Annotated in this window: 54 protein-coding genes, 1 pseudogene and 2 other annotated features (1 of these 57 running past the window's edge); of the genes and pseudogenes, 4 read left to right on the forward strand and 51 right to left on the reverse strand. The window is 30.4% G+C overall.

Annotated elements, in window-relative coordinates:
• Nucleotides 1-195: pseudogene (locus tag BUB34_RS13390) on the forward strand (hypothetical protein); the annotation flags it as partial.
• Between the two features lie 133 nt (nt 196-328).
• Nucleotides 329-530: a binding site (T-box leader), on the reverse strand.
• A 344-nt stretch (nt 531-874) separates the two neighbouring features.
• On the opposite strand, the gene BUB34_RS04565 reads toward BUB34_RS13390, so the two are convergent.
• The gene (locus BUB34_RS04565) at nt 875-1,717 is read right to left on the reverse strand and encodes a DegV family protein (RefSeq protein ID WP_073124723.1); all 843 of its coding nucleotides are present in this window, start codon (nt 1,715-1,717) and stop codon (nt 875-877) included.
• Between the two features lie 372 nt (nt 1,718-2,089).
• Between BUB34_RS04565 and BUB34_RS04570 the strand changes: the two genes are divergently transcribed.
• Nucleotides 2,090-2,656: a TetR/AcrR family transcriptional regulator gene (locus BUB34_RS04570; protein ID WP_073124725.1), complete on the forward strand. Its 567-nt coding sequence runs from the start codon at nt 2,090-2,092 to the stop codon at nt 2,654-2,656.
• A gap of 40 nt (nt 2,657-2,696) precedes the next feature.
• On the opposite strand, the gene BUB34_RS04575 is transcribed toward BUB34_RS04570, so the two are convergent.
• From BUB34_RS04575 to BUB34_RS04810, 48 genes are all read right to left on the reverse strand, one after another.
• Nucleotides 2,697-3,173, reverse strand: a complete 477-nt coding sequence (locus BUB34_RS04575) for a DMT family transporter (protein ID WP_084120182.1) — start codon at nt 3,171-3,173, stop codon at nt 2,697-2,699.
• A gap of 159 nt (nt 3,174-3,332) precedes the next feature.
• Entirely contained in the window at nt 3,333-6,440 is a 3,108-nt protein-coding gene (ileS, locus tag BUB34_RS04580) for an isoleucine--tRNA ligase (RefSeq protein WP_073124730.1), read from the reverse strand.
• Between the two features lie 170 nt (nt 6,441-6,610).
• Nucleotides 6,611-6,841, reverse strand: a binding site (T-box leader).
• A gap of 69 nt (nt 6,842-6,910) precedes the next feature.
• Entirely contained in the window at nt 6,911-7,444 is a 534-nt protein-coding gene (locus tag BUB34_RS04585) for a DivIVA domain-containing protein (protein WP_073124733.1), read from the reverse strand.
• A gap of 11 nt (nt 7,445-7,455) precedes the next feature.
• A complete protein-coding gene (locus BUB34_RS04590; protein ID WP_073124735.1) occupies nt 7,456-8,241 on the reverse strand; it encodes a YlmH family RNA-binding protein in 786 nt (261 codons plus the stop codon).
• Between the two features lie 24 nt (nt 8,242-8,265).
• Nucleotides 8,266-8,529, reverse strand: a complete 264-nt coding sequence (locus BUB34_RS04595) for a YggT family protein (RefSeq protein WP_073124738.1) — start codon at nt 8,527-8,529, stop codon at nt 8,266-8,268.
• A gap of 15 nt (nt 8,530-8,544) precedes the next feature.
• The gene (locus BUB34_RS04600) at nt 8,545-9,003 is read right to left on the reverse strand and encodes a cell division protein SepF (protein ID WP_073124740.1); all 459 of its coding nucleotides are present in this window, start codon (nt 9,001-9,003) and stop codon (nt 8,545-8,547) included.
• 44 nt (nt 9,004-9,047) lie between these two features.
• Nucleotides 9,048-9,752, reverse strand: coding sequence for a YggS family pyridoxal phosphate-dependent enzyme (locus BUB34_RS04605; RefSeq protein ID WP_073124742.1), 705 nt, complete (start codon nt 9,750-9,752; stop codon nt 9,048-9,050).
• Between the two features lie 130 nt (nt 9,753-9,882).
• Nucleotides 9,883-10,974: an HlyD family efflux transporter periplasmic adaptor subunit gene (locus BUB34_RS04610; protein WP_073124745.1), complete on the reverse strand. Its 1,092-nt coding sequence runs from the start codon at nt 10,972-10,974 to the stop codon at nt 9,883-9,885.
• A gap of 304 nt (nt 10,975-11,278) precedes the next feature.
• Complete coding sequence (locus tag BUB34_RS04615) at nt 11,279-12,760, reverse strand: alanine/glycine:cation symporter family protein (protein ID WP_073124747.1); 1,482 nt, start codon at nt 12,758-12,760, stop codon at nt 11,279-11,281.
• A gap of 363 nt (nt 12,761-13,123) precedes the next feature.
• Complete coding sequence (gene spoIVA / locus BUB34_RS04620) at nt 13,124-14,599, reverse strand: stage IV sporulation protein A (protein ID WP_073124749.1); 1,476 nt, start codon at nt 14,597-14,599, stop codon at nt 13,124-13,126.
• Nucleotides 14,600-14,836: 237 nt separating this feature from the next.
• Nucleotides 14,837-16,324: an aldehyde dehydrogenase family protein gene (locus BUB34_RS04625; protein WP_073124751.1), complete on the reverse strand. Its 1,488-nt coding sequence runs from the start codon at nt 16,322-16,324 to the stop codon at nt 14,837-14,839.
• A gap of 146 nt (nt 16,325-16,470) precedes the next feature.
• Nucleotides 16,471-17,481, reverse strand: coding sequence for an NAD(P)H-dependent glycerol-3-phosphate dehydrogenase (locus BUB34_RS04630; RefSeq protein WP_073124753.1), 1,011 nt, complete (start codon nt 17,479-17,481; stop codon nt 16,471-16,473).
• 23 nt (nt 17,482-17,504) lie between these two features.
• Complete coding sequence (plsY, locus tag BUB34_RS04635) at nt 17,505-18,119, reverse strand: glycerol-3-phosphate 1-O-acyltransferase PlsY (RefSeq protein ID WP_084120188.1); 615 nt, start codon at nt 18,117-18,119, stop codon at nt 17,505-17,507.
• A 41-nt stretch (nt 18,120-18,160) separates the two neighbouring features.
• The gene (der, locus tag BUB34_RS04640; RefSeq protein ID WP_073124755.1) at nt 18,161-19,486 is read right to left on the reverse strand and encodes a ribosome biogenesis GTPase Der; all 1,326 of its coding nucleotides are present in this window, start codon (nt 19,484-19,486) and stop codon (nt 18,161-18,163) included.
• Between the two features lie 13 nt (nt 19,487-19,499).
• Nucleotides 19,500-20,828 carry a DUF512 domain-containing protein gene (locus BUB34_RS04645; RefSeq protein WP_073124757.1) on the reverse strand — a complete coding sequence of 443 codons (1,329 nt, stop codon included), beginning with the start codon at nt 20,826-20,828 and terminating at the stop codon, nt 19,500-19,502.
• A gap of 97 nt (nt 20,829-20,925) precedes the next feature.
• Nucleotides 20,926-21,126, reverse strand: coding sequence for a capping complex subunit for YIEGIA (locus tag BUB34_RS04650; protein ID WP_073124759.1), 201 nt, complete (start codon nt 21,124-21,126; stop codon nt 20,926-20,928).
• A gap of 2 nt (nt 21,127-21,128) precedes the next feature.
• Nucleotides 21,129-22,061: a YIEGIA domain-containing protein gene (locus tag BUB34_RS04655; protein ID WP_073124761.1), complete on the reverse strand. Its 933-nt coding sequence runs from the start codon at nt 22,059-22,061 to the stop codon at nt 21,129-21,131.
• Between the two features lie 64 nt (nt 22,062-22,125).
• Nucleotides 22,126-23,061 (reverse strand): YIEGIA domain-containing protein, encoded by a 936-nt coding sequence (locus tag BUB34_RS04660; RefSeq protein WP_073124763.1) that lies wholly within the window; start codon nt 23,059-23,061, stop codon nt 22,126-22,128.
• Nucleotides 23,062-23,155: 94 nt separating this feature from the next.
• On the reverse strand, nt 23,156-24,442 hold the full coding sequence (locus tag BUB34_RS04665) for a HAMP domain-containing sensor histidine kinase (RefSeq protein ID WP_073124765.1): 1,287 nt from the start codon (nt 24,440-24,442) through the stop codon (nt 23,156-23,158).
• Between the two features lie 25 nt (nt 24,443-24,467).
• Nucleotides 24,468-25,157, reverse strand: coding sequence for a winged helix-turn-helix domain-containing protein (locus BUB34_RS04670; protein WP_073124766.1), 690 nt, complete (start codon nt 25,155-25,157; stop codon nt 24,468-24,470).
• Between the two features lie 18 nt (nt 25,158-25,175).
• Nucleotides 25,176-25,886: a peptidoglycan editing factor PgeF gene (pgeF, locus tag BUB34_RS04675; protein ID WP_073124768.1), complete on the reverse strand. Its 711-nt coding sequence runs from the start codon at nt 25,884-25,886 to the stop codon at nt 25,176-25,178.
• Between the two features lies 1 nt (nt 25,887).
• Nucleotides 25,888-26,346, reverse strand: coding sequence for a transcriptional regulator NrdR (gene nrdR / locus BUB34_RS04680; RefSeq protein WP_073124770.1), 459 nt, complete (start codon nt 26,344-26,346; stop codon nt 25,888-25,890).
• Nucleotides 26,347-26,367: 21 nt separating this feature from the next.
• Nucleotides 26,368-26,631 (reverse strand): YlmC/YmxH family sporulation protein, encoded by a 264-nt coding sequence (locus BUB34_RS04685; RefSeq protein ID WP_073124772.1) that lies wholly within the window; start codon nt 26,629-26,631, stop codon nt 26,368-26,370.
• 86 nt (nt 26,632-26,717) lie between these two features.
• A complete protein-coding gene (locus tag BUB34_RS04690) occupies nt 26,718-28,385 on the reverse strand; it encodes a bifunctional diguanylate cyclase/phosphohydrolase (RefSeq protein WP_073124774.1) in 1,668 nt (555 codons plus the stop codon).
• A 76-nt stretch (nt 28,386-28,461) separates the two neighbouring features.
• Entirely contained in the window at nt 28,462-28,581 is a 120-nt protein-coding gene (locus BUB34_RS04695; RefSeq protein WP_073124776.1) for a cyclic lactone autoinducer peptide, read from the reverse strand.
• A gap of 77 nt (nt 28,582-28,658) precedes the next feature.
• The gene (locus BUB34_RS04700) at nt 28,659-29,315 is read right to left on the reverse strand and encodes an accessory gene regulator ArgB-like protein (protein ID WP_073124778.1); all 657 of its coding nucleotides are present in this window, start codon (nt 29,313-29,315) and stop codon (nt 28,659-28,661) included.
• Between the two features lie 39 nt (nt 29,316-29,354).
• A complete protein-coding gene (locus BUB34_RS04705) occupies nt 29,355-29,828 on the reverse strand; it encodes a hypothetical protein (protein WP_073124780.1) in 474 nt (157 codons plus the stop codon).
• 152 nt (nt 29,829-29,980) lie between these two features.
• The gene (sigG, locus tag BUB34_RS04710; RefSeq protein ID WP_073124782.1) at nt 29,981-30,754 is read right to left on the reverse strand and encodes an RNA polymerase sporulation sigma factor SigG; all 774 of its coding nucleotides are present in this window, start codon (nt 30,752-30,754) and stop codon (nt 29,981-29,983) included.
• An 88-nt stretch (nt 30,755-30,842) separates the two neighbouring features.
• Nucleotides 30,843-31,577, reverse strand: a complete 735-nt coding sequence (gene sigE, locus BUB34_RS04715; protein WP_073124784.1) for an RNA polymerase sporulation sigma factor SigE — start codon at nt 31,575-31,577, stop codon at nt 30,843-30,845.
• An 18-nt stretch (nt 31,578-31,595) separates the two neighbouring features.
• Nucleotides 31,596-32,444: a sigma-E processing peptidase SpoIIGA gene (locus tag BUB34_RS04720; protein WP_242948824.1), complete on the reverse strand. Its 849-nt coding sequence runs from the start codon at nt 32,442-32,444 to the stop codon at nt 31,596-31,598.
• Between the two features lie 297 nt (nt 32,445-32,741).
• Nucleotides 32,742-33,890, reverse strand: coding sequence for a cell division protein FtsZ (gene ftsZ, locus BUB34_RS04725; protein ID WP_073124788.1), 1,149 nt, complete (start codon nt 33,888-33,890; stop codon nt 32,742-32,744).
• 281 nt (nt 33,891-34,171) lie between these two features.
• Nucleotides 34,172-34,522, reverse strand: coding sequence for a small basic family protein (locus tag BUB34_RS04730; RefSeq protein ID WP_084120192.1), 351 nt, complete (start codon nt 34,520-34,522; stop codon nt 34,172-34,174).
• 114 nt (nt 34,523-34,636) lie between these two features.
• A complete protein-coding gene (locus BUB34_RS04735) occupies nt 34,637-35,320 on the reverse strand; it encodes a DUF881 domain-containing protein (RefSeq protein ID WP_242948825.1) in 684 nt (227 codons plus the stop codon).
• A gap of 30 nt (nt 35,321-35,350) precedes the next feature.
• Complete coding sequence (locus tag BUB34_RS04740) at nt 35,351-36,037, reverse strand: DUF881 domain-containing protein (RefSeq protein ID WP_073124790.1); 687 nt, start codon at nt 36,035-36,037, stop codon at nt 35,351-35,353.
• Between the two features lie 26 nt (nt 36,038-36,063).
• Nucleotides 36,064-36,807, reverse strand: a complete 744-nt coding sequence (locus BUB34_RS04745; protein ID WP_084120195.1) for a cell division protein FtsQ/DivIB — start codon at nt 36,805-36,807, stop codon at nt 36,064-36,066.
• 160 nt (nt 36,808-36,967) lie between these two features.
• Nucleotides 36,968-38,224, reverse strand: coding sequence for a UDP-N-acetylglucosamine 1-carboxyvinyltransferase (murA, locus tag BUB34_RS04750; RefSeq protein ID WP_073124792.1), 1,257 nt, complete (start codon nt 38,222-38,224; stop codon nt 36,968-36,970).
• 104 nt (nt 38,225-38,328) lie between these two features.
• Nucleotides 38,329-39,537, reverse strand: coding sequence for an undecaprenyldiphospho-muramoylpentapeptide beta-N-acetylglucosaminyltransferase (gene murG / locus BUB34_RS04755; RefSeq protein WP_073124794.1), 1,209 nt, complete (start codon nt 39,535-39,537; stop codon nt 38,329-38,331).
• Nucleotides 39,538-39,554: 17 nt separating this feature from the next.
• Nucleotides 39,555-40,685 carry a stage V sporulation protein E gene (gene spoVE / locus BUB34_RS04760; protein WP_084120197.1) on the reverse strand — a complete coding sequence of 377 codons (1,131 nt, stop codon included), beginning with the start codon at nt 40,683-40,685 and terminating at the stop codon, nt 39,555-39,557.
• A gap of 51 nt (nt 40,686-40,736) precedes the next feature.
• The gene (gene murD, locus BUB34_RS04765; RefSeq protein WP_073124796.1) at nt 40,737-42,098 is read right to left on the reverse strand and encodes a UDP-N-acetylmuramoyl-L-alanine--D-glutamate ligase; all 1,362 of its coding nucleotides are present in this window, start codon (nt 42,096-42,098) and stop codon (nt 40,737-40,739) included.
• 15 nt (nt 42,099-42,113) lie between these two features.
• Nucleotides 42,114-43,082 carry a phospho-N-acetylmuramoyl-pentapeptide-transferase gene (gene mraY / locus BUB34_RS04770; protein ID WP_143153312.1) on the reverse strand — a complete coding sequence of 323 codons (969 nt, stop codon included), beginning with the start codon at nt 43,080-43,082 and terminating at the stop codon, nt 42,114-42,116.
• A gap of 38 nt (nt 43,083-43,120) precedes the next feature.
• Nucleotides 43,121-44,497, reverse strand: coding sequence for a UDP-N-acetylmuramoyl-tripeptide--D-alanyl-D-alanine ligase (locus BUB34_RS04775; RefSeq protein WP_073124800.1), 1,377 nt, complete (start codon nt 44,495-44,497; stop codon nt 43,121-43,123).
• A gap of 185 nt (nt 44,498-44,682) precedes the next feature.
• A complete protein-coding gene (locus BUB34_RS04780) occupies nt 44,683-46,668 on the reverse strand; it encodes a stage V sporulation protein D (protein WP_408605775.1) in 1,986 nt (661 codons plus the stop codon).
• A 6-nt stretch (nt 46,669-46,674) separates the two neighbouring features.
• Nucleotides 46,675-47,076, reverse strand: coding sequence for a hypothetical protein (locus tag BUB34_RS04785; protein WP_073124805.1), 402 nt, complete (start codon nt 47,074-47,076; stop codon nt 46,675-46,677).
• Nucleotides 47,077-47,348: 272 nt separating this feature from the next.
• Nucleotides 47,349-48,284 (reverse strand): 16S rRNA (cytosine(1402)-N(4))-methyltransferase RsmH, encoded by a 936-nt coding sequence (gene rsmH / locus BUB34_RS04790; RefSeq protein WP_073124808.1) that lies wholly within the window; start codon nt 48,282-48,284, stop codon nt 47,349-47,351.
• 3 nt (nt 48,285-48,287) lie between these two features.
• Entirely contained in the window at nt 48,288-49,037 is a 750-nt protein-coding gene (gene lgt, locus BUB34_RS04795; RefSeq protein ID WP_073124810.1) for a prolipoprotein diacylglyceryl transferase, read from the reverse strand.
• Between the two features lie 163 nt (nt 49,038-49,200).
• Nucleotides 49,201-50,496, reverse strand: a complete 1,296-nt coding sequence (gene yfmH, locus BUB34_RS04800; protein WP_073124812.1) for an EF-P 5-aminopentanol modification-associated protein YfmH — start codon at nt 50,494-50,496, stop codon at nt 49,201-49,203.
• 13 nt (nt 50,497-50,509) lie between these two features.
• A complete protein-coding gene (gene yfmF, locus BUB34_RS04805; RefSeq protein WP_073124815.1) occupies nt 50,510-51,772 on the reverse strand; it encodes an EF-P 5-aminopentanol modification-associated protein YfmF in 1,263 nt (420 codons plus the stop codon).
• A 1-nt stretch (nt 51,773) separates the two neighbouring features.
• Nucleotides 51,774-52,892, reverse strand: coding sequence for a CbiX/SirB N-terminal domain-containing protein (locus tag BUB34_RS04810; RefSeq protein WP_073124817.1), 1,119 nt, complete (start codon nt 52,890-52,892; stop codon nt 51,774-51,776).
• A gap of 236 nt (nt 52,893-53,128) precedes the next feature.
• On the opposite strand from BUB34_RS04810, the gene ychF reads away from it, so the two are divergent.
• Nucleotides 53,129-54,226, forward strand: coding sequence for a redox-regulated ATPase YchF (ychF, locus tag BUB34_RS04815; protein ID WP_073124820.1), 1,098 nt, complete (start codon nt 53,129-53,131; stop codon nt 54,224-54,226).
• A gap of 82 nt (nt 54,227-54,308) precedes the next feature.
• Here ychF and BUB34_RS04820 read toward each other — a convergent pair whose 3' ends face one another.
• Nucleotides 54,309-55,757 (reverse strand): UDP-N-acetylmuramoyl-L-alanyl-D-glutamate--2,6-diaminopimelate ligase, encoded by a 1,449-nt coding sequence (locus BUB34_RS04820; protein WP_073124823.1) that lies wholly within the window; start codon nt 55,755-55,757, stop codon nt 54,309-54,311.
• A gap of 147 nt (nt 55,758-55,904) precedes the next feature.
• Between BUB34_RS04820 and BUB34_RS04825 the strand changes: the two genes are divergently transcribed.
• Nucleotides 55,905-56,783, forward strand: a complete 879-nt coding sequence (locus BUB34_RS04825) for an AraC family transcriptional regulator (RefSeq protein WP_073124826.1) — start codon at nt 55,905-55,907, stop codon at nt 56,781-56,783.
• Between the two features lie 41 nt (nt 56,784-56,824).
• On the opposite strand, the gene asnB is transcribed toward BUB34_RS04825, so the two are convergent.
• Nucleotides 56,825-57,671, reverse strand: partial view of an asparagine synthase (glutamine-hydrolyzing) gene (gene asnB, locus BUB34_RS04830; protein WP_073124828.1) — the 3' end only. 1,004 nt of this gene lie beyond the right edge of the window; only the last 847 of its 1,851 coding nucleotides appear in the window; its start codon lies off the right edge, out of view; its stop codon occupies nt 56,825-56,827.

The raw sequence follows: 57,671 nt of genomic DNA on the forward strand, positions 1-57,671 counted from the left end.
AACCCTGTTTTGCTTAATTATTATAAAAATAATATGAATGGTAAAAGCAAAAAAGTTGGACTAGTTGCCATTATGCATAAGCTAATGAACTATATTTTTTCTGTGCTACGCAACCAAAAACCATATGAAGTACGTAACCCTAAATTGCACTGTAAGATGTATCTAGAAAACAAAAGTCTACCTAATATAGCCTAACGGCTAATATGAACTATTTTTCCATATAAGCCATCAAAAATTCGTGTATATTTGATGGTTTATTTGCTATACGAAAAAACATAATTATAAAATATTTTTAAAAACTGTTGACTTTAACTAGCTGGTCTATAATAAATAGGACGGATTTATTTCCGTGGTGCCACCTAAATTATATATATTTTAATAAAATACATATCACTTATTTTCTGCTGTAACGTGCAGTCACGCTTTTCCTCCAAGATCCATTCATCAAACCTTTCTTGTTAAGTTCTCAGCCACCTTAACTCTCTGTATCGAACCTTTATTTGACTACTAATTCTTTTCATAGGACTAACTATATTAATATATGTTATATTTCTCATGTTTTATAATATGTCTTAGTTTTAAAAATGTCAACTCACTATCCATCTATGTAAAAATAATATCCTTATATATTATACCATTATTTTTGTAATTTTATATAATTAGTACTTATATTTTTATTAATATATTTCTTAATTTTAACAACTTTAATATAATTTATACAATCATATTTAATTTATAAAATACCATCAATACATAATTATATAAAAATAATAAGCTAAAGCATAAAAAAATGAGGATAAGTAAGTTTTTACTTATCCTCTCTAATTAGAGGGAACCCTCAAATAATTCGTATACTACTTTATAATGAATTGGCTTATAATGAACTTATTAATATAGCACCTTTCGCTGTATATGTGCCCATAACAGAACCAATTTCACACAGAATTATATCCTTAAATCTATACTGACTTTCCATAATTTGTTTTACTTTTAATCCCTTTTCCTCACAGTTTGCATGCCCTATAAATAGGGTTTTCGTCTCTTCTTTAGTAATCTTATCACCCACAAGTTTGATTACCTTTTTAAGACTATTTCCCTCTCCTCTTGCTTTATCTATAGGTTTAACAACTCCATCAGTTATGTGTATTATAGCCTTTAAATTCAATGTATTTATTATCTTTCCTGCTAAAGGATTTATCCTTCCTCCCTTTATAGCATTTTCTAATGTTTCCAAAGTCCCAAAGAAGGCAGCATTTTCTTTAAATTTTTCTATTATTTCTACAACATCATCAATAGATTTTTGGTCTGCTACTAATTTTGCCGCCTCATATACTAAGTGTCCTTGCCCTACAGACCCACTCATAGTATCAATTATTTCTATTCTCTTGTCGTAACCTTCTTTTTCTAAGATATTTTTTGCCAAAACTGCACTATTATAAGTCCCTGATAATTTAGAACTTAGACATAGTACCAAAACACTATCCTCTTCACATTTAAAACTTTCTATAAATTTGTCAGGAGAAGGACAAGATGTCTTAGGTAGATCATCGTACTTTTCCATCTTCTGATAAAATGTTTTATTGTCTATATCTTTTCCAGAAACAAATGTTTCTTCTCCAAAAGAAACATTAAGAGGTATTATGTTAATGTTAAGTTTTTCTATTATATCTTTAGGTAAATCACATGCACTATCTGTTATTAGTTTTATCCTACTCATATAAATAACCCCACTATTTTCATAATTTTTAAATTTATAATAAAAAAATTTTCTATCTAAAACTTAATTCTATCTAAAACTTCAAAGGATAATTTTTTGAAATACATATACGTAAATTACACTTACCAATATTTTTAAAATAAATATAATTTCCTATGCATTATAAAATATATTCTTGAAATTTTTATCATATAGATGTTTATTTTGTCGGTCGGTCAATCGACCGATTATTAATATTATTGTATAGCCAAATAATTAAAAAGTCAATAATATATTTTCTCAAGAGTTTAGCCTTTGTTGACAATATTTTTTTGTAAGTTTATAATATTATTAATTTATCTTAATTGTTTTACTTATAGAAAGGTCGTTCTTATGAAATCTAATAATACAACAAATATGAAACAGAATATTTTAGTCGCTGCTACAGAGCTAATACAAAAAAATGGTGTTAAGAATACAACACTTGCCGATATTGCAAAATCTGTTAATATAAGCAAAGGTACTCTTTATTATCATTATTCTTCTAAAAATGATTTGATTTTTGACATAGCTGACACCCATCTACAAGTAATAACTGATGCTATATTAAACTGTGTACAGAATATTGAATCTGATCAGCCTCAGGATGAAATAGTTAAATTTATTATAGATAAAATATCTACTATCGAAGGTAGAGGTAGGGTTCATATGTACCTTATTTGTGAGGCTATAACATCTAATGAACCTTTAAAAGAGAGAATAAAAGCTAATTATATCCAGTGGAGAACTACACTGAGAGATGAACTTTTAAATACTTTTCACGGAAATGAAAAATATGCAGAATCGTTCTCATTTCTAGTGATATCAATCGTCGACGGTCTAGTTATACAAGGCCTGCTAAAAACAGAAAAAATCCCTTATGAGGGAATTGCTACTTTCCTTCTAGATAGGGTTTACTAAATACAATAATTTTTTATAAAAAGGAAGAGCCCCAATAAACTTATTGAGACTCTTCCTTTTTTAAGTTTAAGTTTAACTTTATATTATTAATAAACACTTTAATATCAATTTCAAGTATAACAGCTGCCAAAATAACTATTATAGCACCTAAAATCTGAATCAAATTTAAAGTTTCTCCAAAAACGGTTACCCATATAGGGTTTGTGAACATTAAAACTGTCGCAATAGATATAGGTATTCTTTCAACCGATATATTATAGCTTATAAAACTAGATGCAAATGCTACAATTCCATATAAAGAACAAATTATTATCCCTTTTATATCTAACTTTAAGAGATTTTTGTCTTTTCTTAATATCCAAAATGTAAATAACAATCCTGCAATTAAGCATCTTAAAAAAGATACATCAAAAGTACTAAGACCTGACAATGATAGTTTTCTACTAGTAATACCCATCATTCCCCAAAATGTAGTTGCTATTACAACAAGACCAATACCTTTTTTCTTACTGTCCATCTCGTCCTCCTGTAAATTTTTATTGTCTGTCAATAAGTATTCTATCACTATAAAATGTTTAAGTATATGCTTTAAGACATCTAATTTCAAAAAAATTCCTGCATAAACAGAGGAGCTTATTTCCACCTATTTATGCAGGAATTAATTTTAGTAAATATATTATTTTCTTATAACTTTTATTCCAGTCATATGATCATTTAAGTTATGTTTTTCTAAACTCTCATCATCCACTCTATTTATTTCTAAAGCTAAAGTTTCTGATTTTATATAGTCAGCGAAATCATCTACAGCTTTTGCTATTTCATCATCTCCTGAGTAGTCTATTGTTATATTGTCTAATACATCAAAATTGCTAGATTTTCTTATTTGCTGTACCTTAGAGATAAACTCTCTAGCATACCCTTCATTTATTAATTCTTCTGTTAATGTAGTATCTAGTATCACAAATAGATTGTTTTCCATTGATACATTGAACCCTTCTTTTGCAGATATGTTTATTAAAACATGTTCTTTATTGAACTCGAAATTTTCACCATCTATATCAACAGTTAAATTTTCACCGTTTTCTAACTTAGGAACTGCAACACTTGGATCTAATTTATTTAGTGCTCCGGCAAAGAATTTCATTTTTGCACCTAATATAGGTCCTAATACTTTAAAGTTTGGTTTTAAGCTATAATTCATATACTCACTTAAATCCTTAGCAAATACTACTTCTTTAACATTAAGCTCTTCTTTTATTAAATCAACTATATCTCCTAATATTTCCTCGTATTTTCCATCTACAAATACCTCTTGTATTGGTTGACGTACTTTTATTCTACTAGCTTCTCTTGATGCTCTACCTAAAGTAACTAAGTTTTTAGCTAAATCCATTTTTTCCTCTAACTTCTCATCTACTAAACTTAAATCAGCCTTTGGATAAGATGCTAAATGAACTGAAACCTCATCAGTTAAATTTCTGTACATTTCTTCTGACATATATGGAGCAAACGGAGCTATCATTTTGCAAAGTTCTGTTAGTATTTCATAAGTTGTATTATAAACTGCTTTTTTATCTTCTGTTAATTCAGTTGCCCAGAATCTTCTTCTTGAACGTCTGATGTACCAGTTAGATAAGTCATCGTTTATAAATGCTTGTATTCTTCTTATAGTTTTGTTTACCTCAAATATTTCTAAGTTTTCTTCTACTTCTTTCTTTAAATTATTAAACTTAGATAGTATCCATCTATCAAGTTCTGGTCTATCCTTGTACTCTACAAAGAAATCAGTTGGATTTATATCATCAGTATTTGCATATAATGTAAAGAAGTTGTATACATTTTTCATAGTTCCTAGGAACTTACTTTGAACCTCTTTTAGACCTTCTTCATCAAATCTTATTGGAGTCCATGGTGGAGATACATATAATAAGTACCATCTCAATGCATCTGCTCCATACTTATCAAATAATTCAAAAGGATTTACAGTGTTTCCTCTTGATTTACTCATCTTCTTGCCATCTTTATCTAAAACAAGGTCGTTAACTAAAACTTTCTTATATGGAGCTTTCCCCATAACAAATGTAGATATTGCAAGCAATGAATAGAACCATCCTCTAGTTTGATCTATACCTTCACAGATATAGTCTGCTGGGAATAATTCTTCGAAGTTTTCTTTGTTTTCAAATGGATAGTGATGTTGAGCAAATGGCATAGATCCACTATCAAACCAACAGTCTATAACGTCTGTTACTCTAGTCATTGGTTTTCCACACTTTTCACATTTTAAGTGTATATCATCAACGTATGGTCTATGAAGTTCCACTGTTTCTGGGTTTACATATTCTACAGCTTTTTGGGCCAATTCAGCTCTTGAACCTACAGAGTCTTTGTGACCACATTCACATCTCCATATATTTAAAGGAGTTCCCCAGTATCTACTTCTTGATATAGCCCAGTCATTTAAGTTTTCTAGCCAATTACCAAATCTTCCTTCTCCTACGAACTTTGGATACCATTCAACTGTATTGTTATTCTCTATTAATTGATCTTTTAATTTTGTCATTTCTATATACCAGCTCGGCTTTGCATAATATACAAGTGGAGTTTGGCATCTCCAACAGTGTGGATAATTATGAACCACTTTTTCCTTAGAATATAGTTTGTTTTCGTGAGCTAACCATTTTATTATTTCAACATCTAGGCCATCCTCCATAACAAACTTGCCTTCCCATGGAGTAGTTGTAAACTTACCTGTTTCATCTACTGGTTGAATAACTGGTAAATCATATTTTCTACCTAAATTGTAGTCATCCTCACCAAATGCTGGTGCAGTGTGTACTATACCTGTACCGTCTTCAGTTGTTACATAATCTCCTAAAGTTATAAAGAATGCTTTTTTGTCAGCCTCAACAAACGGCATTAACTGATCATACTCTATACCTTCTAAATCCTTACCTTTCATTTCCTCTAATACTTCATAATCTTCACCTAAAACTTTATTAGCTAAAGGCTTAGATACATAGTAAACTTCTTCACCTTGCTTAACTTTTAGGTAGTCTACCTCACCATTTACAGTTAAGGCAACGTTTGAAGGTAATGTCCAAGGAGTAGTTGTCCATGCTAGGAAATACTCATCTGCATCTTTTCTTTTAAACTTAGCTATTACTGTATTTGTTTTTACTTCTTTGTATCCTTGTGCTACCTCATGTGAAGCAAGACCTGTCCCACATCTTGGGCAATAAGGAAGTATCTTATGACCTTCGTATATATATCCCTCTTTGTTAAACTTATTTAATATCCACCAAACCGATTCTATATAGTTATTATCTAAAGTTATATATGGATTATCTAAGTCTGTCTCATAAGCCATTCTTTCTGTCATTGCTCTCCATTGTTTTTCATATGAGAAAACAGATTCTCTACATTTTTGGTTGAACTCAGCTATACCATATTCCTCTATTTGTTGCTTATCAGATAGACCTAACTCTTTTTCTACTTGTATTTCAACTGGTAGTCCATGAGTATCCCAACCAGCTTTTCTTTTTACTTGGTATCCATCCATTGTTTTATATCTACATACCCAGTCTTTTAATGTTCTGGCAACAACGTGGTGTATCCCTGGATTTCCATTTGCTGTTGGAGGACCCTCGTAGAATACAAAACTAGGGTCATTTTCACCTTTTTCTAAAGTCTTTTCTAGTATATCTATATCATTCCAATAACTAGAAACTTCTGCCTCTGCCTGCTTAACAGAGCTATCCACTAGCGGTTTAAATTTCGCCATATATATCACCCTTTCTAATTTTATAAAATAAATATTATTTTCAATTTAAAAATTAAAAGCTTTATTAACTTCAAGCCCTCTAGATTATAGGTACTAATCACAGCAATTTATACATTTTTTTATATATTACAATTTCTTTGTATATAAAAAAGACCCGGCCCTTTCTAAATGAAAGGGACGAGTCTATAATCGCGTTACCACCCTAATTCTATATATAGATATACTTATCTATATATAACTCTCTTCTAGTATAACGGCACCAACCGGCACAGCTTAATCGATTATAATCTTTCAGCCTGCAGCTTCGGAGTGATTTTCAATTTTATAAATTTATTGGTTCTCAGCTTATCCAACTCTCTGTGAAATTATCTAAAATCTACTCTCTCCATCATAGCTTTTATTATTTATGTTTATACTATGAGATTTTATAATAAATTGTTTGAATAGTCAATAATTATTTTTAAATTTTACTATTCAAATGTTGCAGCAGCTTCATCATTTTCCCCTTTGTATTGATACATATCTATAGACTCAAAAGGAGCTTGACAGCTTTCATCTACATCATAGAATATTTCATCTACACTTCTAATCTCATCTTCTAACAATGACTTAAATTTATTTCTAAACACTTTAAATTCTTTTACCAAAGCATCGTATTCTTTTCTTATTTCTATAACTCTATTGTTAGCTTGTTCCATTATCTGTCTTGATTTTAAGTTAGCCTCTTCAACTATTACCTTAGCTTTTCTATTTGCAGCATTGCAAGTATCCTCAGCTGCACTCTGTGCTGTTATTAAAGTTGCTTTTAGTGTTTCCTCTATATTTTCATACTTATTTACTTGATCTTGGAAAAGTTCTACCTTTTCTTTAAGACTTTTATTTTCTCTTTTTAGAGTTTCAAAATCTTCTTTTATTATGTCCAAAAACTCATCTACTTCATCTTCTCTATATCCCCTTAGTGATTTTTTGAACTCTTTATTTTCTATTTGTTCTGGAGTTAGCATCTCATTACCTCCTATTTTATTAGTCTTGCATAAACTTTTATTTTACCCTTTTTAGTAATGTCTCCTATTTCTATGATCTCTGCTCTACCCTTGCCTCTAACAGATATTAAGTCATTTATTTTCAATAACTTAGAAGGTGAGATTATTTTTTCATAATTTACGTAAACTTTTTCTCCGTTTATATATTTTAAACTCTCCTGCCTTGATATATTATAAAGGCCACTTATAACACAATCAAGCCTATCTGAAGATACTGTAAAATATACATCTTTATAACTTGGGAAACTATAAATAATATCGTCTTTTGAAATTTCTACTACATCTACATTGTTTCTAGATACCTTATCTAGGTTCATAATTATATAGTCACAAATATCTTTTGCTACTACTACCTGACAAAAATTATCGTTTATAAGTATGTCACCTATCTTTTCTCTTTTTATTCCCAAACTCATAAGTGCACCTAGATAGTCTTTATGAGAAACCTCTTTGAACTTAAAGTTTCCATTTATTTGTATATACTTGATATCACTCTCTACATCTTCATAGTTCATATAAAACGGGTATATAGTAATTATGCTTCTCTCTGCCTCTAGGTAACCCCCATCCACAGTATATTTTACATCATCATAAGAATTAAGTACTGATATTGCATTTTTTATTTCATGTGGATTTAAAAACTCAGTATACCTAACATCATAGTTTTTCATGGAAGCATTAGCCTTATCTATAACTCTAAACATCTTATTCTTTAAATCTATATCTTTTATATGATTTGTAATTTTTAATTTGTCCATATATCCTTGCTAATATATAAGTACTTAGTATATAAACGCTGATAATATTGTTTTCTTTAAAAACATCAATATGAATATTACAATCATAGGAGAAAAATCTATAGGTCCACTCGTATAGCTATACATAAGAGATCTCACTGGATCTACTATTGGATCTACTAGATTGCTCAGTATTTCATAAATTTTATTTTTTGTTCCACCTGGAAACCAGCTCATTATACATTGAATCAATATCATAAATGATATCAAGTCCAGCAGTTTATATAGTGCAATTCCTATAGTTTGCATACTCCACCCCTTTTTTTATTTATTTTGCCAAGGGAAAAATGCCTTGCTTTCTAATTCTTTCTTTATATTTGCATCTATATCTACATTGTTAGGCGCTAATATAAATATAGATTTAGATACCTTTTGTATATTCCCATCTAATACATAAACTGATCCACTCATAAAATTAAATATAGCTTTACGAGTTTCAGAATCAGATAAACCTTCTAAGTTTACTATTACTGCTCTTCTTTGTTTAAGATGATCTGCTATTGTAGTAACTTCTTCGTATTTTTTAGGCTCAACAATTACAACTTTCATCTGATTAGCTGTATGAAGATTTACAATTTTACTCCCCTTTAGAGCTCCTATATTTCCGAATTGCTCATCTAATTCATCTTCAATAATCTCTTCCCCTATTTCATCTAAAGCATCTTCTTCATACTCATCCTCTGCTATCCAGTTTTTGAATTTAGATATTATTCCATCTGCCATTATTAACTACCTCCATTTTCTTTATTCTTGTTTGTGTTGTCATTTTAAATTTTTGTATAGTCTCTCTTGCCAAATATAGACGTACCCACTCTAACCATAGTAGAACCTTCTTCTATAGCTATTTCATAGTCATTGCTCATACCCATAGACAATGTTTCCATACTTACATTTTGTATTTTCAATTTTTCTATTTCTAAGGATAAATCTTTTAATCCTTTAAATACTTTTCTTACATCCTCTTTGTTATCTGAAAAAGGTGCCATAGTCATAAGACCTTTGATTTTTATATTGCTGTAATCTTTAGATACAATTTTTATAAAATCTATTACATCCTCTTTTAAAAGTCCGTGCTTAGATTCTTCTTCAGATATATTTACTTGAACTAAGCAGTTAATCGTTTTGTCTATTTTCTCTGCCCTTTTTTGTATTTCCTCACATAGTGCTATTCTATCTAATGAATGTATCATGTATGCTTTGTCTATTATGTATTTAACTTTATTTGTCTGAAGTGTACCAATCTGATGCCATCTTACCTTGTCTCCTATAGCTTGATACTTTCTAGCTAGCTCTTGTGGCTTATTCTCTCCTACATCTTCTATACCGTATTCTATAGCCTCATTAATAATATCCACATCAACAGTTTTGGTCACCGCTAACAAGGTAATCTCATGTTCTGACCTGCTAACACTCTTGGCTGCATTATCAATTTTATCTTTTACTATAGATAGATTCTGTTTTATAGATACCATTTTACCACCTACTTTATATTCATTTTTGTAACATATAACGGATTATATCCCAACCAAACTTTATATAAAACTTATATAAGTTTAATTTTAGTCTATGTATAATTTAAGTCTATCTGTAAAGAGTGAAATTTTAGGAGTTTTTGAGGAATATTTTTCTGTTTATTACGTTAGGCTTTAAAAGAATTTTGTCATATAAATTAACAGTCTTTACTCCGTTAATATTATTTTTATAATAGTCTACAAATACAAAATCATCACCTTCATAAACTATTCCCTTCAACTTTACAAATCTCAATCTTTCTGAACTCTCGTCTAATACATATACCCCTTTGTTCCCATCTACTAATTTAATAGATTCCTTGGGTATCCTTAAACCTTCTATCTCACTATATATTATATCAAATTCTGTAACTCTTGCATCATAAATTCCAACATTTTGATTAGTTATTTTTAATATAACTACAACTTTAGATTTATTTGTATGTTTTTCCTCTATTTTCGCATCTATATAACCTAAATCTGAGTCTTTCATTTTTAGTTTTACAAACTCTCCAACTTTAAATTTCTCGCCTTCTTGTTTACTTATGCAAATAGCCACATAAACATCGTTTGGATTTATTACCCTCATAACAATTTCATTATCTTTTATTTTTCTTTCTTCTTTGTCTATTTGTTCATAATTGTTTATTGCATTTTCTATACTTTCCTCAGTTATTTCATCAAAATAATCATACTTGTATTTTTCTTCATTATTATCTAATTTATATGAAACTATACCGGACATATCGCTAGTCAAAGTAGAAACCCTATCTTGTCTTTTACTCTGAAGTATATCCCTCTCATCTTGCTTTACTTTAAGCTTGCTTTTCTCTATATCACTATCTAGCTTTGATTTCTTTATATTTTTTATTTCCGTATCCAATCGACTTATTTCCTTATCTATATCAAAATCCCTATCGTCTTTATATATTTTTGCAACTTCTTGAGATTTTTTAACCTTTTCCCCTTCCTTAACTAAAAGTTTCAACTTGCCCCTATCATTGGATTTAATTATATACTCATCTCTTATTATCAAACCTTTTGTATGAATTTTTAAATCTAATTTACTGCTCTCTAGCACCTGAGATTCTACATTTTTACATATAAGCGTACTTACCACCTGAAATACTATATAAAGAAAAACCCCTAGTATAAATACTTTTGAGTAATTTATTTTTTTCAATACTTTCCCTCCCGTCAAACTTTTAGATAAACTTCTTCTATAAAACACAGTACTTATATAATTTCTTCAAATTATAAATTATCCCTTGTCCTGTCAAAGGATTTTAGCCAACAATTTAGTTAATAATAAATTGTGTTTCTCTTTTATTTTTTTTAATCTTGCATAGCAGTCATATTTTTTCACAACATTTTATATTATTTTGTATAATTTTATATATTTATAAAAACCTAATAGACACCATTTATTTACAAATAAAAAAGCTGTAGGTCTATACAGAAACCTACAGCTTAATATTTCATAAATTTTATTTTGTACTAGATTTATTTTTCTCTACCCAGAAATCCGCATTTTTTATTCCTAATTTTATAGGATCGAAACTTATCTTATCTCTAGGTACTCCAGCTTTCATCTGACTTTCATAATCTTTGAAGCATTTTATAACTACATTAGATAAAGCTATTATAGCTATTAAGTTAAGCCAAGCCATACTACCAACACCTATATCACCAACTTGCCATACAAGAGCGGCTGTCTTAACACATCCAAATACAGTTGCCCCTAAAAGTCCAAATCTTAGTATATTAGTTGCTATTTTACTACCCTTTCCATTGTTCATGCTCTTAACTATATAAGTTAGATTTACCTCTGATATATAGTAATATGCCATAAGTGTTGTAAATGCAAAGAAGAACAATGAGATTGCAACAAATCCTGGACCAAATCCTGGAAGGAATGTATTAACTGCATTTTGAGTATAAACAGGGCCAACTTCTACTCCTGGTAAATTCTCAACTATCATAGCTCCAGTTGCCTCGTTCATTACATTGTAAGTTCCTGTTATAAGAATCATAAATCCAGTTGCAGAACATACGAAAAGTGTATCAACGTATACTGAAAACGCTTGAACTAATCCTTGCTTAGCTGGGTGACTTACCTCTGCTGCAGCTGCTGCCTGAGGCCCTGTACCTTGACCTGCCTCATTTGAGTAAACCCCACGTTTTACCCCCCATGCAATAGTTGAACCAAGAATTCCCGAAAACGCTTGCTCTGCTCCAAATGCAGACTTAAATACTAAAGCTAGAACACCTGGTAATTTATCTATATTAATTACAATTATTGCTACAGCCATAAGTATATATAACCCACCCATAAATGGAACTATAAGTTCTGCTGCTGATCCTATTCTTTTTATACCACCAAATATTATAAGTGCTAATAATACAACCAAGATACCGGCAACAATCCACTCATTTAATGCGAATGAATTCTTAACTACGATTGATATAGAATTTGATTGAACTCCTGGTAAAAATAATCCTGTAGCTAAAACTGTAACAACTGCAAATATTAGTCCATAAGCTTTTGAAAATTTAGTATTCCCAAGACCTTTTTCTATATAATATGCTGGTCCTCCACGATACTGCCCTTCATGTTCTTCTTTATATATCTGAGCTAATGCAGACTCTGCAAATGCTGAACCTGCACCCAAGAATGCTATAGCCCACATCCAGAATAACGCCCCTGGACCTCCCATAGCAATAGCAGTTGCAACCCCTGCTATATTACCTGTTCCTATACGGCCTGCCAGTGCCGTACATAGTGCCTGGAATGAGGATATTCCCTCTGACGATTTTTCTCCTTTAAATAGTAATGCTACCATCTCTTTAAGATGTCTAATCTGGGAAAAACGAGTTCTAAAAGAAAAATAAATCCCAGTACCCAAACACAAATAAACTAATACATTACTCCATACTATGTTGTACAAACTGTTAATAATTCCTTCCATATAACGGCCTCCTTTTAATTTAATATACCTTTACTTATTTAATATTGATAAAGAGCTTAAATTGTTACAGATAACTATCACTTAATGAATTTTATGTTTCCTTTTTTTATATATTCTGTAAATTTATAATAATTATGAACAAAGTGCTCTTCATAGTATAATTCTATGCCGTTTTAAAATTTCCTTTTTTACTTTGCAAAATTTTCTGAATTTTTTTTGTTTTCTGTAAAGTGCGAGTTTCTTCTACATATTTACTTATATATAACCAAAAGAATATTATTATTTTGTATGTTAATCCCTTTATAAAACAAAAAAATAGAAAGATTAAATATTTATTGTATTTAATCTTTCTACCCTATGTTATTATAACAAAATAGTTATAATATTCATGCTTCCTTCATTAATTATTTTTTGTAAAGTTCTTTGTATCTTTACTCTTATTTCATCTGGCATAGTGTATAATTTACTTTGCAATTGTTCTTTAACTAAATCATGCAATGACTTACCAAACATATTTGACTCCCATAAATCATTTGGATTTTGTTCAAATTCATCTAAAAGGTATTTTACCATCTCTTCACCTTGATTTTGATTCCCTACTATAGGCGATACTTCTGTTGATATATCAGCCTTTATTATGTGTAGTGATGGAGCATTCGCTTTTAATTTTATGCCGTACTGCTTTCCTTGTTTTATTATTTCAGGTTCTTCTAAACTAAGTTCATCTAATGAAGGTGCTACTACACCATAACCTATAGTCTTAGCATCTATTAATGCACTTTCTATCTTGTCATATTCAGACTTAACTCTTGATAACCTAGTTACTAAACTCAGTAGCTGGTGATCTCCATCAATTTTGAATCCACTTTTTTCTTCTAAAACATTATAAAATAATTCCTGCTTTGTTCCCAAATCTATTGTTATTACACCTTCACCAAGCTCTACATTATCTACTTGTGTATCGTCTAAGAACTCTAATTGAGAGAATTCCTCTACTATACCTTCTACATCTCTTATCTTGCTTATTTCTACTATACTTTGTTTTAAAGTAGATATTATATTATTTTTTATCCAGTGATTTCTTTCAAGTGCTTCAACCCATTTTGGCATATTAATTCTTATCTCTGTTAATGGGAAATCATAAAGTATAGTCTCCATTACCTCCTCTATATCATCTTCCTCCATTTCAATTACATTCATTGGAACTACAGGTACTTCATATTTTTCCTCTAGTTCTCTTTTTAAAACCTTTGTATCCTCACTTCTTGGCTCTAAAGTATTTAAAACTACGGCAAATGGCTTGTTTAAAGATTTTAGTTCTGCTATTACTCTTTCTTCTGCTTGAACATAATTTTTTCTTTCTATTCCTGTAACTGAACCATCTGTCAGCATTACCACGCCTATTGTTGAATGATCCCTTATTACTTTTTTAGTTCCTATTTCTGCTGCTCTTTCAAAAGTCATAGCCTCTTGTGACCAAGGAGTAGACACCAATCTCTGTCTTCCTTCTTCTTCATGACCTAATGCCCCCTCAACTATGTACCCAACACAATCAACCATTCTAACCTTCAAAGATACTGTGTCTTTTATTTTTATTTCCACCCCATCAGCTGGAACAAATTTTGGTTCTACTGTCATTATAGTCTTTCCTGATCCACTTTGAGGTATCTCATCTTGAGTTCTTTCCCTTTTAAAGTCATTTTCTATATTTGGAAGTACCAACTTTTCCATAAATTTTCTTATGAAAGTAGATTTACCTGTTCTTACTGGTCCAACTACACCTATATATATGTCCCCTTGTGTTCTTTTTGCGATGTCCTCGTATATGTTACTATTCATCTAATTCCCCTCCTGCATATGGTTTCTTAGTAAATTATATTTATACATGAGTAGGAATATTACAAATAATAAGCTTGATTTATATATTTATTTAATATAAACCAAGCTCTAATCTATCTATTACATATATATATTAATTTTTGTTCATAAATATTATTGTGCATCAATAATTTGAGGTCCATTTATACTAGTTCATCTTATAAAACTATCTAAGCATAATAAATTATTTTTTTAAAATTAATTACCAGTGAAATCACCAAACCAATTAGTCTTTTTAGGTTCTGTTCTTATGTGTATTAATTTACTTTTAGTAAATTCTATTAAACCATCTAAACCACCTATAGTGCCTATACCACTTTGTTTATATGGATTTACAGAACATCCCCCATTACTTTCTAGATAAGTATTAACCCATATCATACCGGCCTCAATACTATCAGATACCCTAATAGCCCTTTGTATATTATCTGTATATATCTGGGCTGTTAGCCCATACTTAGTATCATTCGCCATACATATAGCTTCACTTTCATTATTAAATGATTGCACTGTCAACACCGGACCAAAAATTTCCTCTTTTACAATTTTCATATTCTGTTTACAATCTACAAAAATAGTAGGTTCTATATAAAATCCATCTTCTAATCCTTCAACAGTCATCCTTTTGCCTCCACAGGCTAACCTTGCACCATCATATAATCCGCTTTTTACATATGCCAGGATTTTTTCCATATGAGATTTGGTGCAAATAGGCCCCATTTGACTACTTTTGTTCATCGGATCTCCCAACCTAATTTTTTTAGTTTTTTTGACTAGTTTATCTATTAATTCTTTATATATTGTATCTTGTACTAACAATCTAGATCCAGCTACACATACTTGACCTTGACTTAAAAATGCAGTAAACATTATATTGTCTACAACAACATCCAAATCAATATCATCAAATACTATAATTGGAGATTTACCACCTAGTTCTAATTCCATTTTTTTTATACTTCTACTATTTCTTAATATATCAATCCCTGTTTCTGTGCTACCTGTAAAAATTAACATATCCAAATCTTCATGTGTGGCTAAGGTGTTTCCTACTTCTTCTCCTGATCCAAGAACAAGATTTACAACCCCTCTAGGCAAGCCAACTTCCTCTAATATTTCAAATAGTAGTATAGTTGTTAGAGGTGTATATGAAGACGGTTTTACAATTATAGAATTTCCTGCTGCTAAAGTTGCAGCTATATAAGATGAAGCTGTCATTAGCGGATAATTCCACGGCACTATTATCCCACATACACCTATAGGTTCTCTTATACTAAATGAAAATAGTTCTGAAGATTGATTGTGAGTTTTTCCACTTATTTCAGATAGGATACCCGCATAATTTCTAAATTCATATGCTGCTCCCATGACATCATCACTTATAGTCTCCTTATACAATCTTCCAGTATTAATTGTTTCTGTTTTTGCTAACAGTTCTGATCTTTCCTCAATTAAATCTGCTATCTTGTTTAACAAATAAACTTTTTCTTGTTGTGTAATATTTCTCCATTCACTACCCTTACTTATTGCTCTTTTTGCTGCTTTGACTGCATCATCTACATAATTTCTATCCCCTTCTGTAACTAATGCTATTTCTTGTTGGTTTATTGGACTTATTATCTTTCTAGTTCTGTTGTTTATATTTAATATCCATTCTCCATCAATATACATTTTTAGTGTACTCATAATATTACCTCCAAATATAATAGATTCAATCCATACTTAACATATAACTATTAGTATTATATTTCTTTGAAATCTAAAAAGCACAGAGTTATCCTTAAAATAACATCTGTGCTTTAATATTTAAAATTATATTATAAGTTTATTTTTTATTTTATAGCTACTTCTTCCATTTCATGAGTTTTGTCTCTCATCATAAGAGCTACTCCTACTTCCTTTGGATCTAGTCCTTCGTAAAGTACAGAATATATAGCGTTGGTTATAGGCATATCTATATTTAGTTCTTTTGCTACCTTGTGGGCTACGTCTGTCGCAGTAATCCCCTCTACAACCATCTTTACTTCTTCCAATGTTTCCTCTAAACTCTTTCCTTGACCTATAAGTATACCAGCTCGTCTATTTCTGCTATGCATACTTGTACAAGTAACTATTAAATCACCTATTCCAGACAACCCTGCAAATGTAAGTTTATTTGCTCCCATAGCAACACCTAGTCTTCCTATCTCGCTTATTCCCCTAGTCATAAGTGCAGCCTTTGCATTGTCTCCATATCCAAGACCATCACAAATACCAGCTCCAAAAGCTATGATATTTTTTAGTGCTCCTCCAAGCTCAACCCCTACTATATCAGGATTTGTATAAACTCTAAATTCAGGGCTCATAAATATATCTTGTATCTTTTTAGCTACGTTTAAATCTTCTGATGCAACTACCACTGTAGTTGGTATGTCCCTAGCTACCTCTTCAGCATGAGATGGCCCTGATAAAGTTACATATGGATTATTTGGTAATTCCTCTTTGCAAACTTCAGATAATCGAAGCCCTGTACCTTTTTCAAGTCCTTTTGCAACATCAACAAGTATTTGCTCATCTTTTACAAAAGGCTTTATCTTAGAACAAATACTTCTTATAGCTTGAGATGGAACTGCTAATACTATTACTGTACTTCCCTTTATAGCTTCCTCAATATCCGTCGTCAAACCTATATTTTCTGGAAATAAAATCCCCGGTAAATAGTTTTTATTTTCTCTCGTTAATTTTATACTCTCAGCTTGTTCTTGATTTTTAGTCCACATACTTATTTCATAGCCCTTTTTTGCAAGTTCTAATGCCAAAGCACTCCCCCAACTACCAGCACCTAATACACATATCTTTTCCAATCTAAACACCACCTAAATATATACTATTGTTTTTTCTGCCCTATTTTTCTTTCTTCTCCTTTAAACAACCTTTTTATATTTGCTCTATGAGTATAAGTAACAGATATCGCTAAGAACAGAGCTACAACAAAGCCTGCTCTATTTCCGGTTGCTATCATCATTAAAGGTGAAGCTGCTATTCCTAAAACAGATCCTAATGATACATATTTTGATAAAGCGACAATCACTATAAATATAAGCAAACATGATAAAGCTATAATAGGATGTACACAAGTCATGGCTCCTAGTGAAGTTGCAACTCCTTTTCCACCTCTAAAACCTAAAAATACAGGCCAATTATGCCCCATGACAACAAATATAACTGCCACATATGATGCTAAGACTGTATCCACACCTAGCATGTTTGATATAATTCTAGATACTAATACTGCTATAACTCCCTTTAGTATATCTCCTAAAAAAGTCATCGCTCCAGCTTTTTTCCCTAGAGTTCTAAGAACATTGGTAGAACCTGCATTTCCAGAACCTTGGGTTCTTATATCTACCCCTGCAATTCTTTTTGCGACTATATAAGAAGTCGATATGTTTCCAAGGAGATATGAAATTACAGCAATTAATATATAACTAAACATATCCACGATTTCCTCCATAAAAATTCCAGTAAAGATTTTTCAAATGCCTATTTTCTATTTTTTTCTCTATATTCAAATTTGATAGAAGTTCCCTCAAATCCAAAGTTTTCTCTGATTTTATTTTCAATGTATCTTTGATATGAGAAATGAGTCAAGTCCTTATCATTTATGAATAAAGTAATCTTTGGCGGTTTGATATCTGTTTGAGAGCCGTAGTATATCTTTAATCTCTTTCCTTTGTCTGATGGTGGTTGGTTTAGCATTACAGCTTCACCTATTACATCATTTAATGCTGAAGTTGAAACTCTCTTAGAGTGTTCACTCGCTACATACTCAACCATCTCTAATATTTTATTTATTCTTTGATTAGTTTTAGCTGAAACAAATAAAATAGGAGCATACATCATAAATGGGAATTTCTCTTTTATTTCTTTTGTATAATTACCCATAGTTTTATTGTCTTTTTCTATTAAGTCCCATTTATTTATTATAAATACACAGGCCTTTCCTTCATCGTGTGCTATACCTGCGACCTTTGTATCCTGTTCTGTAACACCTTCAAGAGCATCAATTACTATTAATACAACATCTGCTCTATCAACCGCACTCATAGCTCTTATTACACTGTACTTTTCTACAGTTTCGTATATTTTACTTTTTCTTCTTAAACCTGCTGTATCTATAAGAAGGAATTTCTTGTCATTTTTTTCAAGATATGTATCTATAGCATCTCTAGTAGTTCCAGCTATTGGACTCACTATAACTCTATCTTCTCCTAATATATTGTTAAGAATTGAACTCTTACCTGCATTAGGCTTACCTGTTATTGCTACTCTTATTACATCTTCGTCATACTCTGTATCTAATCCTTCTGGGAAATTTTCAACTATCTCATCAAGTAAATCTCCAAGTCCCATGCTATTAGCCCCTGATATTGCAAAAGGCGTTCCAAGTCCTAATTCATAGAAATCGTATATATTGTCATATTGATTTTGGTTGTCTATTTTGTTGACAACTAATATTACCGGTTTTTTTGTCTTTCTCAGTAATTGTGATATCTCTTTATCCGCTGCTGTCATACCAGCTTTACCGTCAACAACAAAAAGTATTACATGTGCCATATCCATAGCAAGCATGGCCTGATTTCTCATCTGAGATAATATTATATCTTCACTTTCAGGTTCAATACCTCCTGTATCTATCAGTGTAAAGTATTTGTTTAGCCACTCCACTTCTGCAAATATCCTATCTCTAGTTACACCTGGAGTATCTTCTACAATAGATATCCTTTTTCCTGCAAATTTATTAAATATAGTGGACTTACCAACATTCGGTCTTCCTACTACAGCCACTACTGGTCTATTATCGTTCATAATATTCTCCTTTCTATTTTAAAATATTATCTACGAAACTCTTACCTTCGTTTAAACAAGGTACAATTTCTATTTTCATAATATCTTGTAACTCTTCTAAAGTTATATCGTCTAAAAAAATCTCTTCGTCTGCTTTTAGCATACTTCTTGTTATATAAAGTGTTTCTCCTAATTGCTCGTCCTTTAATTGCTCAATCAAATCAGTAGCCGTTAAAAGTCCTGAAACGGTTATTGTTTCTCCAAAAAAGTTGTTTTTTATTCTATAAACATTTATTTCTATATCATTAAATCTATCCATTATTAGTTGAGCCATTCTCTGTATAAATTCATATGCAGATTTACCTGTAGCTATTGATACCTTTTTCTTTCTTTTAAATTTAGTTTTGGGTATAGATTTTAGGTAATTTTCAACCTCCGTACCCATCTTGCGTATCATACCTACTCCATCTTCAAACTGTATAAATCCTTCATATTCATCATAATCTAAAAGCTCTCTTTTGGCCATTATATAAAATTCATCTGATAAAAATACAAATCTTGTTCCTATTTCATCAAAATATATCTTTTGGAGCGAATGTACTTGGTCTATAGTTTCATTAGAACTTTTTTCATCGAATATGTCTAATGTCGGTAAATGATCTCTATGTTTAGTTATACCAACTGGAACTATAGCTATACTATTTACATAAGGGTATAGCTTAACTAAATCTTTTATCGTTCTATCCAATTCTTTTCCATCATTTACTCCGCGGCATAACACTATCTGACAATTCATCTCTATATTGGCCTCAGCCAGCCTTTTCATAATTTCATATACTTTTCCCGCAAACTTATTACTCAGCATTTTTACTCTTAACTCAGGATTTGTAGTATGTACAGATATATTTATAGGGCTTATTCTGTATTTTATTATGTTATTTATATCATCCTCACTCATATTAGTAAGTGTTACGAAGTTTCCTTGTAAAAAAGATAGTCTTGAATCATCATCTTTGAAATAAAGAGTTTCTCTCATCCCTTTTGGCAGTTGGTCTATAAAACAAAACATACACTTGTTTCTGCAACTCTTAGCCTTATCTATTATAGGGTTTGTAAATTCAATACCCAAATCCTCATCGTAGTCTTTTTCTATTTCATATATACAGACTTCTCCGTTCATTTTTTGAATTTCTACTTCTATATACTCATCACTTAATAAAAATCTATATTCTATTATATCATGTATTTTTTGGTCGTTTATAGATACTAATAGATCTCCTACTTCTATTTCCAACTCTTCGGCGATACTATCTTTGTATACTTTACTTATAATATTATTTATATTTTTCACATTTACTTCCATTTTATTATACCACCACTCTTCTCCTTAAATGCATCATATAATAATACCATGTTTTAATTAATATAGTCAATACAACTAAAGGTACCTTAAAGGTACCTTAGTGTTTAACAATTATTAATGTCCCATTTGTCATATCATGAACTACTCCACCTACGCATTTAGCCATTAACATAGCCCTATTTTGTAATTCCTTCTCATCATCTGCATAAAATATAGGACATCCACCAGATCCCTTAAAATTTTTATCTTTTGTTACTATAGCTAGTGTGTAATCCTTTATCCCTACATCCATTGACATATTTATGCACTTCCCTTCTGACCTATTTTATAATTTTTAAGGGATATATATTTTCCCCTTGAAGTAGATAGAATTGGACACGATTTAACAGCTTCTATGACTTTATCTACGTCTTTTTCTATTGGTATATATGCAATAACTATACTTTCTTTTTTTGGATTTCTTCTTGGCAATGGTACAAATGCTGGTTCGTTTGAATCCCTAAGAAGTCCTACTCTAGAGTAGATATTATATACTATTGCTTGTCTTTGACCTGCGTCAAATAATATCCCTGCATTTATATAATTTTTGTCCTTAGGTATAATTTCTATTCCCACACCTCTCTTAAGATATCTATCTCTATCACTTTGCAGACCCAGGTTAGTAATTCCCTTTAGATCTCCAACTTGCATTATAGAATTATCCACAAAACTTATATCAACAGGAACCACATCTGCTATGTCTCCTATACTCTGTCTTGTCAATAACTTCTTTATGATTAATGACAATATTACTCCAAGAGCTGCACTTATAATCAAACTCATATTTCTGTCTATCTTAAATTCAAGAAGAGCAATATAATAAATGCCTATAGTAAAATATGACATTACTATACATATATAATTTCTAGTTTCATATGTCCTAGCTATTTCTTCTATAAATGCAGATCCTCTTTTTATTAACTGGGTATCTTCTAAGTTTTGTAATACGTTTCGTCTGTTTTCTCTTACCTTTCTAAATTGTTCTGCTGCTAATGATAAAAAGGTTATGGATGTATATGATCTTTTTATAAGTGCAGGTACTAAAAGAGCTCCTAGTGATGATGATACAAACGCTAATACCATTTGAGATAATAATATATTGGGTTGAGTAGGATGTTGTTTTTGATCTAGATTTATCATTATAATCCTTGAAAACATTCCTACTATTAGAGCTGTAAAAAATGCTCTATCCATATCTCCACCTCCCTAAATTTTGATTAAGTTTTTATCCTTAATTTTATTCTTAATTCTTCTTTTATTATTGTGAATATTTTTTCTTGTATGCACTCTGGTATCCCTTGGCTGTTTCTATGATAGGTGTACTTTTGCATACTTCTATCATAGTCTCAATATCTTTGAGAATGGGTATATAAGGTATAACGATAGTATTTTTTTCTAAATTTGTTCTAGATATTGCCAGTATGTCTTTTTCGTCTACATCCTTATCTATTCCCATATGGATAAATATATTGTGTATAATAGCCTGTCTTTGTCCAATATCATTTACAACTCCGAATGCTCCTAGTGTTTTTGGAATGATCTCTATTGCTAGCCCTTTTTGTAAGTATCTGTTTCTGCTATCTTGTAGTCCGATATCTGTTATTACTGTGTTATTTACCTTTAATATAGACCCTTCAAAGTTTATTTTTGCAGGTACCACATCAGCTATATCTCCTATACTATCTCTTCTTAGTAGTCTTCTAAATATCACTCCTACTATAGCACCTGCGACTATTGAACATAATGTTGCTGAAAAAAATGTAAAATCGAATCTTTTAACAGAAAAAATAAATGCTATAGATGCTACTAACGAAGAAAATAAACTTATGTAACTTCTAGATTCATATGTCGATGCAATTTCTTCTAAATAGGCAGTCCCCTTTTTTACTACTTCTTCATTATCAATATTCTCAATTGTGGTTCTCTCCTGTTCTGATACTCCTTGAAACTGCTGTATTGCAACTGCAAAAAAAGTTAATGCAGCAAACTCTTTGTCTATAAGAGCGGGTAGGGCAACTGCTCCAAGGGAAGCTGAAAGACCAGAGATTATTATTTGTTCTAAATAATCCTGAGGTCTAGTAGGGTACTGTCTATCAGTAATCCTCAATACAAATCCCCTGCATATTATCCCTACAAACATCGCCACTACAAATGCTTGTCTAAATAAACTATCATCTAATAAACTTTCCTTCATTCATTATCTCTCTCCTTATATCATTTTTAAATTTAATAAGTTATTAAATTTTCCATTATTATTAGTTTGTGCAAAAACAAAAAAAAATTTCCTTTTAATTAAGGAAATTTTTTGGTATCGATACAATAAACTCCGTACCCTTGCCTATTTGGCTTTTTACTTCTATTGTACCTTCTAAAATTTTTACTATATGTTTTGTTATAGCTAGTCCTAAGCCCGTTCCTCCTACTTCTCTACTTCTAGCTTTGTCAACTCTATAAAATCTTTCAAAAATACGATCTATATCTTTTTCTGCTATTCCCACTCCGTCGTCCATTACTCTTATAATCAAAAAATCCTCTTTTGTATCAATTATCACTTTTACATGACCGTCTTTAGGTGTATACTTAATTGCATTGTCCACTAAATTTAGAAGAATCTGGCTAATATAATCTCTGTTTGATATAGCTGATATATTTTTATCATCACACTCGCAAACAATCTCTATATTTTTAGACTTAGCTATATTTTCAATTATATTGTAAACTTCTTTAAACACCTCATATACTTTTACTTTCTCAGAAACCATATTTTCATCATTTTCTATAAATGATAATAAAAGTATATCGTCTATTAATCTTTTTAGCCTATCAGACTCACTTTCAATTATTCCTAAAAATTTATTTCTATTTTCAACATCTATATTCTCATTCAGTATTAATGTTTCTACAAAACCAGTTATTGAGGTCAAAGGCGTCTTAAGCTCATGACTTACATTGGCGACAAAATCACTACGCATATTCTCAAGCTTAACCTTCTCTGTTATATTCTCAATATTAACTATAGATCCTATTATTACATTATCTGTATTTTGAAGATATACTGGATCTAACTTTATTTTGTAAAATATATCATCCTCAGTCTTTATTTCAACCATACTACTTTTTTTGGATCCTATAAATCTTGATACCTCTTTTCGTATACAGTCGTCCTTTATTACAATATTTATATTTTGTCCTTCTATCGGACTGTCTGGATCACTTTTTATAGTTTTCTTACATTCTTCATTTATCAGTAATATATTTCCATTTACATCAGTTGCTAATATTCCATGTGAAATGCTCTTTAATATCGACTTTAATTGAAGGTGATTGTACTCTGCTTCTTTTAAAGTATCATCCATTGTTTCAATCATATAATTAAAATTACTTGCCAACTCTCCAAGTTCACCCTTTGTTCTTATATTGAGTCTTGCATGAAATTCTTTATTGCTTACTTTCTTAGAAACATAAATAAACTCTTTTAGATAGTTTCTAATTGTAAGAGTATATCTAATAGATATTATTGCAACTATTAAAGATATTATTGTTATAAAAAAATATACGTTTTTTAAATCTTCCATAGATACCTCTCCTAAATATTTTTTTCTACTCTATTTTATACCCGACACCCCTGATTGTTTCTATATACTTTTCAGAAGCATCTTCTGATTCTATTTTTTTTCTTAGGTATCTTATATGCACATCTACAGTTCTAGTTTCTCCATAGTATTCATATCCCCAGATTTTATCTAAAAGATAGTTTCTAGAAAGAACCTTACCTTTGTTTTGAAGTAGTAATTTTAAAAGTTCGAACTCCTTAAGTGTGAGTTCTACTTTTTCATCTCCTTTTGTTACCTCATGTTTAGATAAATCTAACTTAATTTTGCCTATAGAAAGAATAGATTCTTCATCTACATTATTTATATTGTATCTTCTCAAGACAGAAGTAATTCTTGCTAGTAATTCTTTTATACTAAATGGCTTAGTTATATAATCGTCAGCTCCTATCTCTAAACCTTCAACTTTATCATTTTCCATATTTTTTGCCGTAAGTAATATAACTGGTGTATTTTTTAGTGTTTTATCACTTCTTATTTTCTTTAATACATCTATTCCACTTATATTAGGTAGCATCCAATCCAGAAGTATTAAATCTGGTTTTATATCCTTGGCTTTTGCAAAACCATCAAATCCATCATAAGAATAATCAACCTTATAATTAAATGTTTCCAAGTTGAATTTTAGAAGTTCAACTATATGTATTTCATCGTCTATAACAAGCACTTTAGTATCCATATTAAAAAATTCTCCTCTCTATTTCAGCTCCAGTATCATTCCTATCCTTTTTGAAGTTTTATCATGCTTTCTATATGAGTGAAATTCATCTGATTTACAACTAGTACATAAATTTAAGTTTATAATATTTTCTTTTTTCACTCCACTTTGTGTTAACAAATATTCATTAATCCCCCAAAGGTCTAAATAATACCTTCCTTCTTCTATTGTATAGAATTTTTCATCTTTGTTTGTAATAATTGTGTTAAATTTTTCTATTAAATCTTTAGATACTTCATAACAACAAGGTCCTATTGAAGGTCCAATAACACAAACTAAGTTTTCTGGGGATGTGTTATAGCTCTTTGACATAAGTTCAATAGTCTTTTGACCTATATTACTAAAAGTCCCCTTCCATCCTGCGTGGGCCAACCCTATAGCTTTATTATGCTTATCTATTATGGCTATAGGTACACAATCTGCCGTAAAAATTAACAAAGGTACATTTTTTAAATTTGTTGTTAAAGCATCACCCTCTATTTTTTTACCTATATCTTTAGTCTCTACTTTATTTACTATGTCTGAGTGTATTTGAATGTTACTTGTTAAATTCTCAATATTAAAATCGGCTTCTTTAGATACTTTTAACATATCCTCTCTTGACTTGGCATCTATATTTTTAGAAGTAATAGCTAATTTTACAAAATCTATACTTTCCTCTATTTCCTTAACAGTTATATAATCTCTCATATTACTCTCCCTTTTCTATAAGTATACTCTTAAGTTCATTTACAAATGTATTTATATCCTTAAACTGTCTATATACAGATGCAAACCTTACATATGCTACCTCATCTAAGCTTTTTAACTCCTCCATAACCATTTCTCCAATTTTTTTGGTTTCTATTTCTTCTACAAATCCTTTATTTATCTCATTTTCAATATGAACCAATATATTTTCTATCTTTTCCATAGGAACAGGTCTTTTTTCACATGATTTTAATATTCCATATTTTATTTTTTCTCTATCAAAACACTCTCTTGATTTATCTTTTTTTATTACCATAACCGGTGTTGTTTCTATTTTCTCATAAGTTGTAAATCTCTTTCTACAAGATTCACATTCTCTTCTTCTTCTTATAGATTTACTATCTATGTGTCTTGAATCTATTACTTTAGATTCCTTGTCGTTGCAGTAAGGACATTGCAAAGTTTCTACCTCCTTATATGTTTATATGTTAAATTCATTTAAATTTAATTCAGAACCTATATTTACTATTATAGTATCACAGCCTATTTTTAGTATATCATTCCAAAATATAACTTGATCTTCTCCCCCTCTTGCGAAAAATCCTCTACCTCCATCTCCCATTATTGTAAATGATATCACTTTTCCATCATTTACGTCCATATCTATGTCCATTATGAACCCCATTCTTTTTCCATTTTTAACATTTATAACTTCTTTTTCCATTATATCAGATACTCTAATCATATTATAATCTCCCTCCCTTTAAAAATAAATATGTACTTGGACAAAAAAAAATGACCTTCTCGGCCATTTTTTATAATATAAATAAGTTATATTTTATCACTGTACTTTTCAAGCATACTTATAAATTTTTCAACTAAAGCCGGATCAAACTGTGTTCCTGCATTATTTCTTAATTCTTCTATAGCCTCATCACGACTTTTTCTAAAATTATAAGGTCTATGAGATGTCATAGCATCAAAACTATCTGCTATAGTGATTATCCTAGACAGATATGGTATTTTTTCTCCTTCTAATTTGTCAGGATAACCTCTACCATCATATCTTTCATGGTGATACTTTACCACTGGAGTAAGCCTTTCAAATGGCTTCATGCTTTCTATTAACTCTGCACTCACTACAGGATGCTCTTTTATTTTTGAAAACTCATCGTCCGTAAGCTTTGTCCTTTTATTTAAAAGCTCTTCCGGTAACTCTACCTTGCCTATATCGTGTAAGTATGCAGCAAGCTTTATATCTATCTTTTCCTCTTCAGACAATCCCAAAAACTCTGCAAACCACTTTGAGTATATAACTACCCTTTCAGTATGCCCGTACGTATATTTATCTTTTTTATTTATCATACTTATAAAAGCTTTTAGAGATTTCTTTATTTTCTCGTTTATATATAAGCTATCATCTACTTCATCTAATACACTGTAGTATGCCTCTACCCTGTTTTTATTGAAAAACTTAGCCCTATAAAGAGCATCATCCGCTGCATTTATAAGTTCATGTTTGCTTTTACCATTTTCCGGATAACAAGATACACCTACAGATATAGTCATATTTTCATCGGGTTGATTTTCCTGAGCATAGAAATAAGTATCCTCAATAGTTTTCCTTATTTTTTCACCTATCTCAATAGCCGTGTTTTTATCTGTATTAGGCAGTATCGCTACAAACTCTTCTCCTCCATACCTAGCTACTATATCATTTTCCCTGACGGATTCTTTTAGAATTATCCCTATCTTTTTTAGTACCCAATCTCCATGCTGATGACCGTTTATATCATTATAGTTCTTGAAATAATCTATATCCATAAATAATAACGATGCATTTTCTTTTTTTTCCTCTGAGTCCTTTATAACCTTGGTAAGCTGCTGCTGTAGATACCTGTGGTTAAACAAACCTGTTAATTCATCTACATTCGCTAACCTTTTTAAATCCTTGCTATATTCCACTTCTATATTGACATACATACTCAGGATAAATGCTGTAACCAGTAAAGACGCTATAAGCACTAAATCTCTTTCAAAGTATATACTTAAAGTCTCCTTGTTAGGACTCATCATAAAGTCTATTAATATTAATTCTAACGATAAAATTAAAGCAGTTATTATACTATGTTTTTCTCCAAACTGTATAGTTGATATTAAAACAATGAATATACATATGAATTTATAAGGGCTTTCATTTCCCCCTGTAAACATAACAATAGTAGTAAAAATAAATAACAGTATAATGATTTCTATCACTTTAGCTATACGATTACACCTGTCTACAAAATGTTTATGATAATAAACTACTAACATAAAATAAGTTATCATAAACAATAGTACTCCGATTGCAGATACTGCTACTGTTATAGGGTTATCTATTTTATTAATATCTACTGTACTTGTCAGTGCTACTAAAGCCATCAATAAATATATCGACTTTAATATTAGTAGTACTTCAAATATTTTCTGATTTCTCTTCTTTTCATATTTTTTCATATTTTTCACCTAATAGGAATTTAATTTGTTTAAAATAACAAACCATAAGGAACTTCCTTATGGTTTGCCAGTTTTGTTATTCTTCTCTTAAAGACTTTGGAACTTCTGGTTCGAAGAAAAAGAACATGCAAAATGTTGCTACTCCCCCTGCAACTCTAGTTGCTGTTCCTGATACAGCGTTCATTAAAAACTTCATTGATATCCCCCCTTTTTATTATGTAGACTACATAAGGATAAATTTTTTAAATGAAAAATTTATAATATATAATTCAATTAATGTAATACCTTATACAACTTGTCCAGATACTTATCAAGTCCCATGACAATATTTTCTCCTGTTTTACTTATCGTAAATATCTGTAGTATTATTCCAAACAATATTGATATAAGAATACTCTTTATCAAATAATTGTTGTATATTGAATATATTAAGCATAAAGATAATACAATAAATGAATATACATTCATTAATTTGAAGGCTTTTTTCCTTAGTCTTGTTCTTATACTTTCTTTTTTAAGTGGCTTTTCCTTAGATCCAACTGGACATCTCAAATACAATACATAATATGATGTTATAATTACTACAAGTATAAAAATCATAACATGGTGTATACTTAACTTTTCTATGAAATATCTACATAAAAAAGCAAAAGCTGTTGCTATCAATATACCAATACTTAAACACCTATTTGGTGTACTCGCATGAGGTCCTCCAGCATACCTCTTCATCATTGCACTAAACGTCGATATAATAACAAGTTCTTTTAATAGACCAGTTACCAAACCTACTACTAATATCAATATTATTGAGTATACCGCCTGTATTATGACAAATAAACCATAATTTAAAACAGCTATTTCCTCATCTGATTTTTCCAAATTCTTTCCCAATATATTTGCTAAGTGTATAGAAACCTTTTCTGCACTCATTTAAATCCCCTTATTTATAAAATAAATTTAATTTTAAAATCAACTATTAAATTTTCCCCAAAAACATTTTTTATTTATTTCTTTTATAATTATAACTATTAAAAAGAATATTGCTAAAGATGGTAATGTTACTATTGCCCCTAATATACTAGTGTTGCTCATTAACAATTTTATAGGTAATTTTAATATTCTGGTGGCTATACTTAGATATAACCCCTCACTTAGAACTAATGCTAAAAATATCTCCAGAGTACATATTATAGATTTACCAAGCTTACCATCTGACAATTTTGATGATATAATCATTAAAGCTAATATAGAAAAAATAGTATGAATTCCAAAAGTTATAGGTAACATTCTTATTATAAAAACTAATATTCCTAAAACTCCTCCTATCTTGACTAACTTCATCTTTTCTATATCTATTTCTATTAAAATCGCTATCGCTGATACTGTGCACAGACTCTCTGGTAAAGTCCTAATCAAAGTGTATATAATAGATGATTCTAGCATTGAAATTCTCCTTTTTGATTTAATACATGTATATATTCTACCATTTTTCTTTTAATGTTTCAATTTTTAAAATCTTTTTTATATCCATGCTTATTCACTAATTATAGCACGAATAAAAGAAGCTGACCCATAAAACAGATCAGCTTCCTTTATCATATATATTTTCTCATATTTCTAAGAGCATTTTTCTCTATCCTAGATACTTGAGCCTGTGATATTCCTATCTCATCGGCTACTTCTATTTGAGTTCTTCCTTTGTAAAATCTTAAATCTAGGACTAATTTTTCCCTATTATTTAGTTTCTTAATTGCTTCTTTTAAGGCAATTTCTTGCAACCAGCTTTCGTCAGTATCTTTTTTATCTTGAACTTGATCCATCACAAATATAGCATCCCCATTATCTTGGTAAACTGGGTCAAATAATGATATTGGATCTTGTATTGCATCTAGAGCCATAACTACAGATTCAACCTCTAATTCTAACTCCTTTGCTATTTCTGATACTGTTGGCTCTTTGGCATTTTGTCTAACCAATCTTTCCCTAACTTGCAATGCCTTATACGCTATATCCTTTAAAGATCTACTTACTCTTATAGGATTGTTGTCTCTTAGATACCTTCTTATTTCGCCTATAATCATAGGAACTGCATAAGTTGAAAATCTGACATTTTGGCTCAGGTCAAAATTATCTATAGCCTTTATGAGTCCGATACAACCTATCTGAAACAAATCGTCTATATTTTCGCCTCTGTTGTTAAATTTTTGAATTACGCTTAAAACTAATCTCAAATTACCTCTCACAAATTTTTGTCTCGCTTCTTCGTCTCCCTCTTTTATTTTTATAAGAAGTTCTGTCATTTGATTGTTTTTAAGAACTGGAAGCTCAGATGTATTTACACCACAGATTTCAACTTTATTAATTTGCATACATTTCAGTCCTCTCTCAAAAGTATTATCTATATGAAATTATTTACACATCATATATTTTTATACTGTTAAGAAAGGATTATTTATATTATACAAATTTTTTCATTTCTTTTTTCAGTCTAGAAATTATCTTCTTCTCCAATCTTGAAATGTAAGATTGAGATATTCCAAGCATCCCAGCAACTTCCTTCTGAGTTTTTTCATTCCCTTTATTGAGAAGTCCAAATCTTAATTCCATAATTTGCTTTTCTCTATCTGACAATCTATCCAAAGCCATAACCAGTAAATCCTTATCTATCTCTTCTTCAATTATTTTATATATTTCATCATTTTCTGTACCCAGTACATCTGATAACAACAACTCATTTCCATCTAGGTCTATATTCAAAGGTTCATCAAAAGATACTTCAGCCTTTTTCTTGTTATTTTTTCTGAGATACATAAGTATTTCATTTTCTATACATCTAGATGCATATGTAGCCAATTTTATATTTTTATTTAATTTAAAAGTATTTACTGCCTTTATCAGTCCAATCGTACCTATAGATATAAGATCCTCTATATCAATACCTGTATTCTCAAACTTTCTAGATATATATACCACTAACCTCAAGTTTCTTTCTATAAGTATGGTCTTCACACTTTCATCTGTTTCTAGCTTTTGTAGAAGTTCAGCCTCCTCTTTAGCATCTAGAGGTGGAGGTAATACATTCACTCCTCCCATATAATAAACACCTTTTGGCTTTATTATTTTTAACTTGATGCCTATAGATACAATCTTGTTGACTATCTTTGTCTTTAGCTCTAAAAATAATTTTTTCACTTTCTTATCCCTCCCCAATTAAATTTCTAATAATACATTCGGATTTATTATTGCCCCATAATCTGAGTTTTCAAAATTAGATACCCCTAATACTATGTTTCCTATTTTTTTATCTTCAACCTCTATATAATCTGCCTTGAACCCCAGTATTACACCTGTATCAATACTTCCTGCGTGTTTATATGGAATCAACCTTACTCTTTTTGAAAACCTATCTTCTAAAGAATCTATTATTTCCTGTGCCTTAACTATATCTAGTTCCTCATGATATGTACTTAGTATATCCTCTGGAATTATTCCCTTGAAAAAAGAAGCCTTAACTATAACTACTTCCTGATTGCTTATAGGATCTTTTAATAAATTCCCACTATCTATTAGAGCTTCACATTCAAATCTCTTCTCTAACAAATTTATAGTTATAGTCCTTTTTAACTGTTTTATGTAATTAATCATTTTTATATCTTTGTATATATATTTAAGTAATTGACAGCTTGTATAGACGCATATAATTAAAAATGAGATCTTTAAGTGACTTATACCTGTAAAATAAATAATAAAAAAAGTACTCCCTGATATAAATACATTTACCAAATAAAAAATCAGTGCTATATGAAAATATTCTTTCTTGTTTGAATAACTAAAAGATATAAGTGTTATAACTGTCATAATTATTACTTTTAATGGGATTGTAAATAATATACCTAATTTCGGATATAAATAAGCCAGAGAATATATTGCACCTAAGGTTGATCCCAAGATTTTTTTATTTTTAGGATTATATCTTTTTATAAGCATAGAAGTACAACTTATAATAATATAATTTATTAAAAGGTTTTCTATAAAGTAATGTTCTATGTACAATATCACTCTCCCCCTTCTTTGAACCTTGACTATATTATAAGTTAATAGTCCAAAAATTTTATGTCACTTTTAATGGTCGAATAGCAATAAATTTATTATTAAAAACAACAAAAAAAGAAAGCTTTCTGCTTTCTTTTTAAAATACAAATTATGAATTTATAAGTATATAAAACTCAATGTAGCCTATATTCTTATTTTATTACTAATATTGCTAAATTAAAAATAATATACAATTTGTAGAATTATTTTGTTAATAGCAAAAATTAGAGAGAAATTTTTTAACCTATCAGTGCTGATATTAAATTATCTTCTTCTTCTTAAGAATGTAGGTATCTCCATATCATCTTCTTCGATTATAGAAGTTTTCTTAACTTCTTCTCTCTCAACTTCAATTGCTTCTTCTTCTTTTTCTTCTTGTTTTTTAACAGTAGTATTTAAAGATGCTCTTGTATCTGGTCTTGATTTTTTATTGTCATCCAAATCAAGAGTCATATCTTGTCCTGATTCAAACCCAGTAGCAATTACAGTTATCATTATTTCGTCACCTAAGTCTTCTCTTATAGATGCACCAAATATAATATTAGCTTCTGAGTCACAAGATTCTTGAACTAAGCTAGAGGCTTCATTAATTTCAAATAGTCCTAAGTTAGAACCACCTGTTATGTTAAGTAATACTCCTTTGGCTCCCTTTATTGAAGTTTCAAGAAGTGGCGATTGGATAGCTTGTCTAGCTGCATCTATAGCTCTATTTTCTCCACTAGCACTACCTATACCCATATGTGCCAATCCTTTTTCTTTCATTATAGACTTAACATCTGCAAAGTCTAGGTTTATAAGACCTGGAACAGCTATAAGATCTGATATAGATTGTATACCTTGTTTTAAAACATCATCTGCTATTGAGAATGCATCTAACATAGATGTATTTTTTTGAACTATTTGTAATAGTCTATCATTTGGTATAGTTATCAAAGTATCTACTCTTGATTTAAGTTCTGCTATACCACTTTCTGCATTTTTCATTCTTATCTTACCCTCAAATGCGAATGGCTTTGTAACCACACCAACAGTAAGAATTCCCATTTCTTTAGCCAATTGTGCTACTACTGGAGCTGCTCCTGTACCAGTTCCACCGCCCATACCAGCTGTTACGAATACCATATCTGCACCTTGAAGTAATTTAACTATTTCATCTTTACTTTCTTCAGCCGCTCTTTTACCAACTTCTGGATTAGCACCTGCACCTAGACCCCTAGTTAATTTTTCACCTATTTGAATTTTATATTCAGCTTTAGATGTATATAAAGCCTGTTTATCTGTATTAACAGCTATAAACTCAACACCCTTAAGTTGTGCGTCAACCATTCTGTTAACGGCATTATTTCCACCGCCACCTACGCCTATTACCTTAATTTGAGCATAACCTTCTAACTCTACGTCAAAGTTTAGCATTTACAAACCTCCCTTTTTGTGATTCAAGTAACTTGTATGTTTTTATTATATCATTTTATTTCCTAATTTTGCTATTTTATTTCACAATATTATTCAATAATATATACAACTTCAAATATATGGATTTTAAATAATTTCGCAACATACTCCTGCATTTATTAATATTCAACAAAAGTCTATTTTTTCCTCTTTATTTCGTACTTTGTTCTAAATTTTTATATAATTTATATTCAAACAATTTATATGAAATTATTTTATATGTTTTTTGTTTTGTTTTTTAATTATTTGCTCTTTTTAGTCCTGATATTTGAAACTAGATATCTTCTAATAGTTGATAAATTATTAAAGATTCTTGTCCCAAATACTAAAATAGCAACATAATATAAACTAATTCCTAATTTCTCTCCTATGTATGTTAAAAGAATTGCCAATAATGCATTGCCTATAAATCCAGTAACAAAAATAAGATTGTCATATTCATTCTTAAATCCGGATTTTATGGCTCCAAAAATAGAATCCATGATAGCAAGTATCGCCACGGACATGTATAATGAATAATCCATAGAATATGTAAAAGGAATATAGTAACCTACTACAACCCCAAATGCTAATGCCGCTAACATCCATATCATAATCTTCACCTACTTTATTTTACTTTGAAACAGCTATATTTTACAAGCTTTTTCTTATTTTTTTATTTTTTTATTGATTTTTATTGTTTTTATGTTATTTTTTACCATTTTCCACTATTCTATTACTATATTATTATCTTCTTTAAGTTCTACCTCAACTCCATATACATCCTTTAGAAGACTTGCATATGAATCAGGAGAATCGATTATTTCCCTCAGTCTATCTTTATTTCCAATTGCTCTGATTATAAATGGTTGTCCATATGTTGTTTCATTAACTGTAATAGTTGCTCCTGAACACTTTATTTGTGTGTTAGATAATACTCTATCCCCATTTATTGATATAGCGCTTGCCCCTGCTTTTTTCAAATCATTTAATATCCTTAGAATGTCTATGTCATGTACTATTAAATCATTTGGGGTTTCTCCATCCTCAAGGTCTTTGTTGCTATCTTTTACCTTTATGATTATACCTTTTCCAGATACTTGAGCATAACCACTGGATTTTTTTAGCTCTCTTAACTCCTCTTGCATTACACTTTCTACTGATTTGTCATCATCTTCTAATGCATCCTTATACTTTTCTAGAGATTTCTCATATTTTTGTTTGACACTTTTTAATTCATTTACTCTAGAACCTACAATACCTATATTCGTCTCAATTTCTTTTTTATCTTTTAAACTTATATATAAACTTTTAGACGACAACGACTTGATATATGATGAAATCAAAACTCCTAGTATAAATGCACCTAGTATTACCATTCTCTGTTTTATATTATCTTTTTTTCTATACATTTTTACTCCTTTTATATAATTCTAGGAACACTATAAATTCGTCTTATCACTACCCTTATTTATCTTTAGGTTTTGTACTTCTTTTATATACACTTTTGAGTTATAGTAATGTTCTATTTCCCAAATAATACCATATTTTATTTTTAATGCAGACGATAATGTATCTGGGTCTCCTATAGCTTTTATAGTTATCGGTTCTTTTACTTCAGTATCATTCATATAAAGCTTATCTTCTTTTATATCCATATATGTATCTGACAACACTCTTTGACCATTTATCGATATAGCCCTAGCCTGTGCTGAATTCAATTTATTTATCATAGAGAGCAACAAGTCATAGTTATATGTAATCTGTTTACTGATGTCATTTTCTACTGATGCATCTAGTGGCTTTATTGTGATTTCTATTCCCTCTCCTGAAACATCTGTATAGCCAGACAATATCTCATACTTTTCTATTTCCTTCTTGATGTCCCCTTTATCTTCTCCCTCCAAATTCTTGTACTTATGCACCTCATTTTTTATATCATCAATCTCTTTGTTTAGAGTTTCTTCTTCATTTTTTAGAGATTTAAGCTGTCTAAGCAACTGCTCTCCTCTCTCGGATGTAGTCAATCCATTGTTCTCTAAGTTTATTATCCTTAGTTGTAGGCTTATTAAAGCTCCCAGTGCTAGACTTGCTAACACTATGCCTTTATTCTTAATTTTTTTCGGCAAATTTAAACCACTCCTTGCTTAAAAACTTACTCTGGTGTATATATTGCACATTTATCATAACTTAGATTAATTGTTCCATTACTTATATTTTTATTCTGTAAATCAACTAAAATACTATTGAGTCTAGATACATTGTAGTCAAGTCTATCATTGTCAGATAGTAAGATTTTAACTTTATTCCTACTAACTATAAGTATATCTTCTTTTTCCATTAAATCAACCTTATCAATTTGTTTGTATACATTACTCTTTTTTAAGCACTCCAATAAATAAAATAACCTTTTTCCATGATGTTCATTCTTAAATCCTATCTTTTTTTCTTTATTTATATAATAATCAACATCCACTACTACCTTATCCTTGTTTTCATCTAGATCAACTACCTTTTTTAGAAAATTTCCCTTATCATCTATAAGGCAGTTTTTTCCATTATTTCTTAGCAATGCAATCGGCTTGCGTTCTTTTATATTTACAATAAGTTTATCTGGAAGCTTTCTTGTTATCTCAACCTTATCAATATATGAGTTTTCCATAAGTTTATCTTTAATATCTCCTGTTTTGTTTCTAAATATATTCTTGTCCAAACAGAACCCTAAATCATTTATGATTTCTTGTTTTGTACACTCCTTGTTTCCTTTTACATCTATTTGCTTTACTTTAAATATACTACTACTAAGTAGTATACAGCTTCCAACTGTCAACATAAACAAAAAACTCAAAATTACTGTTACCTTATTTTGGTTTATTCTTTTTCTTTTAGTTTTTCTCAATAGATACCACCCCTTTTATATTTATAAATACAACCTAAGGAGTTGGTTCTCCTACTAAAAAAAATAAGATATAAAATTTTTTTATACGTTATTTTTACATAAGTTTTAGCAATATAACTTAGTCCGATTTTTTCTATCAAAAAAGGCTCTTATACGAGCCTTAATCTACCTTCCTTATATCTCCACCTAAGCTTTTTATAACTGTTTCTATACTTTCATATCCTCTCTCTACATGATATATATCAGTTATTTCACTCTGCCCTTTTGCGGCTAATGCAGCTAATATTAAACTTGCTCCTCCTCTTAAATCTGGTGATTTTACCTTGGTCCCCATAAACTCTTTTACACCTTTTACCATGCAAATTTTCTCAGTTATATATTTTATATTTGCCCCCATTTTATTTAATCCTTCACAATGCATAAATCTATTTTCAAAAATTGTTTCATAAAACAGGCTAGTACCGTTTGATATACTCATAAGAGCTGTCATCTGAGCCTGCATATCAGTGGGAAACCCTGGATGAGGAGATGTTCTTACTAAATCTATTGCTTGTATAGTTTTAGGTGACTTTAACACTAACCCATCACCTATATATTCGATTTCACAACCTGCCATTCTCAACTTATCATTTATAGCCTCCATATGGGGTATTACAACTTTATCTACCTCTAGGGTACCACTAGTCATAGCACTTGCCATCATATATGTTCCTATCGCTATCCTATCTGGTATTACTGTATGTTCTGCCCTACCTAACTTTTCTACTCCTTCAATTTCTATATAGTTAGTTCCTGCTCCAGTCACCTTAGCTCCCATTGAGTTTAAAAAATCCTGCAAATCTTCTATTTCTGGTTCCCTAGCAGGATTGTATATCTTAGTTGTTCCCTTCGCTTTTACAGCAGCAAGCATAGCATTCTCTGTAGCACCTACACTTGGATACTCAAAGTTTATACTAGATCCCTTGTAATCTTCTTTGGTACAATATAAAACTCCACTCTCTTCTTTTATTTCTATCCCTAGTTGTTTGATAGCCTTTAAGTGTAAGTCTATAGGTCTAGCCCCTATAGCACATCCTCCTGGGTGATTTATTTTTACATAATCTAGCCTCCCAATCATGGCCCCCATAATAATTATTGACGATCTCATTTTTGTGACATACTTTTCATCTATTTCACCCGAACTTATAACTGTACTGTCTATTGTAAGTGTTCCATCTTCATACTTAACTCTACAACCCACACTCTCTAATATTTTTATCATAAATTTGACATCAGATATATAGGGTACATTGTGGATTATGCTTATATTTTCATTTAATATGGATGCTGCCATTATTGGAAGTACAGAATTTTTTGCCCCTCTTATACTTAGTCTTCCTTCTATTTTGTTTCCACCATTAACTATATATTTAGACAAAACTAACCCCCCTAGTAGTAATTAAATTCAAAATACCTATAATTTAAATACTATGTACTAGGGGGGTTATATGTTACCTCTTTTTTATTTTATCTTTTTTAATTTTATCTTTTCTTTATACCTATAACCTTAGGTTGCATTTTATTTGCTTCTAAATTCTCGTTTTTAGCCTTATTTTCTGCATGTTTAGGCGATGGTTTTGACTTTTTATTAGCTTTATATACATCCATAATTTCATTATATATAAGGTCTATGGCCTCTGGTTTTCCTATTTTTCTACTAGCTTCAGCCATATCAATTAACTGTTCTCTATCTCCTAAAAGTTTAAATACTGCATTATTAAGGCTTTCAGGAGTAAGATTTTTTTCTAATATAGCTAATCCTCCACCCTTTTTTTCAATACTTTTTGCATTGTACTCTTGGTGATTTTCTGCAGTATAAGCTTTAGGTATTATTATTGATGGCTTACCTAAAGCAGTTATTTCGGCCAAAGATATAGCACCAGCACTTCCTATAACTAAATCACTAGCTGCAAGTGCATTTGCCATGTCCTCTAAGTAAGGAACTACTCTTTGATAGTTCTTTAATTTTACATCTTCTATACTTGTCATAAATTCTTCATAAAATCCTTTACCAGTTGCAAAAATAAATGCAACATCGTCTTTTACCATATTCTTTATGACCAACTTCATAGCTTCATTTATTTTTCTAGAGCCACCACTACCTCCGTAGCACAGTACCATCTTCTTATCTTCAGTTATTCCTAAATTTCTTCTTGCTACATTTTTTCTAGCTAGTAGTATTTCTTTTCTAACTGGATTACCTGTAAAAACTAATTTTTCTCTACTTCCCTCTGGGAATCTTCCATGTGAATCTTCAAAACTAGTCAATACTCTTGTAACTGTTTTTGAAAGCATTTTATTAGTTACCCCTGGAAAAGAGTTCTGTTCATGAACCACTGTTGGGATTTTGCTAATAGATGCATTAAATAATACAGGCCCACTAACATATCCTCCTGTACCTATAACTACATCTGGTTTAAATTTTTTGACTATTTTTCTAGACTGCTCTAATCCCTTAAAAAGTTTAAAAACTCTTTTTACGTTGTCAAAATCTATCTTTCTTTTAAATCCCTGTACTGTAACAGTTTTTAATTCATATCCATATTTCGGAACTATTTCTGATTCTATCCCTTTTTCCGTACCCACAAATAATATTTCTGCATCGGGATTTTCCTCTTTTATTCTATTTGCAATAGCGATGGCTGGGTATACATGTCCCCCAGTCCCACCACCAGATAATAAAACTTTCATTTAAAAATCATCTCCTGTTAATTAATTTTGACATGCTTTGAGATGTTTAGTACTATACCAATTGCGGCCATAAAAATAGTCAGCGAGGTCCCACCATAACTTATAAAAGGTAGTGCCACACCTGTAGCTGGCATTGATGATGTCGCAACTGCTATATTTAAAGCTGCCTGAATACCTATTTGAGCTCCTATACCTATAACAACCATACATGCAAATACATTAGAGGTCTTTAAAGCTATTCTAATACATCTGTACACTAATATAACAAATAACATTATTATTACTATACATCCTATAAGACCTAATTCCTCTCCTATTATAGCAAATATAAAGTCGTTTTGTGGTTCTGGTATATAAAAATATTTCTGCCTACTTTTTCCAAGTCCTAACCCAAATAGACCTCCAGATCCTAAGGCATACAAACTTTGTATAACCTGATAGCCCTTACCTAATGGATCTTGAAATGGATCTAAAAACGAGGTAACACGAGCCAATCTATATGGAGCTGCAATTACCAAAGCGACAAATAACGCAAATCCTGTTCCTATCATAGCAACTACAAATTTCATATTCATACCTGCTACAAATAGCATAACAAACGTAACTAATATTATAGTACCAGCTGTTGATAAGTTAGGTTGCTTGATTATCAACGCAAAAAATAACGATGGTACTAAAAGGAGCGGTAATATACCTTTTCTAAAGGATTTTATATTGTCATAGTTTTTTTCGATTAACTTCGCTGTTATTATAATTGTTGCAAATTTAGCTACCTCTGCTGGTTGTATAGAAGCCCCTCCAACACCGAGCCATCTTTTAGCTCCGTTAGCTTCTATCCCCAAAGGAGTCAATACTAAAACTAGCAATATTACAGCTATAATCCCTATAGTTTTAGAATTCTTTTTCCAAAAAACATAGTCTATGTTTGATGTAACAATCATAGCCACAAAGCCAAATATAGCATATATTACGTTTTTCTTTAAGAAATGATATGAATCATGGTGTTTAAATGAAGATTGTATGAAACTTGCACTAAACACCATTATTATCCCTATAAATACTAAAAGCATGGTAGTGTAAAATACCACTCCGTCAAATTCTGTCCTCATACCTCTGTCAATATGTTTTTTTAAACCTTCCTTGGGCATTAGACAAATCTACCTCCATTCATACACTTAAGTAAGTAAATTTATAAGAGGTTATTTTAAATTGTTTACATTATCCTTGAAGTCTTTTCCTCTTTCTTCAAAACTTTTATACATATCCCAACTTGCACAAGCTGGTGAAAGAAGTACTATATCATTACACTTAGCAATCTTACTTGAAGTCTCAACAGCTTCTTTCATATTATTTACCATGTATATTTCTTTAAATCCTTTATTTTTAGCACACTCCTGTATTTTAGGAGCAGTTTCTCCTAACAAAACTAATGACTTTACATTGTTTTGTTTTGCTATTTCAAGCAATTCATCAAAATTACTTCCTTTGTCCATACCACCAGCTATTAGTATTATCGGTCTTTTATAAGACTGAACAGCCTTTATAGTGGAGTCTGGATTTGTACCTTTTGAATCATTTACATACATCACACTATTTAATTCTCTTACAAACTCTTGTCTATGTTCTACCGCATTAAAAGTTGTTACAACTTTTTTTATAGAATCTAAACTTACATTAGATACATATGAAATTCCTATAGCCGCCATACAGTTTTCTAAGTTATGGTTTCCAGGAAGACTTAATTCATCTTTGTTGATAAATACTATTTTTTCATCTATATCTATTACTATATTGTCATCTTCATCTAAGTATATACCTTTTTCCAATTTCTCAGTTATAGAGAAATATACTACATTTGCATTGCAACTTTTATCTAAGTCTCTCACAATTTCATCATCGTAATTTAATATGCAAAAATCTTCTTCTTGTTGATTTTTAAATATTCTAGATTTAGCTTGAATGTAATTTTCCATAGTATGATGTCTATTTAAATGATCTTCAGTTATATTTAATATAGCACTCACCTTTGGTCTAAATGTATCTATACTCTCAAGTTGAAAACTACTTAGTTCTGTAACCAAAACTGACTTTTCATCTGCCATTTGCACTGCATCTATCACAGGATTACCTATATTACCAACAACATAAGTATCCTTATTATCCATTTTAAATATTTCTCCTACCAAACTTGTAGTTGTAGTTTTCCCATTTGTTCCTGTAATACCTACAAACGTAGGATTTTTAGATATCCTAAAAGCTAACTCAACTTCACCTATTATCTCTATTTTGCTGTCTTTTAACTTATGTATAAATGGTAAGTCTAGTGGAACTCCTGGAGATACTACTACTAGTTCTATATCATCAATACTTTCTGGATGGCTACCTAATATATATTTGACATTATTTATCGATTTTAATTCATCAAGTATTTCTTTTAGCTTACTTTCTTCTTTGATATCGTTAACTGTTATGCTTGCGCCTAACTTATCTAAACACTTTATTGTAGATACACCAGTCTTTGCAAGTCCTACTAGTAAAACATTTTTTCCTCTTAAGTTCATCTTTATCCCCCTAACTTAAAATACTGATATTATACTTATCCATGCTAATACAACTGTTATAATCCAGAAAGTGAATACAACTCTAGTCTCAGGCCATCCACACTGCTCAAAGTGATGGTGTATTGGAGCCATCTTGAAAATTCTTTTTCTAGTTAATTTATAAGACATTACTTGAAGTATAACAGATATTGCCTCTGCAAAATATATACCTCCAACCAAAGGTATTATTAAAACTGAGTTTGTTAAAACTGCAAAAGCTACAACAGCTCCTCCAAGTGCCATAGAACCTGTGTCTCCCATAAATACTTTTGCTGGATAAGAGTTAAATCCTAAAAATCCTAGACAAGCACCAACTGTAGCAGCAGCCAATATTGCTATTTCTGGATTTACAACTACTAATCCTGCATATATCATAAAAAATGTTGATACTATTAATGTCACTCCTGACGCCAATCCATCTAATCCATCAGTTAAATTTACGGCGTTAACTGTTCCTATTATTATAAACATCATAATTGGTATATACAGTACTCCTATATTTATAACAGAATCCGTAAATGGCACCGTAATCTGTGTAGCACTTGGCGATGTTACATATTGATAGTATGATACATAAAGAGCTAATGCAAACTGAAGAATTATTTTTTGGTAAGCTTTTAACCCCAAAGATCTCTTCATTTTTATTTTTATGAAGTCATCTAAAAAACCTATAAATCCAAATCCTCCTATACATACAAGTCCTACAAACATATCTTTACTAACTCTACTTCTAGTAAGGCCTGTTATTAATATTGCAACTATCATTATTATTCCACCCATAGTTGGCGTTCCATTTTTAGCTAAATGTGATTGTGGTCCATCATCTCTTACTGTTTGACCGAATTTAAATTTTGCAAGCATTGGTATAAATATCGGTCCTAATATAACTACTATTAGAAATGATATCATTGATGTATACGTAAGTTCTTTTATTCCTAACATAATATGACTCCTCTCCCTTGTTGGCTATCTCATTGGTTTAATTACTTATTTAGATATTCTACTACTTCTTCTAATTTCATACCTCTAGATGCTTTAACTAAAATAACATCTTTTTCTTCTATTAATCTGTTTAGTTCTTTAATAGCATCTTCCTTTATTTTGAAATGATGTATGTTTTGTTTTTTAAATCCTAACCTCTCAGCCTCATCCGATATAAATTTAGAGGCATGACCTATAGTTATTAATACATCAGTATTATTTATGCAAGTTTCTCCTACTAATCTATGTCCATACTCCTCGTGTTCACCCATTTCAAACATATCTCCAAGTACTGCAACCCTTCTATTGTTTTCGTACCTTCCTAATATCTTTAGGGCTGCATTCATAGAATCTGGACTGGCATTATATGTATCATTTATTATTGTCATTTCTCCATTTTTTACTATGTCTAATCTCATTTTTGTGGCCTTAAAATTCTTTAGTCCATCCTTTATATTATCTAGAGAAATGCCTAAACTTATTCCAACCAATATTGCTGCCATAGCATTGTATATGTTGTGTTCACCTACTGTAGGTATTGTTATTTGCTCTTTTTTTCCATCTATGACACAAGTAAATATTATTTCTTCTTCTTGCATTTTGTACTCTTCACAATATATATCATTATTTGAGTCAAATCCAAATGTTTTTAATTTATACTCGTGCTTTTCATTTTTTAATGTAGATAAGAATTTATCATCTCCATTTACAATCAAAGTATTTGACGAGTCAAATCTAGATGTTATCTCCATTTTTGCCTTTAAAATTCCCTCTTGAGAACCCAGGTTGTCTATGTGAGATAGGCCTATGTTAGAGATTACCGCTATATTTGGATTTACAATATTGGCTAAATACTCTATCTCGCCAAAATTTGACATACCCATCTCCACTACTGCACATTCATGAAAATCATTTAAGTTAAGTAGAGTCAAAGGAACGCCTATATGATTGTTGAAATTGGCCTCATTTTTTAATGAATTAAATGTCGATGATAAAACGGCATATACCATATCTCTAGTCGTGGTCTTTCCAACACTACCTGTTATGCCTATAAATGGAATGTCAAATTTTTCTTTGTAGTATTTAGAAATGTCTCCTAGAGCTTTCGTAGTATCTTCTACCTCTATTAAATTTATATCCGAACCTTCTAATTTTATGCCACTACTTTCATTTTTTATAAAAGTTTTACATTCTTTTTCATATGCAGATTTCATAAAGTTGTGTCCATCTAGGTTTTCTCCTATTATAGAGATAAATGCACTTTTATCATCTGCTTTTCTACTATCTATAATAATATTGTCTACACAGTCATCTCCGCTTCCTACCTTTAATTTTCCTTTAGTTGCAAGTACTAACTCCTTTACTGTTAAGCACTTCATTTTTTTATCCTCCTTTAAAACCTTTTGCCTTATTATTTTAGCAATAAAAGGCAATGTATACCGTAGATATACATTGCCCCCGATAACTCCTAACTTAATAATTATATACCATATTTTTAAATTTTTGAAGATGTTTATAATTATTTAAACACGTTTATGAAATGTGTAAACTATCTGTAACTATTTTAATTGTCTGTATATAGCATTATAGTAGAACCTTCAGAAAGTTTAATACCTGGTTTTGGGAACATATCTTTTACCTTTATTCCCTTAGGCATTTCTATATCTGTGTCTAAGTTAGGGTTTAATTTTGCCTCTTCAAGTGCTTTAACGGCATCTTCTATGGATAAGTTTCTTACATCAGGGACTTTTACTTTTTCTTTTTCATATTCTTTTTTCTCATCTTCGCTATAAATCGGTTTTACTCCCAGATAATTTAAAGAATTGTTCATTACTTCCTTTATTATAGGACCAGCTGTTGTACTACCAAATGCACTAACTCCATTTGGCTCATCTACTATAGCAAGAACTACTATCTGTGGGTCATCAGATGGAGCTATCCCTACAAATGAACATATATACTTACCTGGTGCATACTTACCATCTATAACCTTTTGAGCCGTACCTGTTTTGCCTCCTAATCTATATCCCGGTAAGTATGCTATCTTGCCTCCGCCTTCTCTTACAACCGATTCTGCCACGTCTAGCATCTCTTTAGAAGATTCAGTTGATAGAACCTGTCTTATCATCTTTGGTTTTACTTCTTCAGTTATATTTCCTTTATTATCTGTGTATGCCTTTACAAGTCTAGGTTGCATTAATTTACCATCATTTGCAATAGATGATATAGCAGTTATAAGCTGTATAGGTGTCACTGATATAGACTGACCAAAAGATATAGTTGCAAGTTCCACTGGTCCTACATTTTTTTCATCATATAAAATACCCTTTGCTTCCCCAGGAAGATCTATTCCTGTTTTATCCATAAGTCCAAATGCTTCTACATAATCATATAATTTCTTTACTCCTAATCTACTTCCAAGTTCTACAAACACAGGGTTACAAGAATTCTGAACTGCCTGCTTAAATGTTTGTTCACCATGCGGTCTATAATGTCTCCAACATTTTAATCTTCTTCCACCAACTTTTACTCCACCAGTACAAGTAAATTTTTCTCCGTCTTTGATAACACCTTCTTCAACAGATGCCGAAGATGTTATTAACTTAAATGTAGACCCTGGTTCATATGTATCACTTACTGCTGGATTTCTCCACATTTTATAATATCCTTTTATCTTTTCATTATCGCTATATTTATCCAATTCTTCTTGGTAGTATGGATAAATCGGAGTTTTTGAATCATTAGGGTCATAATCTGGTTTAGATGCCATAGCTAATACATCACCTGTTTTAGGATCCATAGCAATTACACTTACCTTTTTTGCATTGTTTATTTCATACGCTTTTTGCACTGCTTTTTCAGCATAGTGTTGTATTACCTCATCTATAGTAAGAACTAACCCATTTCCCTGAACAGGGTCATAATACTTCTCCATCCCTTGCGGTATTTCTACCCCAGATGCGTCTGTACTTATAATTAACTTTCCAGCCTTACCCTTTAGTTTTTTATCATACTGCATCTCAATACCTGATATTCCTGTAGCATCAGCTGAAGTATGGCCAAGTACATATGACGCAAAGTTTCCATAAGGATAATATCTTTGATTATCCTCTGCTACCCATATTCCAGATAGTTTTGCATCTCTAATTTTTGTGGCTTTATCGTCTTCTATCCATCTTTTCACCTTTACCAGTGCCATATTTTTCTTGTTTATAGATTTATATACTTTTTCATAGTCTTCCTCTAGTATTTCTGCAACCTCTTTTGCTGCTTTTTCTTTGTCTTTAACCTCTACAGGCTTGCACCACACAGTATACTTAGTTACACTTACTGCTAATTCCTTCATATTTTTATCGTATATAGTACCTCTTTTGGGCTCTATTGGTATATCCCTCGTTTGTTGTTCTAGCGCCCTTGTATTTAACCAATTTCCCTTTATAAGCTGAATATATCCGATTCTTATTATAAGTGCTAAAAACAGTGAACAGGCTAGTATAAGAAGGAGTACCAACCTTTTCCTGCTTCTCCCCTTTATTTTCTTCAAAACTATTCCCCCCTAGTAATCTACATCTATGTACTCTATATTATTATTTTTTGGATAATCCATATGAAGTTTCTCTTTAGCATCTCTCTCCATTTTATTTACAGATCTATTTTCATAGCTTCTCGCCTTTAGTCCCTCTAGAATTATCTCATTTTTTCTTAAGTCCTTTTTTAAATAGTGAATATCATATTTCATCTTTGCAATAACTGAGTAACCACATATATATCCTACTGATGATCCCAAAACTAAGATAGCTAACAATAAAACTCTCCTTTTTTTTAGTCGTCTTTTATATTTATTATTTTTGCGTCCACTATTTTTATGACCAGGCTTTTTATGTTCCCTATTTTTATAATTATTCTTGTTCTGTTTTCTATATTCATTTATATCCTTAATTTTATTATTTTTTATCAAATTATCCCCCCACTACAAAGTCCTATAAATAAAAACAACACTTATTATATTTGTCTATTTGTTTATACCTTCCTTTAACTTCTTATCGTAAAATTCATACAACTAAAAACAAAATCTTTAATTATTCATTTATATATTATTAAATATATTAAAAAATCCTATTAGCAACTCTTATAATACGATTTATTTCAATAAATTTTTTAGATAAATAAGCGAAAAAAAAGCACCTCATTCTAAAATAATGGGTGCTCTCTTTCTATTATTTTTGTTGATTATTTTTTCTCAGCTACTCTTAGCTTTGCACTTCTTGATCTTGGGTTTACTTCAATTTCCTCATCTGTAGGTATTATAGGTTTTCTAGTTATTATCTTAACCTCTGATTTTTTGTCACATTGGCACATCGGCAAATGTGGAGGACATATACAATCTAGTGATAGTTCTTTAAATGCATTTTTTACTATTCTATCTTCTAGCGAATGGAAAGTTATAATACATATCCTTCCTCCCTTATTCATAATAGAAGAAGCATCTTCAATCATTTTTGTAATTACACCTAGTTCATTGTTGACTTCTATCCTTATAGCTTGAAAAGTCCTCTTAGCTGGATGTGGTCCATCAATTCTAGCCTTCTTAGGTATAGCTTTTTTTATTATGTCCACTAACTCTTTAGTAGTTTCTATTTTCTTTTCTTTTCTTTCTTCTACTATAAATTTAGCTATACGCTTTGCCCAATTTTCTTCACCGTAGTCTTTTATTATTTTGGCAAGTTCTTCTTCTGTGTATCCATTTACAACATCATAGGCAGAAAATTCACATCTTACATCCATTCTCATATCAAGAGGTGCATCCTGCATATAGGAAAATCCTCTATCAGCCTCATCAAGTTGGTGTGATGATACCCCTAAATCAGCTAATACCCCATCTATTTTATAGACCCCTATTTTTTCAAGTTCGTCTTTTATATTTTCAAAATTACTATGAACAAATTTAACCCTATCGCTATATTCACTCAATCTTTCCTTTGCAGTTTTTATAGCATTTTTATCTTGGTCAAAACCTATAAACAAACCCTTATTAGAAAGTTTTTTTACTATTTCCTTTGAGTGGCCAGCCCCACCCATAGTACAATCTACATAAACTCCGTCTGGCTTTATATTTAAATTTTCTATGCACTCATCTAAAAGCACAGATACGTGATGAAATTCCATTTTTTATCTCTCCTTAGTATTACTTATTTTATTATGCTTAGATAAGTATATATGAGCCACTAATCCAAGTATAATCCCTAACAAACTCACCAATTGAGCCATTCTAATAGGTCCTAACATTAGACTATCTGTTCTTAAACCTTCTATAAATAATCTTCCTAATGAATAAAGAATTATGTAATATGTTATAATCTGTCCCTCATATTTCTTTTTCTTTCTAAAGATTACAAGAAATATAAAAATACCTAAGTCCCATATAGACTCATATAAAAAAGTAGGGTGAACCCTTGTCCCATCTACAATTATTCCCCAAGGTAGATTAGTTGGTCCTCCATGAGCCTCTCCATTTATAAAGTTACCCCATCTACCAATAGATTGGGCTAAAGGCATCCCAAGCATAACGGCATCAGCCATTTTAAAGAAATTAATTTTTTTGATCTTAGTATAAAAATACCCCGTCAAAATTCCTCCTATTAATGCTCCATGTATTGCCATACCTCCACCTCTGAAGTTTAAAATTTCAGAAGGGTACTGAGAATAATATCCCCACTCAAATATTACATAATACAACCTAGCAGACAATAGTCCCACAGGTATCGCTACTATTGCCAAATTTAATACATGGTCTTCTTCAATACCTACTCTTTTTGCCTCTTTTAAAGCTATCAAAGTTCCTAAAATCATACCTGTAGCCATTAGTATTCCATACCACATTATATCTATCCCAAATAAAGTAAATGCTACTCTATCCATCTTTTCATCCTCCTTAAATAATTTAAGACTAAATTTTACCTATTCTAAATAATAACATAATAGACACCATACTTTCAAATTAAAAAACACCCAAAAAGATAATGTAAATATACTCTATCATTTTGGGTGAACAATTCTTAATTTTTTAGTTGTTCTCTAATAATTAATTGCTCTGTACTGGTTCAACTATAGATATAGTACAGAATTCCTCTTTAAAGTGAGAGTTTAGTCTTTCCTCAACTTCCTCAAATGTAATTTCTTTGACAACATCTAAATAATCTAACATATTAATTCCCTTAAAATTATATGCTATAAAGTTGTTCCCTATAAAATTTACAGAGTCAAAACACTTCAAGAAATTACCAATCTTTTTCTTTTTGCTTCTCTCGAAATCATCTTCCAAAAGACCTTCTTTTTTGTATTTGTCTATAAATTCAAGTATAACTCTTTTTACTTCTCGTGGATCTTTGGAATCCCCACCAATTATAGTAAACGCATAATCTACTTGAGATGAAAATCCAGCGCCAAAGTTCTCGTTTATTAAACCTTTCATATATAAATCTTCGTACAAACTGCTTCCCTTTTTAAATATCATATCTATTAAAATATCGGTAATAACCTCTTTTTTAAGAAGTTCATTTCCTCTTATACCTACTTTATTATCCTTAAATGCTATATTAAACATAGGCATTGATACAGGGAACTTTTGAACTATTTCTTTTTCCTTTACTGTTTCTGGCTCATCAGGATAGAATACTTCTATTTTTTGAGATAGTTTTTGTACATCGTAGTTATTAGCCTCTTTAACCACTTCCATTACTTTATCTACCTCTAAATCTCCAACTACAAATAACGCCATATTTCCCGGGTTATAAAAAGTGTTGTAACACTTATACAGCTCCTCTTTAGTTATCTTGTAAATACTATCCACTGTACCTGCTATATCTATCCTAGCTGGGTAATTTACATACATTGCCTTTAGGCAATTAAAATATACATTCCAATCAGGATCATCATCATACATCTTGATTTCTTGCTCAATTATTCCTTTTTCTTTTTCTACATTTTCATCAGTAAAATAAGGAGTTTGTACATAGTCTATCAAATGCTCCAAACTTTCATAGAAATTCTCAGTAGTAGAAAATAAATAAGCTGTCATTGTAAAATTGGTAAAAGCATTTGCATTTGCTCCCCATTTAGAAAATTTATCAAATGCATTACCGCCATCAGGCTGTTCAAACATTTTATGTTCTAAGAAATGTGCAATTCCTTCGTTTACTCTGATTTTTTCCGTTTCACCAATAGGGATAAACTCTAACTCATTAGACCCGTAGTTTGTAGCTAACACTGCATACTTTTGGTTAAATCCTGGTTTTGGCATAAAATAGACATCTAAACCATTCTCCAACTTTTCATAATAAAGTTCTTCTTTTAATATATCATTAACTATTTTATTCATATTGTCCTCCTCACTAGTTTCTCAGGAAATAAACAGTGTCAAGCACTATTCCCTTAGATACTTCTACTATATCTTCTTTTTTAACATTAGCTATATTGTCTATTATTTCTTCTACTGTAGAATTAGTTTTACCCATAGCTTGTGCAAAATAAAAGTCAGATAATCCACCTATACTGTCTTTTATTGTCTTCATAGAATTTATCAAGCCTACCTTACTATTTTCTAATTCTTCACTAGATATATCTCCTGCCTGTATACTTTCTAATTGTTTTTTGACTAGGTCAACTGTCTTCTCATAATTTTGAGTTTCTATACCAGATGATACAAATAAAATCGCTTTATACTTCTCTATAGATGAGAATATATAATAGCATAAACTTTCTTTTTCTCTTATATTTACAAACATCTTAGAATGAGGTCCACCACCTAAGACATTGCTTGCAACTACTAAAGCATAATATTTTTTTGTATCCATATAATCTATATTTGTTCTATAGCCCATAACTAGTTTTCCTTGGGCTATATCCATCTTTTCTTCTATTACTTTTACATTTTCAATGTTTTTTGTATATTTTTCTCTAGGAATATCTATTACAGCTGCTCTATCAAATTCAAAGTTTTTTGATATTATATTTTTTACTTCATCTTCTTCAAAGTTGCCTTCAACAACAATATCTATAGGTGAAGTCTTTAGTATATTCATGTAGTGTTCGTAAAGTTCTTTAGATGTTATAGCATCTATTTCATCTTCATAGCCGTATTCACTTATACTATATCTCTCACCCTCACACATAGCTTTAAAGCATTTATCATGTGCATAGCTTCTTTTGTCATTTATCTTTGCCTGTATTCTACTTTTTAAATTTTCTTTTTCTATTTTTAAGTATTCTTCTTTGAACCCTCCATCTATTACTAAAGGATTATTTACCATTTCATTGAAAAATTCAATTACATCTTTAAATATATTTTCATCTAAATATTTTTCATTAGTACTTATAATCTTAAAACTTATTACTTGACGTTCACCTCTTTTAGTTATATCTGCCCCAAAAGAAGATCCATATAAGTAATCCAATTCCCTTGATATTTCTTTTCGGCTCGGGTATTTTTCACACCCATTAGATATTACCGCAGGAATCAAAGCATTTTTTGTAGCCTCACCTTTATCTAATAATCTCTGTATGTAAATACTTACAAGATTAGATTTGAATTTACTAGTTGGTATTAAAGTTAAATTGATATTGTTACCTAAATTTATTTTCTTTATGTTTTCCATATTAACCTCCTATTTTGCTTAGTATAACCTTCGTAATAATTTCTTCAACTAATATGTCTGTTTTTATATTTTGATTTACATAATAAAATTTTGTATTTCCATTATCAAGTTCTCTAAGTATGCTCTCAACCAAATGTTTAGTATACATAGTATCTATTGTACACGTAGGTAAAACAACATACAAATTATCTATTCCATATTCTAACAATTCTTCCCCTGATTTAATTATATCCTTTTTATTATTTTCTAAAAGAGGTAATTTTATTTTGATATTGTTATTATTTTTTTGGGATCTCAATATATCATCCCTCAATCTCTCCCTAAATAGTATATCTTGTTCTAAATTATTTTTATTTTTTAGACCTACTAGTATAATTCCTGCTTCTTTACCGCTATGTGTCATATTTTTTAAAATTTCGTTTTTATATAAGACCGATAGATTCTCTGATTTGTAAAAAGTGTTCAATACATCTAATTGGGTTAGATTATATGTACTTAAGTCCAAGGATTCATACCTTTCCTTAAACACTCTAAAACCCTCTCCTTCTGTCATAAAAACAGGACAAATTATTATTTTTTTATATCCTTTTTCTATAATGTCCTCTAGACTATTTTCAAAATAAGGTTCACTATGTATATAGGAATTTACTACCTTATAATTTGCACCCAACTTTGGTCTTAATTTGCTTGCTATATCCTCTGATTTTTCCTTGAAATCGCTAGATCCTAGCTCTGCATAATAACTTTTATACTTGTATAGGTTTGGTACTAAAGTTAAATAGGATTTGCTCCCTTTTGTGTAGTATAACTCTGTCATACGCTCCTTCATATTATAGTTTCTGCTCTCCCCTTCTGATACCAATAAAACTACTGTTTCCTGTTTTTCTTTTTCTGGTTGTATATCATTAAATTTTATGTAGTTTCTAAATAATGTCATCATTAACACACTTACCAAAATATACGAAATAACTGCCGAGTAACCAATATATTTATATTCTTTATCGACAAATATAAGTTTATAAAATAAACCTACTGACAAAACTATAAATATATTCTCCATATATCCATTGAATATAAGACTCAAACATATACATATGCATAAAAGCATTGAAATTAACATAAAACCAGCTCCATCATAAAGTATAGTTTACATCTAATATATATATGATGTATAATCAATATGTATGTCTATAATTCTGATTTTAAATTGCCTGCATTTGACTATTTCAAGCAATTTAAACAACTTATAGTTTGTTTTTAATATAACTTTATTTACTGAAATATATCTTAATTATATAATTGATAATATATTTTTAAGTAGTACATTTTAATACCAAAAAAGAGAGGAAGAAGAATATGAAATTAGGTATAGTCGGTTTACCAAACGTAGGTAAAAGTACACTATTCAACGCAATAACTCAAGCAGGTGCTGAGTCTGCTAACTATCCATTCTGTACAATAGAGCCAAATGTTGGTGTAGTATCTGTTCCAGATGAAAGACTTCACAAATTAAGAGAATTATATGATTCTAAAAAAGTAGTTCCTACTGCCATTGAGTTCTGTGATATAGCAGGATTAGTTAGAGGAGCATCTAAGGGCGAGGGACTTGGAAATAAATTCTTATCACATATAAGAGAAGTTGATGCTATAGTTCACGTAGTAAGATGTTTTGAGGACCCTAACGTTGTTCACGTTGATGGTTCTGTAGATCCTCTAAGAGATATAGAGACTATAAACTTAGAATTGATATTCTCTGACATAGAAATATTAGAGAGAAGAATACAAAAAACTCAAAAAGCTGCTAAGGCTGATAAATCTTTGGCCTCAGAACTTGATTTCCTAAAACAAATAATGGTTACTCTAGAAGACAGTAAATGTGTTAGAACTATGTCATTTACAGAGGAAGAACAAGCATTTGTAAATTCATTAAACTTACTTACTTCTAAACCAGTTATATATGCAACAAATGTATCTGAAGATGATTTAGCTGATGAGGCAGAAAATAATGAACTAGTTAACAGAGTAAGAGAACATGCATCTACTGAAGGTGCCGAAGTAGTAGTTATATGTGCACAAATAGAAGCAGAAATTTCTGAACTTGAATCTGATGAAGAAAAGAAAGAGTTCTTAGAAACACTAGGTCTTGAGCAATCAGGATTAGATAAACTTATAAAATCTTCTTATGCTTTACTTGGTCTTATATCCTACTTAACAGCTGGACCTCAAGAAGTTAGAGCTTGGACTATAAAAGTTGGAACTAAAGCCCCACAAGCTGGTGGAAAAATCCACTCTGATATAGAAAGAGGATTTATAAGAGCAGAAACAATAGCTTTTGATGACTTAGTTGAACATGGAACTATGTCTGCAGCCAAAGAAAAAGGACTAGTTAGACTTGAGGGTAAAGATTATATCGTAAAAGATGGAGATGTTATATTATTCAGATTTAACGTATAAAATAAATATTAAATAGTAAAAAGGGTCAGAATTTTTCATCTGACCCTTCTTTAATTTAAAATCTACTTAATTTAAAGTCTATTTAATTTAAGCATTCTTTAGCTATTTCTTTATCATCAAAATGGTATTTAGTTTTACCTATTATTTGATAGTTTTCATGCCCTTTACCAGCTATTATCACTATGTCATCTTTTTTAGCAAACTTTATAGCTTCCTCTATAGCTTCTTTTCTATCTACAACCACTCTATAATTTTTATTTTTTTGATCTAAACCTTTTAAAATATCTTCAATTATTAGTTTAGGATCTTCAGTTCTAGGATTGTCAGATGTTACAAAACATATATCAGAGAACTCTTGACCTATCTTGCCCATTAGAGGTCTCTTGCTTTTATCTCTGTCTCCACCACATCCAAATACAGTAATTATATTGCCTTTGGCGAATTCCTTAGCCGTCTTTAGTACATTTTCAAGTGCATCTGGAGTATGAGCATAGTCTACTATTACATTTATTCCTTTATTATTTGGAACTACTTCAAACCTTCCAGCAACCCCTCCAGTTGTTCTAAGAGCTTCCTGGAATACACCTCTTGGAATATCTAACATATAACAAGCAGCTATAACCGCTAGCGTATTATAAACCGTAAATCTTCCTGGTACTGGTACAAATATTACCTCTTCATAAGTTGGAGTTATCAGTCTATATGATACCCCTGCAGCGTCAATTTTTATATCTTTAGCCATAAAATCAGACTTAGTATCTATTCCATAAGTATAACAAGGCGTGCCAAGATTTTTTATATTTTCATATATCTTCTTTCCACCCTCATCGTCTATATTTATTATATTTGCTAATGTGGTTTTATAAAATAATCTTTCTTTAGCATCTCTATAGTCATCTAAATCCCTGTGAAAATCCAAATGGTCTGGTGTTAAGTTTGTAAATAAACCAAGTTTAAATTTAGTTTCATCTACCCTATTTAGTGCAAGTGAGTGAGATGAAACCTCCATAGCACAATAGTCACAACCGTTATCTAACATATTATTAAAAGTTTTTTGCAAATCTACACTCTCCGGAGTAGTAGAGTTTGAAGACACCTCTTTTTCACCATCAAATATCTTTATAGTACCTATAAGACCAACCTTATTTGAATTTAGCTTTAGTATTTCACTTAAAAAAGTAGTGATACTTGTTTTCCCATTTGTTCCAGTGACTCCTATAACCCCAAGCTTCTCTGATGGGTGATTGCAAAAATTATCTGCTACCTTTGCCATAGATTTTCTTGTATTTTCTACTCTTATAAAAGTATAACCTTGTATATCTATATCTTCCTCTACTAAAAAGGCTTTTGCCCCTTTTTCTATAGCACTATCTATAAATTTATGTCCATCTACTGTAAACCCCTTGACGCACACAAATAGAGTTCCCTCTATAACCTTTCTTGAATCGTATTCAATATTCGCAATATCTAAATTTATATCACCTTTAATACTGATTACATCTAATCCTTCTATAACCTTTTCTAGTTTCATAAAAACTTACCTCCCATGTCCAAGTTGACATACAATTCCTCTTACTATTATATCTATTTTTTTTACTATGTAAATTGTTAAAAGTGCTTGAAACATTGCAAAAAATGCCCTATAATTCATTGTAATATGTATATGGAGATGTTTACAATGAAAAAAATTAACAATAAAGTAGGGTATTTAGATGATGATTTTAAAATATTTAATATTAAAGATAAAAAAAATATACAATTTGAGTATCACCACCATAACTTTAACAAGATAATCATATTCATAGATGGGGATGTTACATATTTTATAGAAGGAAGACCTTATAAGCTAAAGCCATGGGATATTTTATTTATTAATAACAACGAAATTCATAAACCTATTATAAATCCTGATAAATTTTATGAGAGAATAGTTATTTGGATAAATCCTAACTTTATGCAAAAACACAAAAATTATAAAACAGATCTTCTAGAATGCTTCGATTTAGCTATCAAAAATAAATACAATCTATTAACTACAAATAAATCATCTATAGATTTAATAAAAAAATACATACATGAAATTGAGCTTTGCGACTCTAATGACGAGTTTGGCAGTGATGTTTTAAAAAGAACTTTTTTTCTACAGTTTTTGGTACTTATTAATAGATGGTTTCTACAAAATGAAAAAAGTACTAATATAAATTTTAATACATCAAATAAAGACATAGAATCAATATTGAATTATATAGATAATAACCTAGAGAAAGACCTATCTATAGATAATATAGCATCTGAGTTTTTCACAAGTAAATACTATCTGATGAGAAAATTTAAAGCCCAAACTGGAACCTCTATGCATAGTTATATAACTCAAAAAAGACTTGTACTTGCTAAGTCTCTCATTAATGAGGGCTTATCTATGGGAGATGTATGCACAAGATGTGGATTTAACGATTATTCTAGCTTTGTAAGAGCATTTAAAAAGGCCTATAACGTTTCTCCAAGAAACTATCTAAACAATAATAATGAGTTTGAGAATGGTTTCTCTACTGAGTAAAACCATTCTTTCTAAACAGATCTTTATTAACTTATACTTTTTTAGTGTGCGAATTCTACTGATAAATTTTCTACAAATATCTGATGCCACAGACAAAACATAAATATAGTCCATACTTTTCTAGAATTATCCGCTACACCTCTTATGTGGTCGTCTAATAGTTCTATTGCATACTCCTTGTTTATGATTTGTTCTACATCTGCATCTTTTATAGTTTTTCTAACTACATCTCCTAATTCTTCTTTTAACCAGACCCTTATAGGAGTAGGAAATCCTAATTTTCTTTTTTGAACTACATGATCTGGAACTATTCCCTCGAATGCCTCTCTTAAAAGTACCTTTGATTGTTTTTTTGTTACTTTTTGCTTTAGTGATAACCCTTTGGACAACTCAAAGACATTTTTGTCTAAAAACGGAACCCTAAGTTCTATAGATGCACCCATAGACATTTTGTCTCCTTTTAAGAGGATATCTCCGGGTAGCCATGTATTCATATCTATATACTGCATAGTTGTAACATAATCATATCCCATATTTTCGGCTTCATTATATATATCTTTCGTTATATTTTCATATTTATATTCGCTGTTGTACAGTCTTAAAATATTTTCTACATCCTTATTTTCAAAAATTTTTGCATTGCCTATGTATCTTTGTCTAAGAGGAGTAGTTGCCCTTAGTAGATAGTTTTTTCCCTTTATATTTGGCATTGAATTAGCCATTTTATTTATTACACTACTTATTCTATCAGGTATGTTTAAAAAAGGTTTTAAACTGTAGTACTCTTTGTATATATTATACCCTCCAAACAGTTCATCTGCTCCTTCACCAGATAGAACTACCTTAACATATTTGCTCGCCTCTCTAGATAAGAAATACAAACCTATA

Origin of the sequence: Asaccharospora irregularis DSM 2635, assembly GCF_900129815.1 — a bacterium.
Taxonomy (GTDB): domain Bacteria; phylum Bacillota; class Clostridia; order Peptostreptococcales; family Peptostreptococcaceae; genus Asaccharospora; species Asaccharospora irregularis.

Bases quoted from the DNA above. Each gene is read 5' to 3' on its own strand.
- BUB34_RS04565 (WP_073124723.1), bottom strand. From the start codon at position 1,717: ATGAGTAGGATAAAACTAATAACAGATAGTGCATGTGATTTACCTAAA.
- BUB34_RS04570 (WP_073124725.1), top strand. From the start codon at position 2,090: ATGAAATCTAATAATACAACAAATATGAAACAGAATATTTTAGTCGCT.
- BUB34_RS04575 (WP_084120182.1), bottom strand. From the start codon at position 3,173: ATGGACAGTAAGAAAAAAGGTATTGGTCTTGTTGTAATAGCAACTACA.
- ileS (WP_073124730.1), bottom strand. From the start codon at position 6,440: ATGGCGAAATTTAAACCGCTAGTGGATAGCTCTGTTAAGCAGGCAGAG.
- BUB34_RS04585 (WP_073124733.1), bottom strand. From the start codon at position 7,444: ATGCTAACTCCAGAACAAATAGAAAATAAAGAGTTCAAAAAATCACTA.
- BUB34_RS04590 (WP_073124735.1), bottom strand. From the start codon at position 8,241: ATGGACAAATTAAAAATTACAAATCATATAAAAGATATAGATTTAAAG.
- BUB34_RS04595 (WP_073124738.1), bottom strand. From the start codon at position 8,529: ATGCAAACTATAGGAATTGCACTATATAAACTGCTGGACTTGATATCA.
- BUB34_RS04600 (WP_073124740.1), bottom strand. From the start codon at position 9,003: ATGGCAGATGGAATAATATCTAAATTCAAAAACTGGATAGCAGAGGAT.
- BUB34_RS04605 (WP_073124742.1), bottom strand. From the start codon at position 9,752: ATGGTATCTATAAAACAGAATCTATCTATAGTAAAAGATAAAATTGAT.
- BUB34_RS04615 (WP_073124747.1), bottom strand. From the start codon at position 12,760: ATGGAAGGAATTATTAACAGTTTGTACAACATAGTATGGAGTAATGTA.
- spoIVA (WP_073124749.1), bottom strand. From the start codon at position 14,599: ATGAATAGTAACATATACGAGGACATCGCAAAAAGAACACAAGGGGAC.
- BUB34_RS04625 (WP_073124751.1), bottom strand. From the start codon at position 16,324: ATGAGTACACTAAAAATGTATATTGATGGAGAATGGATATTAAATATA.
- der (WP_073124755.1), bottom strand. From the start codon at position 19,486: ATGAACGATAATAGACCAGTAGTGGCTGTAGTAGGAAGACCGAATGTT.
- BUB34_RS04645 (WP_073124757.1), bottom strand. From the start codon at position 20,828: ATGGAAGTAAATGTGAAAAATATAAATAATATTATAAGTAAAGTATAC.
- BUB34_RS04650 (WP_073124759.1), bottom strand. From the start codon at position 21,126: ATGTCAATGGATGTAGGGATAAAGGATTACACACTAGCTATAGTAACA.
- BUB34_RS04655 (WP_073124761.1), bottom strand. From the start codon at position 22,061: ATGGATAGAGCATTTTTTACAGCTCTAATAGTAGGAATGTTTTCAAGG.
- BUB34_RS04660 (WP_073124763.1), bottom strand. From the start codon at position 23,061: ATGAAGGAAAGTTTATTAGATGATAGTTTATTTAGACAAGCATTTGTA.
- BUB34_RS04665 (WP_073124765.1), bottom strand. From the start codon at position 24,442: ATGGAAGATTTAAAAAACGTATATTTTTTTATAACAATAATATCTTTA.
- BUB34_RS04670 (WP_073124766.1), bottom strand. From the start codon at position 25,157: ATGGATACTAAAGTGCTTGTTATAGACGATGAAATACATATAGTTGAA.
- pgeF (WP_073124768.1), bottom strand. From the start codon at position 25,886: ATGAGAGATTATATAACTGTTAAGGAAATAGAGGAAAGTATAGATTTT.
- BUB34_RS04685 (WP_073124772.1), bottom strand. From the start codon at position 26,631: ATGATTAGAGTATCTGATATAATGGAAAAAGAAGTTATAAATGTTAAA.
- BUB34_RS04690 (WP_073124774.1), bottom strand. From the start codon at position 28,385: ATGAAAAAATATGAAAAGAAGAGAAATCAGAAAATATTTGAAGTACTA.
- BUB34_RS04695 (WP_073124776.1), bottom strand. From the start codon at position 28,581: ATGAAGTTTTTAATGAACGCTGTATCAGGAACAGCAACTAGAGTTGCA.
- BUB34_RS04700 (WP_073124778.1), bottom strand. From the start codon at position 29,315: ATGAGTGCAGAAAAGGTTTCTATACACTTAGCAAATATATTGGGAAAG.
- BUB34_RS04705 (WP_073124780.1), bottom strand. From the start codon at position 29,828: ATGCTAGAATCATCTATTATATACACTTTGATTAGGACTTTACCAGAG.
- sigG (WP_073124782.1), bottom strand. From the start codon at position 30,754: ATGCAAATTAATAAAGTTGAAATCTGTGGTGTAAATACATCTGAGCTT.
- ftsZ (WP_073124788.1), bottom strand. From the start codon at position 33,890: ATGCTAAACTTTGACGTAGAGTTAGAAGGTTATGCTCAAATTAAGGTA.
- BUB34_RS04730 (WP_084120192.1), bottom strand. From the start codon at position 34,522: ATGATATGGATGTTAGCGGCATTAGCATTTGGGGTTGTAGTAGGTTAC.
- BUB34_RS04735 (WP_242948825.1), bottom strand. From the start codon at position 35,320: ATGTATAGAAAAAAAGATAATATAAAACAGAGAATGGTAATACTAGGT.
- murG (WP_073124794.1), bottom strand. From the start codon at position 39,537: ATGAAAGTTTTATTATCTGGTGGTGGGACTGGGGGACATGTATACCCA.
- spoVE (WP_084120197.1), bottom strand. From the start codon at position 40,685: ATGCCCAAGGAAGGTTTAAAAAAACATATTGACAGAGGTATGAGGACA.
- murD (WP_073124796.1), bottom strand. From the start codon at position 42,098: ATGAACTTAAGAGGAAAAAATGTTTTACTAGTAGGACTTGCAAAGACT.
- BUB34_RS04775 (WP_073124800.1), bottom strand. From the start codon at position 44,497: ATGAAGTGCTTAACAGTAAAGGAGTTAGTACTTGCAACTAAAGGAAAA.
- rsmH (WP_073124808.1), bottom strand. From the start codon at position 48,284: ATGGAATTTCATCACGTATCTGTGCTTTTAGATGAGTGCATAGAAAAT.
- lgt (WP_073124810.1), bottom strand. From the start codon at position 49,037: ATGGATAGAGTAGCATTTACTTTATTTGGGATAGATATAATGTGGTAT.
- yfmH (WP_073124812.1), bottom strand. From the start codon at position 50,496: ATGAATAAAATAGTTAATGATATATTAAAAGAAGAACTTTATTATGAA.
- yfmF (WP_073124815.1), bottom strand. From the start codon at position 51,772: ATGGAAAACATAAAGAAAATAAATTTAGGTAACAATATCAATTTAACT.
- BUB34_RS04810 (WP_073124817.1), bottom strand. From the start codon at position 52,892: ATGTTAATTTCAATGCTTTTATGCATATGTATATGTTTGAGTCTTATA.
- ychF (WP_073124820.1), top strand. From the start codon at position 53,129: ATGAAATTAGGTATAGTCGGTTTACCAAACGTAGGTAAAAGTACACTA.
- BUB34_RS04820 (WP_073124823.1), bottom strand. From the start codon at position 55,757: ATGAAACTAGAAAAGGTTATAGAAGGATTAGATGTAATCAGTATTAAA.
- BUB34_RS04825 (WP_073124826.1), top strand. From the start codon at position 55,905: ATGAAAAAAATTAACAATAAAGTAGGGTATTTAGATGATGATTTTAAA.